The 40,665-nt window shown below is 38.9% G+C and carries 36 protein-coding genes, 1 tRNA gene and 3 pseudogenes (1 of these 40 cut by a window edge); 28 read left to right on the top strand and 12 right to left on the bottom strand.

Translation table 11 applies throughout. The annotated features are described in order from the left end of the window. Position 1: 1 nt before the first annotated feature. A tRNA-Val gene (locus ACP69Y_RS01545) sits at positions 2–77 on the top strand. 75 nt (positions 78–152) lie between these two features. Further along, the gene (locus ACP69Y_RS01540) at positions 153–614 is read left to right on the top strand and encodes a DUF2750 domain-containing protein (protein ID WP_425915549.1); all 462 of its coding nucleotides are present in this window, start codon (positions 153–155) and stop codon (positions 612–614) included. Positions 615–651: 37 nt separating this feature from the next. Here ACP69Y_RS01540 and ACP69Y_RS01535 read toward each other — a convergent pair whose 3' ends face one another. The 4 genes from ACP69Y_RS01535 to yccS form a co-directional block, all read right to left on the bottom strand. Next, positions 652–1,434, bottom strand: coding sequence for a YdcF family protein (locus ACP69Y_RS01535; protein WP_425915547.1), 783 nt, complete (start codon positions 1,432–1,434; stop codon positions 652–654). A gap of 115 nt (positions 1,435–1,549) precedes the next feature. Continuing rightward, a complete protein-coding gene (locus tag ACP69Y_RS01530) occupies positions 1,550–4,195 on the bottom strand; it encodes a PepSY domain-containing protein (protein WP_425915545.1) in 2,646 nt (881 codons plus the stop codon). 176 nt (positions 4,196–4,371) lie between these two features. Then, positions 4,372–4,932: a hypothetical protein gene (locus tag ACP69Y_RS01525; protein ID WP_425915543.1), complete on the bottom strand. Its 561-nt coding sequence runs from the start codon at positions 4,930–4,932 to the stop codon at positions 4,372–4,374. Between the two features lie 84 nt (positions 4,933–5,016). Then, positions 5,017–7,191 (bottom strand): YccS family putative transporter, encoded by a 2,175-nt coding sequence (gene yccS / locus ACP69Y_RS01520; protein WP_425915541.1) that lies wholly within the window; start codon positions 7,189–7,191, stop codon positions 5,017–5,019. Between the two features lie 136 nt (positions 7,192–7,327). On the opposite strand from yccS, the gene ACP69Y_RS01515 reads away from it, so the two are divergent. Then, on the top strand, positions 7,328–8,545 hold the full coding sequence (locus ACP69Y_RS01515) for a multidrug effflux MFS transporter (RefSeq protein WP_425915539.1): 1,218 nt from the start codon (positions 7,328–7,330) through the stop codon (positions 8,543–8,545). Between the two features lie 116 nt (positions 8,546–8,661). Here the strand turns inward: ACP69Y_RS01515 and ACP69Y_RS01510 are convergent. After that, positions 8,662–9,325 (bottom strand): annotated as a pseudogene (locus ACP69Y_RS01510) (nitroreductase). A 425-nt stretch (positions 9,326–9,750) separates the two neighbouring features. Between ACP69Y_RS01510 and ACP69Y_RS01505 the strand changes: the two are divergent. Further along, positions 9,751–11,025, top strand: coding sequence for a DcaP family trimeric outer membrane transporter (locus tag ACP69Y_RS01505; protein WP_425915538.1), 1,275 nt, complete (start codon positions 9,751–9,753; stop codon positions 11,023–11,025). 586 nt (positions 11,026–11,611) lie between these two features. Beyond that, on the top strand, positions 11,612–12,841 hold the full coding sequence (gene gltS, locus ACP69Y_RS01500; RefSeq protein WP_425915536.1) for a sodium/glutamate symporter: 1,230 nt from the start codon (positions 11,612–11,614) through the stop codon (positions 12,839–12,841). Between the two features lie 52 nt (positions 12,842–12,893). Here the strand turns inward: gltS and chrA are convergent, their stop codons facing one another. After that, positions 12,894–14,102 (bottom strand): chromate efflux transporter, encoded by a 1,209-nt coding sequence (gene chrA / locus ACP69Y_RS01495; protein ID WP_425915534.1) that lies wholly within the window; start codon positions 14,100–14,102, stop codon positions 12,894–12,896. A gap of 139 nt (positions 14,103–14,241) precedes the next feature. On the opposite strand from chrA, the gene ACP69Y_RS01490 reads away from it, so the two are divergent. The 7 genes from ACP69Y_RS01490 (at position 14,242) to ACP69Y_RS01460 (ending at position 20,422) form a co-directional block, all read left to right on the top strand. Further along, a complete protein-coding gene (locus ACP69Y_RS01490) occupies positions 14,242–15,234 on the top strand; it encodes a patatin-like phospholipase family protein (protein ID WP_425915532.1) in 993 nt (330 codons plus the stop codon). A 332-nt stretch (positions 15,235–15,566) separates the two neighbouring features. Further along, a complete protein-coding gene (locus ACP69Y_RS01485) occupies positions 15,567–15,764 on the top strand; it encodes a hypothetical protein (RefSeq protein ID WP_425915530.1) in 198 nt (65 codons plus the stop codon). Positions 15,765–16,146: 382 nt separating this feature from the next. Next, on the top strand, positions 16,147–16,668 hold the full coding sequence (locus tag ACP69Y_RS01480; protein WP_425915528.1) for an acyl-CoA thioesterase: 522 nt from the start codon (positions 16,147–16,149) through the stop codon (positions 16,666–16,668). Between the two features lie 130 nt (positions 16,669–16,798). Next, a complete protein-coding gene (locus ACP69Y_RS01475; RefSeq protein ID WP_425915526.1) occupies positions 16,799–17,368 on the top strand; it encodes a TetR/AcrR family transcriptional regulator in 570 nt (189 codons plus the stop codon). 26 nt (positions 17,369–17,394) lie between these two features. Beyond that, entirely contained in the window at positions 17,395–18,585 is a 1,191-nt protein-coding gene (locus tag ACP69Y_RS01470) for an MFS transporter (RefSeq protein WP_425915524.1), read from the top strand. A gap of 12 nt (positions 18,586–18,597) precedes the next feature. Next, positions 18,598–19,491 (top strand): LysR substrate-binding domain-containing protein, encoded by an 894-nt coding sequence (locus ACP69Y_RS01465; protein WP_425915522.1) that lies wholly within the window; start codon positions 18,598–18,600, stop codon positions 19,489–19,491. Between the two features lie 316 nt (positions 19,492–19,807). Continuing rightward, on the top strand, positions 19,808–20,422 hold the full coding sequence (locus ACP69Y_RS01460) for a glutathione S-transferase family protein (protein WP_425916054.1): 615 nt from the start codon (positions 19,808–19,810) through the stop codon (positions 20,420–20,422). Between the two features lie 100 nt (positions 20,423–20,522). Here ACP69Y_RS01460 and ACP69Y_RS01455 read toward each other — a convergent pair whose 3' ends face one another. Together ACP69Y_RS01455 and ACP69Y_RS01450 are read right to left on the bottom strand one after the other, a co-directional pair. Next, positions 20,523–22,130 (bottom strand): bifunctional 3-(3-hydroxy-phenyl)propionate/3-hydroxycinnamic acid hydroxylase, encoded by a 1,608-nt coding sequence (locus ACP69Y_RS01455; protein WP_425915520.1) that lies wholly within the window; start codon positions 22,128–22,130, stop codon positions 20,523–20,525. Between the two features lie 322 nt (positions 22,131–22,452). After that, positions 22,453–22,674, bottom strand: coding sequence for a hypothetical protein (locus ACP69Y_RS01450; RefSeq protein WP_425915518.1), 222 nt, complete (start codon positions 22,672–22,674; stop codon positions 22,453–22,455). Between the two features lie 539 nt (positions 22,675–23,213). Here ACP69Y_RS01450 and ACP69Y_RS01445 point away from each other — a divergent pair. The 8 genes and pseudogenes from ACP69Y_RS01445 to pgaD all read left to right on the top strand — a co-directional run bounded on the left by ACP69Y_RS01445 (position 23,214) and on the right by pgaD (position 31,965). Continuing rightward, positions 23,214–24,245, top strand: coding sequence for a CobW family GTP-binding protein (locus tag ACP69Y_RS01445; RefSeq protein WP_425915517.1), 1,032 nt, complete (start codon positions 23,214–23,216; stop codon positions 24,243–24,245). A 42-nt stretch (positions 24,246–24,287) separates the two neighbouring features. Continuing rightward, positions 24,288–24,818: a YaeQ family protein gene (locus ACP69Y_RS01440; protein WP_425915515.1), complete on the top strand. Its 531-nt coding sequence runs from the start codon at positions 24,288–24,290 to the stop codon at positions 24,816–24,818. A gap of 88 nt (positions 24,819–24,906) precedes the next feature. Continuing rightward, complete coding sequence (locus ACP69Y_RS01435; protein ID WP_425915513.1) at positions 24,907–25,530, top strand: MgtC/SapB family protein; 624 nt, start codon at positions 24,907–24,909, stop codon at positions 25,528–25,530. A gap of 88 nt (positions 25,531–25,618) precedes the next feature. Further along, positions 25,619–25,957 (top strand): FKBP-type peptidyl-prolyl cis-trans isomerase, encoded by a 339-nt coding sequence (locus tag ACP69Y_RS01430; RefSeq protein ID WP_067724328.1) that lies wholly within the window; start codon positions 25,619–25,621, stop codon positions 25,955–25,957. Between the two features lie 127 nt (positions 25,958–26,084). Further along, a complete protein-coding gene (locus tag ACP69Y_RS01425; RefSeq protein ID WP_425916052.1) occupies positions 26,085–27,971 on the top strand; it encodes a diguanylate cyclase domain-containing protein in 1,887 nt (628 codons plus the stop codon). Between the two features lie 294 nt (positions 27,972–28,265). Continuing rightward, positions 28,266–30,257: a poly-beta-1,6-N-acetyl-D-glucosamine N-deacetylase PgaB gene (gene pgaB, locus ACP69Y_RS01420; RefSeq protein ID WP_425915511.1), complete on the top strand. Its 1,992-nt coding sequence runs from the start codon at positions 28,266–28,268 to the stop codon at positions 30,255–30,257. Positions 30,258–30,269: 12 nt separating this feature from the next. After that, positions 30,270–31,562 carry a poly-beta-1,6-N-acetyl-D-glucosamine synthase gene (gene pgaC, locus ACP69Y_RS01415; RefSeq protein ID WP_425915509.1) on the top strand — a complete coding sequence of 431 codons (1,293 nt, stop codon included), beginning with the start codon at positions 30,270–30,272 and terminating at the stop codon, positions 31,560–31,562. Continuing rightward, a pseudogene (gene pgaD, locus ACP69Y_RS01410) lies at positions 31,552–31,965 on the top strand (poly-beta-1,6-N-acetyl-D-glucosamine biosynthesis protein PgaD). Before pgaC ends, pgaD begins: the two are co-directional and overlap by 11 nt. Positions 31,966–32,102: 137 nt before the next feature. On the opposite strand, the gene ACP69Y_RS01405 reads toward pgaD, so the two are convergent. Beyond that, positions 32,103–32,354 carry a hypothetical protein gene (locus tag ACP69Y_RS01405; RefSeq protein ID WP_425915507.1) on the bottom strand — a complete coding sequence of 84 codons (252 nt, stop codon included), beginning with the start codon at positions 32,352–32,354 and terminating at the stop codon, positions 32,103–32,105. A 339-nt stretch (positions 32,355–32,693) separates the two neighbouring features. On the opposite strand from ACP69Y_RS01405, the gene ACP69Y_RS01400 reads away from it, so the two are divergent. Further along, positions 32,694–33,176: a hypothetical protein gene (locus tag ACP69Y_RS01400; RefSeq protein WP_425915505.1), complete on the top strand. Its 483-nt coding sequence runs from the start codon at positions 32,694–32,696 to the stop codon at positions 33,174–33,176. Positions 33,177–33,188: 12 nt separating this feature from the next. Here ACP69Y_RS01400 and ACP69Y_RS01395 read toward each other — a convergent pair whose 3' ends face one another. Beyond that, the gene (locus ACP69Y_RS01395; RefSeq protein ID WP_425915503.1) at positions 33,189–33,974 is read right to left on the bottom strand and encodes a crotonase/enoyl-CoA hydratase family protein; all 786 of its coding nucleotides are present in this window, start codon (positions 33,972–33,974) and stop codon (positions 33,189–33,191) included. Positions 33,975–34,199: 225 nt separating this feature from the next. Here ACP69Y_RS01395 and pnuC point away from each other — a divergent pair, with 225 nt between their 5' ends. The 3 genes from pnuC to ACP69Y_RS01380 all read left to right on the top strand — a co-directional run bounded on the left by pnuC (position 34,200) and on the right by ACP69Y_RS01380 (position 35,724). Continuing rightward, on the top strand, positions 34,200–34,784 hold the full coding sequence (gene pnuC, locus ACP69Y_RS01390) for a nicotinamide riboside transporter PnuC (RefSeq protein WP_425915502.1): 585 nt from the start codon (positions 34,200–34,202) through the stop codon (positions 34,782–34,784). Between the two features lie 32 nt (positions 34,785–34,816). Continuing rightward, on the top strand, positions 34,817–35,092 hold the full coding sequence (locus tag ACP69Y_RS01385; RefSeq protein WP_425915500.1) for a hypothetical protein: 276 nt from the start codon (positions 34,817–34,819) through the stop codon (positions 35,090–35,092). A gap of 134 nt (positions 35,093–35,226) precedes the next feature. Further along, positions 35,227–35,724, top strand: a complete 498-nt coding sequence (locus ACP69Y_RS01380) for a DUF2505 family protein (protein ID WP_425915498.1) — start codon at positions 35,227–35,229, stop codon at positions 35,722–35,724. Between the two features lie 443 nt (positions 35,725–36,167). Here the strand turns inward: ACP69Y_RS01380 and ACP69Y_RS01375 are convergent, their stop codons facing one another. Then, positions 36,168–37,508 carry an MFS transporter gene (locus ACP69Y_RS01375; RefSeq protein WP_425915497.1) on the bottom strand — a complete coding sequence of 447 codons (1,341 nt, stop codon included), beginning with the start codon at positions 37,506–37,508 and terminating at the stop codon, positions 36,168–36,170. 123 nt (positions 37,509–37,631) lie between these two features. After that, positions 37,632–37,835, bottom strand: coding sequence for an amino acid transport protein (locus ACP69Y_RS01370; RefSeq protein ID WP_425915495.1), 204 nt, complete (start codon positions 37,833–37,835; stop codon positions 37,632–37,634). A 223-nt stretch (positions 37,836–38,058) separates the two neighbouring features. On the opposite strand from ACP69Y_RS01370, the gene def reads away from it, so the two are divergent. The 4 genes and pseudogenes from def to ACP69Y_RS01350 form a co-directional block, all read left to right on the top strand. Then, positions 38,059–38,538, top strand: a complete 480-nt coding sequence (def, locus tag ACP69Y_RS01365) for a peptide deformylase (RefSeq protein WP_425915493.1) — start codon at positions 38,059–38,061, stop codon at positions 38,536–38,538. Positions 38,539–38,972: 434 nt separating this feature from the next. Continuing rightward, positions 38,973–39,824, top strand: a complete 852-nt coding sequence (locus tag ACP69Y_RS01360; protein WP_425915491.1) for a GGDEF domain-containing protein — start codon at positions 38,973–38,975, stop codon at positions 39,822–39,824. 25 nt (positions 39,825–39,849) lie between these two features. Continuing rightward, positions 39,850–40,308, top strand: a complete 459-nt coding sequence (locus ACP69Y_RS01355; RefSeq protein ID WP_425915489.1) for a hypothetical protein — start codon at positions 39,850–39,852, stop codon at positions 40,306–40,308. Next, a pseudogene (locus ACP69Y_RS01350) lies at positions 40,284–40,665 on the top strand (endonuclease domain-containing protein) (it continues 27 nt past the right edge of the window). Before ACP69Y_RS01355 ends, ACP69Y_RS01350 begins: the two are co-directional and overlap by 25 nt.

Below are 40,665 nucleotides of genomic sequence, written 5' to 3'. Positions count from 1 at the left end.
AGGGCGCTTAGCTCAGTTGGTAGAGCGTCTGCCTTACAAGCAGAATGTCGGCGGTTCGATCCCGTCAGCGCCCACCATATATTATCCTTGCTCCAATCCTGTTTTTTTCATAGAATCTCAAGACTATAATAATTTAAAATAATCAAAAAACTATGAGAAATCCATATCAACGCAAAGCTGCGTCCAAAAATCAAAATATCACCTATAATGCTCAAGACATTTATAAACAATTCATTGAAACAATGGTTGCTCACGGTTCTATTAGCGGATTATATGATGACGGGTGGGCTTTATGTGCTACCCCTACAGGTCAGCGTGCTTTCGCTGTTTGGCAACATAAAAGCCTGGCAAAGTTATTGATTAAAGATAATTGGGAAAGATATCAAATTCAGGATATTTCACTCAAAGATTTTGTTGAAAAAGTTATTCCTTTTTTACGTCAAGAAAATACATGTATATCGATAGATTTAACGCCTGAAGGGCAAAATATCCTGGTTGCACCGGAAAAATTATTATTAGACATAAAAAAATATCTGTATCAGATTTATTTGCAAAAACCAGAATTATTCAAAGACGCCAGGCTGCCTTTGCCACGTAGCATTCGTTTAAATTAATCTGCCAAATCAATAATTCCTAAACTTGCTCAATAATTTAATATTCGTTGAGCAACCAGCCACTGATAAAAGCAAAGTATTCACGTAACCAGGAGTTGTAGCGAATATATAGAGGTGTCGGTGCGCTTATGGTAATGATCTGCTGGTAACCTTGATGTTTGGCTATGGTTTTGGCACGTAAAATATGAAAATCACTGGTTGCAATGACAATCGGCTGATCGAGTGTAATGTGATGTTTTAAAAGTAATGGTTGAACATTACGCAAATTTTGTTCAGTGCTGGTACTTTGATCTTCTAATAGAATGCAAGATTGCTCAATCTGATGATGTTTTTGTATGTATTCAGACATTACTTCTGCTTCAGTAATCTGCTCTTTAAAACCTAAACCTCCAGTCATCACTATGATGGTTTGAGGATAGTGCTTAGCATATGTTGCGGCGACATCTAAACGTTGTTTTAAAGTTGGCGAAGGTTGCCCATTTTCTATACCACTGCCCAGTACGATAATTGCCTTAGCTTGTTGTGCAGGATTGTTGTGCTGAATCGTATAATGTAGATAAGCGAAAAAAATCAGCAATGTGCTGAGCCACACAAAGAATGCTGCCCAAGCACAACGCCATATAGTCTGTCTTAATTTACTGGCTTGGATAAATTTTTGAATCCATTTAAAGCATATGGCATACAGAATGAACCCGATACCGATAATAACAGGAAGAATGATTCCCAAATGGATTTTATCGAGTGAAAGTAACCATAAACCATTGAGTGCCAATAAGCTGCCTATGATAAAACTAAAGCTACGTTTTAGAGGATCAGACATAAGATGGCTCTGGGTAAATGTTGCTGCTAGTTTAAACAATTTGTATGTTTTAAGTATAAAAACCGAGCGCTAAGACTCGGTTTTTTATTGGCTTTAATATTTAATACTCTAATAGTTAATAAACGTCACGACGATAACGACCATCTTGACGAAGCTGATCAACCGTTGTTTCCCCCAGAATGTCAATCAGTGCTTGATCAACATCACTCGCCATACCATTAATACTACCGCAAACATAAATTGCCGCACCATGATCCACCCAGGCTTTCAGTTCTTGGGCTTGTTCGCGTAGTACGTGATGCACATAGACTTTTTCCTCTTGATCGCGAGAGAAGGCTAAATCAAGGCGTTGTAGCATGCCTATTGTTTGCCAAGCTTCAATCGTACCTTGATAAAAAAAGTCATGTTCACGTTGACGTTCACCAAAGATGAGCCAGTTTTGGGTGTAATCCTGACGGTTACGTGTATGTAATAAGCTCATCAATCCGGCAAGACCTGTACCGTTACCAATACAAATGACTGGACGATTGTCATCAATCAGATGGAAAGATTCATTAGTGCGGATACGTAGCGCAATCTCACTATTTAATGCCGCATGTTGAGTCAGCCAGCCCGAACCTAAGCCCAATTGACCTTGAGTATCTGATTGCTGACGAACCACCAAGCGAAGCACCTGTTGGGATGGAATACTGGCAATAGAATATTCACGAGAGGGCAGCATATTCAGCTGTTCCAGCAAATGATCCATATTGGCAAAAGGTTCAACTTCAACCGTTAAATCTTTATCCCATAGTGCCTGTTCAATACTGAGCTGTAATGAATCGACTTGTGTATGCGCTTGAATTTGATATTTTTGCATAAAGGCTGCAATGCGTTCAGCACTATTACCCGGTTGAATCTCTGCAATATCACCGGCTTGCCAAATTACTTCGTGGGTCGGCTTTAATTCGATATTAAAAGTAGGTGCACCTAAGCTATTTGGATTGAGCAGATCACGTTTTGTGAGTGTCCAGGTATCAAATGTTTTTTCGATATTCATGGCTTGTAAGTCTAGTTTAGTCACTTTGGCTAAAGCACTGTTCCAAGCCTGAATCTGTTGATTGTTGGCATTATCCACTTTAATGGTCGCAAACAATTGCTGTGCGCCATTTTGCTTTAACCAGGCATCAATTTCATGCCCAAAACTACAGAAGGTATCTGGATATTCACTCGAACCTAAGGCTAAAACAGCATAGTGCAGATGACTTAAATCAACGTGTGACGAAAGTATTTTTTTGGCAAAACTTGACGCTAAATCAGGCGCTTCGCCGGTGCCATAAGTACTGGCTACGAATAAGACCTGTTCAGTACTTTTTAAATCATCAATGCTTAAATGTTGTACGGATTTTACGGTTGCCGGCTGACGAGCTTCTTGTAAGCTGGTCGCATTACGCCAAGCCAGTTGTTCAGAAATACCGGTTTGAGTGGCATAAGCAATCAGCCAAGGTTTTGCATTGGGATCAATACTGACAGCTGTTAAGCTATTTCGTGCAGCTTTCGTGAGTTTCTTTTGTTTACGACGTTTAAGATAAAGCATCCAGCCCGTGACAAAGAACAATGGCATAGACAGAGCGGCTAACATGGCCAAGAATTGGTACACCGGACCAAAGAAGCTACCCCGGTGAACCGGCAACATGCTGCTCATGATTTTTTCATTTAACTTTTTATCTTCATAAATTTCCATCTTTTTAATGGATGAAGTTTTATAGTCAAATGTGGCTTTATTGCGTGCGCGTTCGTGTTGTGGAATAGCATCCACAAAAGTCAGTTCAACTTCACCATTGGCTTTTTTTGGCAAGTTCAGGGTCAGACTAGAATAGTCCCGACCGACTTGTGCATTAAATCCAGTCCATGTCTGGGTGAGTGCAAGATTGATTTGCTCAGCGCTTAGACCACGTTTATCACCACCTTCACCACGAGAACCTTCTCGATCTTTGTTAGTTGATTGTGCCTGTTGAGCGCCATCACGTCCTTCACCGCTTGGGGTATTTCCGCCACGTTCACCGCGACCTTCACCACCCGCTGGAGCTTCACCTTTTGATTCTTTTTGTTGTTCGACACCCATCACGGTATATAGGCCGCTACGCCACCAGCCATAAGACCAGGTTAAGCCAGTACAGGCAATAATCAGGAAGAAAATCACCACCCACGTACCCACAACCGCATGTAAGTCCCAAAGAAAATTACGGCCTTTAAGTTTGGGTTTGATCATGAACCATTGTTTAAAAGAATGCTTTTTAGGCCAACGTAGATATAAACCACTGAATATAAAGAGCAGCAGCATCAGGGTACATGCACCGGTAATCTGCTTGCCGACTGGTCCAACGGTCAAGTTGCGATGTAACTGCTGAATAAACTGAAAGAACTCCCGCCCTTTGATTTCCGGTAAAACTTCAGCCGTGTAGGGGTTAATCATCATGTTATAACCCTTGCGTGCACCTTCTTTGACAATGTTCAGACTGGAAGAGGCAGTAGGGTCTTTGGCCACAGTGATGCTATTAATTTTCATCTCTGGATCAGTACTATGGAAATGCTGATACAGTTCTGCAGGGGTTAACTTGTCCCGATTTGCAGCTTGTACCGTATAACTATCTGGATTCAGCCATTTTTGAATCGGTTGTTCATAGGAATAAATGGCACCAGTAACCCCCATAATGGAGAGAATTAACCCAGCGGTAATCCCGAGGAACCAGTGGATCTGGAAAAAGATTTTTTTTAACATAGCTGAAAAAGATACGGGAGGTGAACAGTAATAGCGCGAATTATAACTGAACTTCTAGTTAATAATATGGATTTTGTAGGTAATATCTATTCTCATTCTCATTTAAAGTTGTTTTTATTAAAAAACCTCCAAGCATTTGGAGGTTCTTAGGTAAATCGTTTTGATTAAAACAGAGCTTAAACCTGTTTCGCTTCGCCCACTGTTTCTTTTAAATGCTTGCGAATGGTATTGAATGAAAAATTCTTCGAATCCATACGTTTTGGCAAAATATAAGCACCTTGCTGACCTTTAACCTTGAAATTAATCAACATAAAGTCAGGCGTGTTATACCATTCATAAATATCTTTCCAGCCAATTGCACCAACGCCTTCTTGCGCACCCATTTTTTGACGCATAATAAGGCCGTGTGGCTGTACACCTAAACGAATGCCCTTGATTTCCTGCACAGGGAATTCATTCATTTTACGTTTAACATACCATTCCAGACCGAATTTACGGATGAGGAAGTACGCCACGACGCAGACTAATGCAACCCAACAAAAAATAGTCGAATAGTTCTTTAACAGGATAATACCAACAATAGATAGAGCAGCCACAATAGCCATAATTATCCAAGTTTTAGTGCCGATTTTGTTGGTACTACGCCAAATAGCAAGTTGAGCTTGACGTTGTTCAGCCTCTGAAATTTCATAGTTCACAGGCTGGAGAGTATAAGCGTATAAATTTTTCGCGGTCATAATGAATTAACAAATTTAGAACTGTAAAAAGTTTAGCATTATTTATACCCATTCAGGGAGTATATTGTTCCAAATTCATTCGAATTATAAGGAGCCCAATTCGGTGGCTTCCTCATCACGGTCATGACTCAAACTTTGCTTTAAGCGACTGAGTTGATTCAGAATACTTAACATCAAAGACAATTGCTGTAAAACAATCAGCGATTTCTGATCATCTTCATTATTTTGGCTTAAGCGTTGACGAGTCGTGTTCAACATATTTTGTGCTGTCAGATCGGGAGCTTCATCTTTTAATAAAGAACCTTGGATATTCTCTAAAGCCAGGTCTAAAAGGTTTAACACCTCTTGATCTTGTATTTTTTCACGATGTGCACCGAGCGCGGCAATATAGCTCAGTAGGGTGTGATTCAAACATAAGAATTCAAAAGCCAGGCTTTTTTGTGTTGGATCGAAATCCGGCTCTGTGGCTAAGGTTGAAATCAGGGAAGCAACTTCAGCATCATTATTATGTGCAGCGCGACGTACCACACGATATTTCAGACCGTGATTACGCCCTTGCTTATATTGTTCGATCACTTCTGCCAAATAATTACATTGTGCAGTAAGTGAGCGATTGATGGTGCGCGACAGGCGACGAAATTTCCAGTCTGGAAAAATAAAACTGACCCCAAACCATGCCACCGCGCAGCCAATTAAGGTATTAATCATGCGGGGTAAAGCTGCTTCAAAGCCCATTCCATCCAGATTGAAATTAATCAGCGCAAGAATAGTAATAAATGCGGTGGCTTGCGCATATTGTTTACTGCGCAATTCAAAGAACAGCACACCACTCAACACTAATAATAATAGTTGTCCTTCAACCGACGGGATAAAGTACAAAACCGCATAACCCAGAATAATCCCCACTAAAGTCCCGACAATACGCAGACGTAAACGACGTTTGGTGGCATTGAAGTTAGGTTGGCTGACAAAAAGTGCAGTCAGTAAAATCCAGTAGCCATATTCAATCTGAGTCACTTGAACAAAAATATAACCAATCAGCAGAACAATCGAGACTCGTATTGCATGTCTAAACAGCACAGATTCTGGGGTTAAGTGCTGTTTGATGCGGATTACCACATCATCCCAACCTTTTAAGTCGTCATCTTTCAACTGGTTTTCAATATGTTTAGCTTTATCAAATTTGATATGACGTTCGGTTTCTACATTACGGAGTTGTGCATCAATCGACTTTAAATTTTGATACAGGGAAAATAGTGCATTGACCCAGACTTTTTCATATTGCTGTTCAGCGCGTAACTTTTCTAAGGAGAGTTTTAAATTGGTAAAGGCCTGCTTAAAGCGCTTGTTATGTTGATAGGTTTCACGGTGCAAAATGCTGTGACTTAGGTCTTTACAGGCTTTTGCTTGAAGGTATAAAACCCGTTGCAGACGAAATAAAATATCGCTATGTTCAAAAATTTTAACCAGTTTTTGATAGTCAATGTGCGCTGAATCGGCGCGTTCATGAATATCTTGGGCCACAAAATAATACTGCAAGCTGCGACGGGTGTCTTTTTGTCCACGGTCACCCTTTAAACGGGTCAGCAAGGCAGTTTTCATTTCATTGAAAATACCGACCAGTTTGCCATTTTCTAAAGATAGCTCAATCATACTTTGTTGATAACTGCTTGGTGTCATATCGACATCAAACAGATTCGATTTTGCAAACAGAAAATCCCCTAGGGATGAATAACACTGCGACAATTTATCTTGAACTTGGCGAACAGGGAATAATAAAAAGCTGACTGTTGAAATCAGTCCATACCATGCGGCGCCTGCAACCAATAGCAAGGCTTGGGTATACCAATTATCAAATAATCCAACACCTAGCATCGAGTAGACAGAAACTACTAAGCAACCATAGGAAATAGTGGCGTAGCGCCGTCCCAATGAGCCGAGAAGAATCAAGCCAATACAGGAAACAATCAAGCCTAAGGCAAATAAAATCGGATAAGGAAATAAGAAATAAATCGAGGTGGCGGTAATAAAAAAGCCGATGTAAGTATAAATCAGGTTCATGATACGAACCGAAAAACGGTCGTCAATATCACTTAAGCCTGCAGCCACCACACCCAAGGTTAAAGGAATAGTCGCCAGTTGTTGCCCCATAAAATAAGGCACAAAAGCAGTACCTGCGAATGCAATCACCATGCGCAGGTTATACATGAAAGTAGTGTTATACGTCGCTTGTTTAAGACGTGTGAGCCAAGATTTCAAATTATGTCCTTACCACAAAGTGATCTATGCATCAGTGAGGTGAATTATGTGATTTTTCACTCTCCATTCTGAGAAATAATACTATGTACAGTGTAAGCTTGTCTTCAAAGCCGCCATTTAAAAATTAAATATCAATATGTCTGAACAACAGTCTACTCAACAATATTCTACGACATGGATCATGCTCCTGGCATTACTGACCTCATTAGGTCCACTTTCTATCGATATGTACTTGCCGGCATTGCCACAAATGGCCAATGACTTTGGGATCAGTACCCAAATGATGGCCAATACTTTACCGGCATATTTTTTAGGTCTGGCATTGGGACAACTTATTTATGGTCCTTTGAGCGATCGAATTGGCCGTAAACCGCCCCTTTATTTTGGTTTGGTGCTTTATATCGTAGCAAGTATGTTATGTGTCTTTGCAACCGATGAATGGAGCTTAATTGCAGCGCGTATTTTACAGGCTGTTGGGGGCTGTGTCGGGGTAGTGATTGCACGGGCTGCTATTCGTGACCGTTTGGACATGCACGCTTCTGCGCAAGCCTTTGCCAGTATGATGATTGTAATGGGGATTGCACCGATTATTGCGCCAAGCTTGGGTGCAGTCGTATTGAAGTTTTTTGCGTGGCAGGCAGTCTTCGTCTTTTTAACGCTGATGGGCATGATCTGCTTGTTGTGCGTACACTTTTTCTTTAAAGAAAGCCTAGCACCTGAACGCCGTTTAAAATTGAATATTAGCCAGATATGCAATTTATATGCTGTGATTTTCATCGATCGTAGTTTTAGATTACCGATGCTGGCGGGCTGTTTTTCGGGTGGCGTATTATTTTGCTATATCAGTTCATCGGCTTCGGTATTGATGGATGATTATGGTTTGAATCAGCAACAATTCGCTTATGCCTTTGGTTTAAATGCCTTTGGTATTATGTTGTTATCGACGCTAAATAAAAAACTGGCGCATCAATTTTCCGTACTTGGTCGTTTGAAAATAGGCGCTATGCTTCAGTTGATAGGCGCATCTATTTTATCCATTGCCGGTCTGATCGGTCAGATCCCATTGTGGATGGTACTCTCAGGCATGTTTTTGGCGGTTGCGGGTATTGGCTTTACAGGACCGAATGCCATGGCTTTGGCAATGTCGGAACAAGGGTCGCGTGCAGGAACGGCCAGTGCCATTATGGGGAGCATGCAGTTTGCCTGTGGTTTACTCGGTGGTGTGATCCTGAATTTCCTGATTTGGAATTCACTCTTAAATATGGGTTTAGTGATGCTCATGTTTGTAGCTGTAACTTTGCTGGCGATCATGCAATTAAATCCGCCTGCATCCCATGAGCAAGCAAAAACTTAAGATTAAAAGCTAAAACAAAAAATTGTAATAAAAAAGAGACTTAAATAGAGAATTAAAGGTCTCTTTTATTTTTAGATTAATTGAATCGGCTTCTTCATCCAATTTATTCATCCAACTTATTTATCCAAGAATACGGTAAATTTTTCAACCGCAATACGTGGGGTAATAAAGGTATTTACGATATCGTCCGGATCCGAGTGCAACTGTACAGACCAGTTCTTCATCTTCAGGGGCATTCAATACGTCCAGTACGATCGGATGAAAATGATTCCAGGCTGCTTGAGGGCAGGTATCCAGACCACGCGCTTTGGCCGCGATCATGACATTTTGAATCATCATGGAAATATCCATTTTAGAACCAATACCCATGATCTTATTCACGGTAAAATATAGAGCAGCTGGCGCATCGAATAACTGAAAGTTGCGCAGTTGTTGGCGCCCCATTTTTTCTTTTTCCCCTTTTTAGATATTTACTAATCCGTATAAACCCCAGCCATTTTCACGGCGACGCTCAATAAAGGGTGAAATCCAGTTTTCAGGATAATAGGCAAAAGTCTCTTGGTATTGGCTTGCAAGTTCTGGTCGGGTAGCCAGTTCAATTTGTGCTTTACATACCCGTTCAACCATTTCATCACGTTTTTCCCCACTCACCACATAAACTTTCCAAGGTTGTATATTGGTTCCGGATGGTGCCTGACTCGCCACAGTTAAAATGTCTTTAATGATTTGCAGATCAACCGCTTTATTTAAAAAAGCCCGTACGGAATGACGTGAAGTAATCGCATCATCAACATGGCGAACTTGTTACAAATTCATAAAAGTTCCTTTTGAAATGAGTTTTTTAGAACTAATTCCTATATACATTAGTCTAATATCTGGATCTGTGACTGTATTTGAGTTTTCGATAAGTTAAAGAATATATTCATTATTTTAAATAAATATCTAAAAAACAAGATTATTTTTTAATCATTGTTCAAGAAAACTGATTTTAATAAAGTAGAGAACTTGATAGATTGTTTGCAACATATCGTTTACATATGTTGTACTTTTATAACACGTTAAGCTTTTTCACTGTACTAATAAGCAGAAAATGCAATGATTTTTAAAGCTTTTTAAAATTTTAAATCGTGATTCTTTTCATCGATTTGTCGAGTTTTTAAGGGTCAGTTATGCACGGATGCGAGATATTTAAATTGGAGATTAGAATGAGTCGCTTACTCAACGGTAAATTTATGGCTAAAAGTTTAGCATTAGCAGTTACAGCTGTAATGGTAAGCACAGCACATGCAGGTAAAGCTGAGCAACAACAAATTCAAGAATTACGTAAAGAAGTTGAAGCATTAAAATCTTTAATTCAACAGCAACATCAAGTTCAACAACAGCAGCAAACTCAAATTGAGCAAGTTAAAGCTCAACCTGTAGCAGCACCAGTAGCTAAACCTGAAGCACCAGCAACGGGCTTTAAGACCAAATCGGGCGCAAGTGTAAACCTATACGGCTATGTTCGTGGAGATGCGAACTATATTATTGAAGGTGCGGATGATGACTTCGGTAATGCTTCTAAAGTTGGCAATGGTACCGTTGGTTCCGTAAATGATAAGTTGCGCGCTACAGCTAAAACCACCCGTATCGGTTTAGATTTTAGTTCACCATTAGGTGATGCTAAAGTGGGAGGTAAGGTAGAAGTCGACTTTGCAAGTGCAACTGAAAACTTGCGTATTCGTCATGCTTATTTGACCTATAACGACTGGTTATTTGGTCAAACGACCTCTAACTTCCTGTCAAGTCATGCTCCTGAAATGATTGATTTTGCGACTAACATTGGTGGTGGTACAACACGTGTTCCACAAGTACGCTATGGTCTTAAACTCGCTCCTGCTACTCAATTATTTTTCTCTGCTGAAGAGGGCGATAGCTCTGCTACAGATATCAAATACCGTCTGCCAAACTTAACCGCAAAATTAACTCAAGGTTTTGCCGATGGTAAAGGCTCAGCATCAGCACGTGCTTTAGTTGAGAATTATAAATCGACTACAGCCGATGATGATGAGTTTGGTTATGGACTTGCAGTTGGTGCAAACTATCAAATCGCTGATCCTTTAAAAGTGTCTGCCGATGTTTCACATGTTGTAGGGAATAGTAATTACTTATATGGCAGTAATGGTGCGTATTCTGTAGTCAATGGTGATATTGAGCAGAATGAATTTACAGCAGTACAAGTCGGTGCGACTTACAAGATTTCTCCTCAATTACGCTCAACCTTGGCTTATGGGGCAATCTTTGCTGATGATGGAACTGATTACGCGGCTAACAATACTGCTGCGAATGAAAAGGTTCAACAAGCATGGATTAACTTTATCTATTCACCGGCTGCACCGATTGACTTAGGTATTGAATACGTCAACGGTAAACGTGATACCTTTGCTGGACAGTCATTTAAAGATAACCGTGTAGGCTTAATGGCGAAATACAATTTCTAATCTTAATGTCTAAAAATATATAAATAAAAAAGAGGCGATTTATTCGCCTCTTTTTTATTTGGCTTTCAAAAATATTAATAACTGTTTATTAAAAAATATTTATTTAAAAAATAAATATAAAAAAACTATAATTTACAGTGATAGATAAAATTGTAAAAAACTAAAGATTTTTTTCAAAAAAACTGCATAATGTCGCACTTTTATTCACATTCATATTTTTGAAGTCTTAATTTCATTTTATATGTGAATATTTCATTGATGAGAATCAATGATTTGTTGCTCGAGTATTGATGACATAGAAATTCTATAAGTTATATGGTGAAAAGGATTTTTTGCTTTTTATTTGGTTAGGATTGTCATCTTTAATAATGTTTTAATTGTTGCATGTTTTTTAATCTGGTCGAAATTTACCAGATTACTATTTGTTATGCGTTTTAGTTTAGGGTTATATAGCAGGATTTTTATAAAGAAAACTTCTGCTCAGTAACGGTTTTAAGTTTTCTCCTGATGCATGGTAAAAAGCTAAGTTAAAACTCATATAAATAGTGCAGATAGACGTGCAGTTTTGGTCGATTAGGAAAAATTTATGGATTACATCTTAAATCCAACATTTACTTTAATGCTTGCTGTGTTGGTGCTGTATATCGGTCGTATTTTAAACAAATACATTCCATTTTTGACCAAATACAACATTCCTGAACCTGTGGCCGGCGGTCTGGTGGGGGCAATTGTTTTTTATCTTCTTCACCATTTTGCTGGTTATACCATTTCAGTGAATAAACCAATGCAAGACACCTTTATGTTGATGTTCTTTGCTTCGATTGGTTTAAGTGCAAACTTTGCCAAATTAAGGGAAGGGGGCAAGCCGCTATTAATCTTCCTGATGGCAATTTCTGCCTTTGTTGTGGTGCAAAATGGCGTAGGCATGGCTGTTGCAAGTGCAGTTGGACTTGATCCATTGATGGGGGTCATTGCAGGTTCGATTGCTTTAATTGGTGGTTTGGGTACAGCAGGTGCCTGGGGACCAATTTTTGAAACCAAATACGCGGTTGAAGGTGCACTGCCAATGGGGATTGCCAGCGCAACCTTTGGTATGGTGATTGGTGGCTTAATGGGTGGCCCTTTAGCACGCTATCTGATTAGAAAACATCAATTGGCTGCACCGTTAAATTCTGCAGTGCGTAAGGAAAAAAATGCAGCGCCTTTAACGGAACATGAATATGCATTTGAAGCACCCTATAAAGTTCGTTTAATTACTGCCGACAACGCCATTGTCACTTTGGGAATGTTTGCTTTTGCTTTGGCATTTGCAGAAATTTTGAAAAATTTGACAGTGGGTACAGCATTTGAACTGCCAACTTTTGTCTGGGCCTTGGCTGGCGGTATTTTGCTGCGTAATGTGGTAGAAACCGGTTTTAAACGTGAAATTTTTGATCGTTCAATTGATGTATTTGGTAATACTGCCTTAGCCCTGTATTTGGCCATGGCCTTGGTATCACTAAAACTTTGGCAATTGACTGATTTGGCGATTCCAATGATTATCTTGTTGATTGCGCAGTCTATTGCCATGTGGGTGTTTGCCGTTTATGTGTCATTCCGTGTAATGGGTAAAAACTATGACTCCGCGGTGTTGGCATCCGGTTTATGTGGTTTTGGTATGGGTGCAACACCGAATGCGATTGCCAATATGCAAGCGATTACCAACATGTATGGGCCATCGCATAAAGCATTCTTGATTGTACCGCTAGTCGGAGCATTCTTTATTGACTTGGTAAACGTCGTTGTAATTCAAGGTATTTTACAATTTTTTGGTTAATTGATGAAATATCAAAAGCCCTAGGAATCTAGGGCTTTTTTATTACTGAAAATTATAGAAAGGTCAGAATGAGCTGGTAGGCTATGAAACTACCCATTAAGCTCAGCCAGACGGGTAGCTTGGTTTTAAGCAATCCTATGACCCCGCCAACAAATATAAGATCAGTGATCTGTACAATATAATGTTGTGCGATTTGTATAACCATGCAAAGTAGAAGTCCCACCACAGCCGCATTGATTCCTACAACCGCATGACGAATATAAGTTTGATTCATCAACCATGACCAGTAGGGTAAGGTTCCAAAAACAAGAAAAAATGAAGGAAGGAATATGGCTAGCGTAGCGATACAGGCATTCAGGATCGGATATGGAGTTAAAGGTGTGAGTGCACCCACATAACTGGCAAAGCTAAATAAAGGACCAGGCATCAGCTGGGCCAAGGCATAACCTAAATCAAATTTCTCGGCAGAAATTAAACCAGTTGCAACGAAATCCTGATGTAAAAAAGGCAAAATGATATGTCCGCCACCAAAAACCAGAGAAGCGCTACGATAGAAACTTTCTACAACTTGTATGAATACACTGCTTTGTTGCCAGTTCAGAACAAGAAAGATAAAAAAAGGCAATACAAAAAGAATTATCCAGAAATAAGCATTTGATCTTTTTGTAGAAGAGATAGTATCTGTTAAAGCAGAATTTTCCGTTTTATTCTCTTTTGGGGAAGTAATTTTTTGTGTGAAGAATATGCCCAACCATGCCGCGATAAAAATTACTATAATTTGATTCATCGGCAGCGAAATATTGTAAATAAAGAGGGTGGAACAGAGCATTAAAATGTATTGCCAGATTTGGGTACAAAAGCTTTGAAGCATTTGCCAGAAAGCCCATGTCACCACAGCCAAAACAATCAATTGAATACTATGAAAAAACGCTGAAGAAAGCAGGGGGAAAAATTGTTGGCCTAATATTGCTACCGTAGTCATTAATATTGCGGAAGGTAGAGTAAAACCTAACCATGCAAGTACCGCACCTCCATAGCCTTTTTTTACATAGCCAATCGCCAAACCCACTTGGCTGCTGGTTGGTCCAGGTAAAATTTGTGCCAAAGCAACCAGTTGTGCATATTGTTGGTCATCTAGCCATTTTAATTGCTTCACAAAGGTGTGATGAAAAAACACCAGATGCGCAGCAGGACCACCAAATGCAAGGCAACCTAATTTTAGAAAAGTCAGGAAAATAGTGCGATAATGAAGGGATGGCATAGACAAATTCATTAGGGTCGATCTTTTAAAGTCTAATATTTTTTGATGGCAGTTTAACGAAATACTACAATGTGAAAAACATATAGTTCTTAAACTGTACGACTTTTAAAAGATAAGCTGATTAATCTTTGGGTGGTTCATGATAAATATCAAATTTGGTTATATTGCTTTAGCTGTAGTAAGTGTAGCGGGATGCCAAAGTGTTCCGCACTCCAAGCTTACTGTAGGCTCTACAGGCTTATCTGAATCTCCCCGTGTAGATGCACAAGTACATGCCGACCGCATTAATTTTAAAAAATTAAAAAAACAGGAAAATCGTCCGATTGTTGCTTTGGTACTGGGTAGTGGCGGTGCACGGGGCTATGCGCATATTGGTGTAATTCAAGTATTGGAACAACAAGGTATTCATCCTGATTTTATTGTTGGTACCAGTGCAGGAAGTATTGTAGGTTCAATTTATGCCAGCGGTAAAACTGCGAATGAATTACGTGATATTGCGTTAAATATGAAAGCCCATGATGTGCGTGATGTAAAACTCGATATAAAAGGTTTTTTTGACGGCAAAAAAGTTGAAAACTACGTCAATCAACAAGTGAATAATACACCATTGGAATTACTTAAAACGCCAATGTATGTGGTGGCGACAGAATTAAAAGAAGGCAAAAAAGTGGTCTTTAATTATGGCAATACCGGGCAAGCAGTGCGCGCTTCGGTGTCTATTCCCAGTATGTTCGTTCCCACTAAAATTGGTGCAGATGAATATGTCGATGGTGGCTTGGTCAGTCCTGTCCCTGTCGATGTAGCACGTGATTTGGGAGCAGATATTATTATTGCGGTAGATATTTTGGCTCAACCCATGCATACCGAAACCAGCAATGTTTGGGGCTTGTTTAACCAAAATATTAATATCATGCAGAACCATTTAGCCAGAGAAGAACTTAAACATGCAGATATTGTGATTCAGCCAGATTTAAGAGAAAAAGCACATATTTTTGATGTCAAAGGCCGTGAAATGACCATGCAAGCGGGTGCTGAGGCAACTCAAAATCAATTAAATGCTATTTCAACTGTATTTAGTCAAAAGCGCTATTCACTAACGAATAAAATTCAACAATTGAGTGCGCATGATTGAAGCTATAAATTAACTAAAATGATGAGTGAACTAGGAACAAGGCATAATTTTTTTTATTTAATGAAATCTTGTTCCTGTTTTTAATAGGGGGATAATAAATATTTTAATTTCAGTTGATAAGTAAGCAAATTAAGCTAGATTTTATTGTAAAGACAAATCAATTAATTGATATTGCTGAATAAAACTGATTAAGTGCCTAAAAGTTTTATACTCTATTATTTTTATATTAATATGTTTTTGTTCAATGAATTAAGTTTACCACTGAGTGAAAATTCAATAAACTCCCTTTCATTGAAGTCAATATTAAAACATATTTCTGTAAGGACCATTAAATGAATAACAGCAGGATCAATATAGAAAAAATTAGCATCGGGCATAAAGTCAAAATGGCGACTATGGAACATCTTGTTTTTATAGTGACTGCAGAAAATGCGGATGGTACATTTAGTATTGAAACACAGCTCGATCAGCAGAATGTGCTCAGTTATGGCAATATTTCCAAAGAGATGTTACGTAAAATCGATTCTTAATTTTATTTAACTTAATTTTATTTAGTAGGCTGTATTCTATTATTCAGCAATTAAATATTTAAAAGAATATCTGCAAATGGATTTGCTTTGAGTCTTAATTAGACTAACCACATGATTATTTAAAAATGGAATGGTTTTAAATTAATGCGGGTGTATTTTTTGTAATCCTATTTTTGAGTATTTATTCTATAAAACCTGCGATAAATTAAAAAGATAGCAGATACAGCGTGTTAAACAGATTGATATATATTTTCTTGAATGATACTGAAATCACTATAAATAATAATGATGATTTTATTGCCGATTTGGACATTCTATTTCGTAGAAAAACGATATAATAATGACTTAATACTATTGTCTATCAAAGAGTCTAGAGAACGCGATGTCCCCATTAGATCAAATTGCTCCAGCATTAGATGACCAGTCTGAATTAACTATGTCGGTTTTAATGACTCCAGATATGGCAAACTTTTCAGGTAATGTTCACGGTGGAACAATTTTAAAATTGTTGGATCAGGTCGCATACGCATGTGCCAGCCGTTATTCGGGTAGCTATGTAGTCACTTTGTCAGTTGATAAAGTCAATTTTAAAGAACCGATTCATGTAGGGGAACTCGTTACTTTCCTTGCCAGCGTGAACCATGTAGGGCGTACCTCTATGGAGATCGGGATTCGTGTAGAAGCGCAAAACATTCAAAAGCGTACGGTCCGTCATACCAATAGCTGTTATTTCACCATGGTTGCTGTGGATGAAAATGGTAAGCCGCAACAAATTCCAGCGCTCAATTTAGACAACGACTGGAAACGCTGCCGTTTTGAGGCTGCGGAACAGCGCAAAGTGGCACGTCTTCAAGAAAGTCATCACCCATCGTGCAGTATTTATAAGAAAACTTCACAATGTTAATAAGCATTGAATGAAAAAAGACCGCTGCTCAGCGGTCTTTTTTTGATATGAAATACCTTGTTGTCTGTACAACAGGATTCAATCGGCATAATATAAAACGATACGTATCGTTTCGTTTTTTGGTGGTGCTATGACTGAAGTAGAGATGGAGAAAACTTCACGCCGTAAGCAATGTATTTTGACTGCGGTGACTGCAGCATTAGAAGAATATGACTACAGTCATTTAACTGTAGAAGATATTGCGGCACGGGCAGGGGTCGGGAAATCGACGATTTACCGCTGGTGGAAGCACAAGTCTGATTTGGTTTTCGATGCTTTTAAAGAACAAACGGCTTCTGTATTTGAATTAGATTTTGGACAAAGTCTGGAATTTAATCTCAATCAGCAACTTTTAAAGTTATCCCATGCATTGAATCATCCAGTTGGGCGAGCCTTATTGGTGGTGATGGCTGAGCATCGCGAAGCTGCGGGTGAGTTTTTTAAACAGTATTTATTACCGCGCCGTGAGCAAACCCGTAAGCTGATTCAAATCGCAATTGAGCGTCATGAAATTATTGCTGAATATCCTTTTGAGCTGATGCTGGATGCGCTGTATGGGCCTATCCATTATCAAATTATTTTCTTTAATCGTATGCCCGATGAAACGTATATTCACAATTTGGTGCATCTACTCATGCAACCTGTTCTTGTTCAAAAGTAGCTCTAGCTACACTTAAGCTGATTATTATGACTGCCACGAACACCGAACGCTTATGGAATCGCTCTTTCATATTGTGTCTGGTCAACAACCTGTTTTTATTTACTTATTACTATGCACTACTGACAATTTTACCCATCTATATCATGAAAAATTTAGGTGGAACGGTTAAAGAAGCAGGTTTGGCACTGACTTTATTTCTGATCTCTTCAATTGCAGTTCGCCCATTTTCTGGATTGATTGTCGAAAAATTAGGAAAAAAAATATCCTTTCGCGGTTCCGAGTTCTTATTTGTCCTTTTTGCTTTTAGTTATTTATTTGCCGATAGCATGTGGGCTTTACTGGTGATTCGTTTTATCCACGGCATTTGGTTTAGTATATTGACTACGGTGACCGTGCCGATTGCCAATGACTTTATTCCCGATCATCGTAAGGGGGAAGGCATGGGCTATTTCGTCATGTCGACTAACCTTGCCGTGGTATTTGGACCATTGACTGCCTTAACCGTGCTGCAATTTACTAACTTTATGATGCTGTTTGCCATTTTAAGCAGTGTGATTTGTCTGGGCTTTATTTTCTGTTTAATGGTTCCGGTACAAGAAAATAAACTCGACAAATTACACAACAAGGTAGAAGAAAAGCGTTTAGGTTTTCATGACATTATTGAAATGCGCGCAGTCCCGATTGGCTTTGTGGCTTTACTGACCGCATTTGCTTATTCAAGCATTATGAGCTTCATCACCGCTTATAGTGAATCTAAGGATTTACTGACCTATACCAGTTTATTTTTTATTGTATTCGCCATTTCCATGATTGTAGTACGACCGTGGGTCGGGAAAATTTATGATCGTAAAGGTGCTAGCGCTGTCATTTATCCTTCGTTTATTTTCTTTGCTTTAGGCTTGGTGGTGGTGAGTTTTATTTCAAACCAATGGATTCTTTGGCTATCTGCTATATTTATTGGGATTGGCTATGGCTCATTATTTCCATGTTTTCAAACTTTGGCTATTCAGTCTGTACCAAAGCAGCGAATGGGACATGCAATCTCGACCTTTTTCACATTATTTGATTTAGGCATGGCCATTGGTTCAGTGATTCTGGGTCTGATCATTGCCTATTATGGTTATCAAATGACTTATCTATTCTGTGCTGTCATTACTGTGGCAACTTTATGTGTTTATAAATACACCGTTTCAGCATCACTTAAACAACCCAAATAAAGAGGTACAGCCGTGGAATTACGTCATTTACGCTATTTTGTTGCAGTGGCAGAAGAGCTGAATTTTACCAAGGCTGCACAACGCATGTGTACGGTACAGCCCTCTTTAAGCCAGCAAATTAAAGACCTTGAACAAGAAGTCGGGGTGCAGTTGTTGATTCGATCAAATCGTAAAGTTGAACTGACAGAAGAGGGCAAAGCATTTTTAAAAGAGGCGCTGTTAAGTTTGGAACATGCTGAAAAGGCCATCCAGGATGCACGTCAAATTGCCAATTTAAACAAAGACCAGCTGAATATCGGTTTTGTGCCTGTGGCTGAAATGAAAATTTTCCCCTATATCATGCCAAATATTCGGGTGCATTTTCCTGAAATAAAAATTAACTTTCATAGTATGACCGATGCTGATCAATTCAAGGCCTTAAAGAAAGGTGATATTGATATCGCTTTTACCCGCTATATTGATGAAGCCAGTGAACTTGAGCATGTACAAATTTTTAGCGAGCCTTTGGCTTTAATTATTCCGAAAGATTCGCCTATAGCCGAGCAACGTCACGTCAGTATCAAGAGTTTTAATAACCAAGATTTTATTATTAGTGATGAAATTGCTTCACCGCAGTTATATAAAATTATTACCGATTTTTTTAAGCAATCGAAACTGAATGTGAATGTGGTGCAGCAATCGACCAATATTTTATTGAATGTGAATTTAGTTGGGATGGGGGTGGGTTGGAGTTTGGTGCCTGCCTATGTCATTCCATTGTTGGGCGACAAAATTGTTGTGAAAAATACCATTGAGCCTTTACCAATGATTGACTTGTATGTCAGTTACCGTAAAGGTCAGAAAAATGAAGTCATTGAACTGATTTTAAAAATCTTAAAAGAACAGTTTTATATGGGTTTCTTTTGAAAACTTAAATTAGCATATGAAGTGCAACAGCCTGCTCTTGCAATAATACCGGACTCGGACTTTAAAATCCGAGTCTTTTTCTTGGGCGGTGATTCAACCGCTAAGTGATCTCAGCAATATAGTTATCTTACTTCCCAGCTAAATTATTCTCTGCTGCTCTTCCTCTAAGAAATTAAAATATAAGTATGGTGCGATGCTTTAAAAAAAATCAAAAGCATTATGATTAAGTTCATACCTTATAAAATAATAATTAATAGATGATCTAAAATGATTTATATTTAAAATCTAAAATAACAAGATAGGTCCAATAAAAATGATGAAGCTGTATAACAATAACCAATCACGTGGCATGACCCTTTATCCTTTGCTGAAAGAACTTGGAATTGAAGATCAGATTGAACAGATCCAAGTTCCCTATGAAGACATGCATCAGGCTGAATATTTAAAGATTAATCCCATGGGAAAAGTACCGTGTCTGGTCGATGAAGGGATCGTGATTTCAGAAGTGGCGGCAATATTTACCTATCTGGCAGATAAATACAGTGAAAAAGGTTTGGCACCGGCATTAGATGATCCTAAGCGTGGTGCATATCTGAAATGGATGTTCTTTTGTCATGGTCCCTTGACCGAATATATGGACTTAAAGAGTCTTGACGTGTCTAAAGAACAAATTGAAAAAAGAAAAACAGGCCTGGCTTTTGGTCATGAGGAAACTTTATTCGCTTTCCTAAAACAGGGCCTGCAACAGGCTAATCCGTATTTACTTGGCGAGAAAGTTTCAGCAGCAGATTTATATCTTGCTTACTGGCTGGTTTTTGCAATTTCTTTCAAAATATTGCCTTATCTGGATGAGTTTAAAACATTTATTCAACTCATCGGAAGCCGGGATTCGATGAAAGATGTACTGTGGTTTCAAAAAATAAATGCTTAGTTGAACCATAGCTTAGCATTTAAAAAATTAGGAAGGATTTAAATAAGAAAAGACCACGCTTTCGCGTGGTCAGATTTTTAAATATCATTCAGTTGATTGATTATTTTACATGGAGCTTTTTGAACAACTGCTGGCTCGCGTGGTCTAAAGTCTGTGGAATTGCAAGCGCTGCCACAAAACGGTCAGGACGTAAAATCACAACTGATTCAGACGTTTTACCAAACCATGTGCGGATATCGGTACCAATATCACCAAGGGTAATCACGCCGTCAAATTTCTTACGGTTTTCATTACCAAACTGAATTTCAGGAATGATCTGAATAAATTTAACGCCTAATTTTTTCCAGACTTGCATGGTGGTATCACTGAGTCCCCATTGTGGATCCACACCCCAGGCAATAATCGCAAAGTCGTTACCAATCACTTCATCCAGTAAAACTTGCTCACCAGACTCAAGTTTTACATGCGGCTGGATAAACATTTTACCAATAGGAGATTCTTTTTTACCATCAGCAAGCAAGGCACCAGCGTTATATTTTGGCATTGGTTTGAAACGCATTTCAAGCAAATACTGTTTGATTGGCTTGATGTAATTCAATGCGTAGGCAATACCGTCACGCACAAAACCTTGCCATTTTTTAGGTGGTGCAAGCACATGACCTGCCATCACAGAAAGATCAATCATCGCTTTGGCATGATCTTTACGTTCGATTTGATAAGAATCCAATAAATCAGGAGACGCTTTGCCTTGTACAACCAGCGCAACTTTCCAAGCCAGGTTAAAGGCATCACGCATACCGCTGTTATAACCCTGACCTTGCCATACCGGCATAATATGTGCTGCATCACCGGCAAGTAAAATACGGTCGACACGGAATTTATCGGCAATACGTGCATTGTGTGTGTAAACACGTTGACGAATCACTTCGATATTTTCAGCATTCGGTAAAACTTTAGACAGCAATTTTGCAATATTTTCTGGCTGGCTAAGCTCTTCTTGAGTTTCACCTGGCATCACCATAAATTCGAAACGGCGAATACCATGCGGAAGCGCAGCAGACACGTATGGACGTACCGGGTCACAGCATAAGTAAATGTGTGGTGTTGCTAATGGATCATTTTCAATGTCGATCACGATCCATTGGTTCGGTGCAGTTTTACCATCAAAAGCAATATTTAAAGTACGACGTACAATCGAGTTACCACCATCACAGGCAATTAAATATTTTGCTTGAATTGTTTCTTCTTTGTGGTTTTTATCTTGAATCTTTAGCGTTACGCCATTTGCATCTTGTGTAAATTCATTGAGCTGACGTGAAAAAAGCACTTCAGTTTTATCGTATTGCTTCAAACCTTGCAGTAACACATTGTCTACTTGAGGTTGAATAAATGCATTACGGCGTGAGAAACCAAATTCACGGGTAAGCGGTTGAATGTCAGCGAAACAACGGCCCTTAGGAGTTAGGAAACGCATCGCATGGTTCGGGGTAGTATGCGGCAATACTTGATCGACTAAACCAAGTGATTGAATGGTACGTAGAGATTCATCATCAATACCAATGGCACGTGGGTAGTCAATCAAACTATCCAGCTGCTCGATAATAGTGACTTGAACGCCTTGTTTGCTTAAATAGTTCGCAATCGTTAAACCAACAGGACCTGCGCCCAAGATTGCCACTTCAGTGGTGTAATTTATTTTGTTGCTCATAGCGAATGTCCATTCAATCAATTCACATTTAAGTGTATTAACGGTGAATTTGAGGGTCTAAACAAGCTATGCCATAGTAGATATGTTGAATGAAAAGAAAACAGAGAGAATTTTATTAATATTTTAAATATTTGAAAAATAATAATTATATAGATATTTAGCTATATAATTTTTTAAATGAATGATCATTTTTTTCTATCATTTATAAGAATCTTTCCTAAAATAAAAAAGCTGAATTATTAACATAATTTAGCTTTAATTTCTAAATCATTAACTTGAGCGAACAAGGTGGGGGTAATAATTTAGAGATCTGGTTTGAAAGTTATTGAACAGGTTTAGCTGGTGCTTCTTCTGCAGCAACTTCTGGAGCCGGTTGGGCAGATGTAGGCTTGGTTACAGCGCTTTCGGGGCTTACAGTTTCCGGTTGTTCTTGAGTAGAAACAATCACTTTTTCTTCTTGCGGTTGTTTATCAGCACTGGCGGCAAACGTGGTTGCAGCAGCAATGGTAAAAGTAGAAGCAAGTAATAGTTGAGTTAATTTCATTTTAAGCATCCTTTATTCTTTAAAAAGTTAGTAGATCCATATTTATCATCATATAAATATGGACAGGGCTCATGCTAAAGAGCCTTGGGCAGGGGAGCAATCAAAGCAACAAAGTGAAACAGATCGGTTAACATGAAAAAACAAGTAAGCATCTGCTGTACATTTACTGTAAAAAATGCATAAAAAATTGCATAAAAAATGTATAGAGATATTTCCATATCAGCTTTTTTAGGCCTTATTTTTACTTAAAATGAACAAACCATCAGAGAATGATGGTTTTAATAAAATTGCTGGATAGATTAAATGTAAATAAATTTTTCGAATTACGATGAAATCTTGCATCAATTTGGTCTTTTAATACGGTAAAAATAGCGTATTGATACTGACTTGAAATTAGATATTTAATTTATTTATAGAGGGTCTGAATACGTTGCCATAGATCAAGTAAAAAATTAAAGTGGAGTCTTATGCAGTTCGTATGTTGAATTACTCTTATCACAACATTGATTAATTTTCCCTCCATGTATAGCGAGTAAGTTTTGAAACTGATTTCTCCCACAAAAGCTGTCCCTACACATATCATTTCCGGATTTTTAGGCGCTGGAAAAACAACCTTACTTAAACATTTGCTGAGTCAAAAGCCAGAAAATGAAGTTTGGGCAGTGCTGATGAACGAGTTCGGACAAATTGGTGTCGATCAGCAGATGTTACCGCAAACTCAAGGCTATGAAGTTAAGGAACTATTGGGGGGCTGTCTGTGTTGCAGTAGCCAATTACCGATGCAAATTGCTTTATCCCGGTTATTGTCAGAGAGCAAACCGGATCGCTTATTTATCGAACCCACTGGTTTGGGACATCCTGCCCAATTACTGGAACAACTCACCGAACCGCATTGGCAGCAAAATATTGCGATGCGGGCTTTAGTCACGGTGGTGGATGGTTCGCGTTTGCATGATGCTGATTGGACCAAGCAAAATCTATATGCAGATCAGTTAAAAGCGGCAAATATTATTCTGGTTTCTCATGCGGATCGCATGAATTCTGTAGATGATCAGGCTTTGGTAGCATTAAAGACCGAATATCAGGCCTATCAACAAATCTGGCTGATGAGTGGACAGGGTGAAATTGTCCTTAAGCAAATTGATCTGCCTTATGTGGGTACAGAACGCAAAATGCAGCCCTTACTTAAAATTCAAAAAACATATACTGCAGGGCAAATTCTGCCTGAAATTAAGCAATTGCCTTATCATTATGTTGAGACCACGCAAGGCTATAGTGTGGCAGGTTGGAAATTACCCAAACGCTGGCAATTCGATTTTTATTCTCTATTGGATTTACTGTGTGAACAACAGGATTGGCTGCGGATTAAAGGAATTTTTAATACCAATCAGGGCTGGAAAACTTTTAACTTTAATCCGGAGCAATTTAATTATCAGTCTTCGGAAGAGGGCATTGATAACCGTATTGAAATCATTGTGCAAGATCAGCGCGACTGGCAACATTTTGAAGATCAATTATTTCAATGTCAGCTGAATTTGGATGAAACGGATAAAACAACTCAGCAAAAGTAGTCCAAATCTTATATGCTAGGCGCCAAATTTGAGGACTCTTTTATGGCGCTTAAAGCAACAATTTATAAGGCTGATTTGAATATTGCCAATATGGATGATCATCAATATGCTGATTATCAACTGACCATGGCTCTACATCCATCTGAAACCATTGAGCGTTTGATGGTGCGTATTTTGGCCTATGCGCGTTTTGCTGATGAAGCTTTAGAGTTTACCAAAGATCTGTTTGAAACCGACGAACCGGCATTGTGGCAAAAAGATTTAACCGGTCAACTGGTGAAATGGATTGAAGTTGGTAGCCCAGATGAAGATAAAGTTAAAAAAGCCAGCGCCCGTTGCAAGCAAGTGGCTGTGGTGACCTATGGTTCATCAGTCGAGGAATGGTATAAACGTAACAGCAAATTAAAAACTTTAAGCAATGTTGAAGTGTGGAAATTGTCTACAGCAACCACGGATGCACTGCCACAATTATGCGCACGCACCATGCAATTACAATTAAACGTCATGGATGGGGAATGGACGCTGATTGGCGAACACGCACAAGTAATGGTTGAATGGGAACAGTTACAGTAAATATAAGCGGGATGCGGGTTTAGGCTTGCATCCTGACTAAAAAATTGCGTATACCTTAAAATAATAAAAATGAAGAAGGGGAAAATACATGCCTCCTGATTTATATCGTTTGCTTATCGCTCTAGGTATTGGGGCAATTATTGGTGCTGAACGCGAGTATCGGAGTAAATCTGCTGGACTCAGAACCATGATTATGGTGAGTTTGAGTTCCTGTCTATTTACCATTTTGTCTTTAAAGATAGGGATAGATAGCCAAGACCGCATTGCAGCCAATATTTTGACCGGTTTGGGTTTTGTCGGGGCAGGAGTCATTTTTAAAGATGAGAACCGAATTTCCGGGATTACCACTGCAACCACAATCTGGATGACGGCAGCATTAGGCATGGCTGCTGGCGCAGGTTATGAACTGCTAAGCCTGTTTGCAACCTTGATTGTGCTGATCGTTTTAATTTTTCTAATCTATGTCCAGGAGCGTATAGAAGCCTTAAGTCAGGCACGAACTTATCGAATTATTTGCCCTTATCAACGCAAGACTTTAGATCAATATGAAGAATTATTTAAAACCTATGATATGAAGGTGGTTCGCAGTATACAGCATAAAACCGAACATCGAATGAGTGGGCGCTGGATTTTAATCGGCTCCGCTGAAAACCATAAAAAACTGACTGATTATTTGTTGAATGATTCGAATATTCATGAGCTCAGCTTTTAAATAGTGGCAGTCTAAATTATAAAGAATTCATCTGAATCCGGTTTATAATAACAATTGAAAATTTAGTGCTTAGTTTAGGTAAATGACGATGACAAATGAATTAGAAATTATTGATTTAAAAGTAGGTGAAGGTAAAGAAGCAGTTAAAGGCGCGCTGATTACTACGCATTATACGGGTTGGTTAGAAGATGGTACCAAATTTGACTCATCTATTGACCGAGGTAATTATTTTGAAACCGTGATTGGTACTGGCCGTGTGATTAAAGGCTGGGATCAAGGCATTATGGGCATGAAAGTAGGCGGCAAGCGTAAATTACTTGTTCCTGCGCATTTGGCTTATGGTGAACGGAAAATGGGCAAAATCATTCCTGCAAACTCAAACCTAATTTTTGAAATTGAATTATTTGACGTGAAAACCCGTGATTAAAATTTATTAATTTCTGATTAATAAATATCCTGCAAGATACAAGGATGAATCTTGCAGATAGGTGAAAAATTGTTTGAGTTTTCTTTTTTTATCGTTACATTGGTTAGCAGTTAAGCGTAATTTAAGGATGATTCGCTTTTTGGATAAGAACCATAATTTAATATATGTTTTGAAGTTTTTTATTATTGCATGGGTCTGCATATTCGCGTGTCAAAAATATGCATGGGCACAATATAATGCCGCGCCTGATTCTTATTATTTACAACAAAAATCACTCACTCAGGTTGAGTTTACTGAAACCAGTACCGTCCCCTTAAAAGGATCATGGCAGTATTACCCTCAACAGCTGATCGTTAAACCCAATGCAGGGTTAAAATCTGAAATGGTGAGTTTGCCGATTTCTTTTAAACAACTTACGGGTACCAATAAAAACTACGGTACCTTTATTGGACATTTTAAAATACCCAAACAATATATTGGACGTCGTATCGCCATTTTTATTCCCAACCAATATGGTGCTTACCGGATGTATTTGAATGATGACTTCATACTGGGTTTAGGAGAAGTGGGTAAAGATAAAATCAGTCACCGGACAGAAAACGCACCTAAAATAGCCTTTTTTGTCTTACAAAAAGAATATTTCACCCTGAGCATTCAAGCATCCAATTTTAATGCTCTGCATGGTGGTTTAGAAAATCCGATGCGAATTGGGCTGGGTACAACAATTTCTCGTCAGTTCCAGCAACTGATGATGAGTATTGGCTTGTTATGCGGTGCAGTATTAGGGCTCAGCATATTTACTCTGATGTTTTCAATTTTTCAGGGAAAAATCACGCGTAGCAGCATTAGAGTATTTGTGTTTGGTATTTTTATTCTGTTCCTTGCCTTACATAATTTATTTTCAGCACCTTATGCCTATACCACATTTACAAATCTTAGCTGGATTTGGGGAGTACGATTAGAGTATCTGTTTACCTATTTTACAATTGCATTTTTTCTTACTTATATGTATTTGCTCAATTGGCGTTATCTACATCCAATTGTTTATTTTGTCGCAATGTCGATATTTGTTGTTGATATTATTATCACCTTATTTACTGAACCGGAAATCTTTGAGTATTTAGTATTTTATAGTTTTTTATTTAGTCCGGTGGTGTTATTAAATTTTGCTTACGGTTTTTATCGAACGGTGAAATCAAAAGAAAAATATTCGACGATTAACTTTTGGGCCGTGATTTTATTATGTACCACTTTTCTGCATGACTTTTTGCTGACACTTAATTTAATTGATTCATTTAACCTGTCCTTTATTTCAACCAGTTTTTATGCCTTGCTGATTATGTTTCAGCAATCCAAAAATTATGCAAAGCATACTCAGTATATTGAGCAACTCAACAATAATTTACTCGAGCTGAATAGCTCTCTAGATCAGAAAGTACAAGAGCGTACCTTGCAATTACATCAGCTCAATGAACAGTTAGAGTTACAAATTCAAATTGATGCATTAACAGGTGCATTTAACCGTCGTGCTTTAAATGCTGAAATTCAGCGTTTATTTACCCTGACAAAAAATCGCACCAATAATACTTTGGCATTTGCCATGTTAGATGTGGATTTTTTTAAAAATTATAATGATTATTATGGGCATTTGAAGGGCGACGTGATCTTGCAGGATTTGGTTAAGATTATACAACGCGCCTTGCCACCTTCAGCTTATGTTGCACGTTATGGTGGGGAAGAGTTTGCAATTATTCTGCATAATGTTCCCAGTGAAGTGGTTTTAAATGTATTGCAACAGGTTTTAAATGCAGTAAGACAAGCACAATTAGAACATTTAAATAGGCCTGACCAAAAGCCATATGTGACCTTAAGTATGGGAGTATCCTGGATGGATCAAAATCATCCATATGCCGATATTCATGAACTGATGAAAGCAGCTGATGTTCAGCTGTATGTTGCAAAGAACGCAGGTCGAGATCAATACCAAGCATTTCGTTTCGCGTCAAGATCGTGAATGAGAGCAATAGGCGTTTTATTTGATGTGATGGCATTCATATTTTAAAGTCATGTTTTTATAAATCTAAGTAGTTTATTTAAATTTAATCGCATGCCTAAAAAATAGGCATGTTGTTGTGTTTTTAAAACGTTTATTTTTTATTACCCTATTATTTTTTAAGATTCATTTCAGTTTAGTGGGATAAAAAGCATGTTGAACTACTGAATGTCACATATCATAAAAAGGAAAGCACCCTAGGGATAGGCGAGGGATGGTGTTCAGAGAATAAAATGATTTTTTGAGCACCCTTTAATGAAAACTCGCTTGCTTGCAACTTTGCTTTCCACCTCTCTTTCTGCAGTTCTATTGCAGATTCCCCATTTAGCCTGGAGTCAAACGCCAGTGCATAATCCGACCCTAACGGTGATTGGTTATCATGAAATTATCAACACTAAAAGTGCACTTATTCCTGAATATGCAGTAAGTACGACCCAATTTCAGCAACATATTGATTGGCTGAAAAAAAATGGTTTTCACTTTATTAATGTTGATCAGCTTATCCAGGCTCATCAAGGGAAATATAGCTTGCCTACAAAACCGGTTTTATTAACGGTAGATGATGGCTATGCCTCTTTTTATAAAAATGCCTATCCAATTCTTAAAGCCAATAAAATTCCTGTAGTTTTGGCAGTGGTGGGTTCATGGTTAGAACCTAAAGAGAATCAAAGCATCGATTTTTCAGGTGAGCAGATTCAACGTAAAGAAATGCTGTCTTGGGCAGAATTGAAAGAGATGCAAGACAGTGGTTTAGTAGAAATTGCCAGTCATAGTTATAATTTGCATCGCGGTATTTTAGGCAATCCACAAGGCAATCTTGAACCTGCTGCTGTCACACGCTTATATGATCCTAAATCTGCGAGTTATGAAGATGATAGCCACTATCAACAGCGTATTTCTAATGATTTAAAAAAGAATAACCAATTGCTGATTGCCCATGGTTTGAAATCACCACGGGTGATGGTCTGGCCTTATGGCCACTACAATATGCAAACCGTGAAAATTGCCAAGCAGTTGGGTATGCCTGTTGCCATCAGTCTGGATGATGGTGCAGATTCGGCTAAAAGTTCACTGGGTCAGCTCAATCGTATTTTGATTGAAGGCAATATGACCACAGCGGATTTGGCGCAGGAAATTCAAAATCGTCAGCAACATTTGGGCGACAATAATCGTCCGCAAAAAATTATGCATATCGATTTAGATTACATTTACGACAAAGATCCGATTCAACAAGAACGTAATCTCGATCACCTGCTCGATCGGATTGTGGCGATGAAAGTGAATACCGTGTATTTACAGGCCTTTTCCGATCTTGATGCCAATGGCTCCGCAGATATGGTGTATTTCCCCAATCATTATTTGCCTATGCGCGCAGACTTGTTTAACCGTGTCGCCTGGCAAATTCAGACCCGGACTCAAGTCGGTCGTGTCTATGCGTGGATGCCATTACTGGCCTGGGAATTACCTAAAGATAATCCAGTTTCGCAACATCTAGTTGAAACCCAGCAAAAGGAAGATTCAGAGCATCTGAATATGGGCTATCGTCGATTAAGCCCCTTTTCACCGGAGGCGCGCAAAATCATTAGCGGGATTTATGAAGACTTGGCCAAGTCCGTGCCTTTTAACGGTATTTTATTCCATGACGATACCACTTTATCGGACTATGAAGATGCCAGTCCTGAAGCCTTACAAGCTTATGCAGCTATTGGCTTGCCGACCGATTTAGCCAAAATTCGTAGCAATGATGCAGATCTGCAAAAATGGACCGCTTATAAAACCAAATATATTGATGACTTTGCCATGCAACTGGCACAACAAGTACGTCAATATCAACCCTTTTTACTCACCGCACGTAATTTATATGCGCAAGTTGTACTTAAACCTTATGCGGAAAACTGGTATTCACAGTCTTTAGAACAATCCATCAACCGGTATGATTTCACAGCCATTATGGCGATGCCGTATATGGAGCAAGCATCCAATAGCGATGCTTTTTATCGAGATATTGTCAATCGCGTGAAGCAATTTCCAAAGGGAATCAAAAAAACCGTCTTTGAATTGCAGGCAGTGAACTGGCGAACCAATCAAAAAGTTCCATCAGATGAGATGGCGCAGACTATTCAATCTTTATATGAACAAGGTGCAATGCACGTGGCTTACTATCCAGATGATCCGATTCAAGATCATCCCAATACACAAGTGTTGCGCAAAGCCTTTGATTTGAAATCAGGCAAACTTGTTCCTTAAAAGGAATTTTATATGTCAACGCTCCAGCATTTTTGGCATTCTGCTTTGCACTTTGTCTTTTATTATCCCTTGTTCATGGCGTATTTATGGATGATTGGTGCACTGATTTTCTATTGGAAAGAACGACAAGATCCACCCTATCAACAACCTAAGCCACTGGCTGCTTATCCCAAGGTGGCGGTGCTCGTGCCTTGTTTTAATGAAGGTGATAACGCTGAAGCAACCTTAAGTCATGCCTTGTCACTGGATTATCCAAACTTTGAAGTCATTGCGATTAATGATGGCAGTTCAGACAACACCGCAGACGTCTTAAACCGTTTGGCTGGAAAGTATGAAAAGCTGCGTGTGGTGCATTTGGCACACAATCAAGGCAAAGCCATGGCTTTACAGGCGGGAAGCTTGTTGACCGAGGCTGAATATTTGATTGGCATCGACGGAGATGCCTTACTCGATCCGCATGCAGCAACTTGGATGCTTCGCCATTTTCTGAAAGATGAAACGGTCGCTGCTGTGACGGGTAATCCACGGATTCGTACCCGTTCCACTTTAATTGGTCGTATTCAGGTCGGAGAATTTTCTTCTATCGTGGGGATGATCAAACGTGCACAACGTAGTTTTGGACGACTGTTTACGGTTTCTGGTGTGATTACTGCATTTCGTAAAAGTGCGGTACATGAAGTCGGTTATTGGTCACCTGACATGCTGACTGAAGATATTGATATTACCTGGAAGCTGCAACGGGCAGGCTGGAATATCCACTTTGAACCGAATGCCTTGGTATGGATTTTAATGCCTGAAACCTTTAATGGTTTGTGGAAACAGCGCCTGCGTTGGGCCATGGGCGGGGCACAAGTGCTAATTAGAAACATGGATGTACTGTTTAAACCGAAACTGAATTTTTTATGGCCTTTGCTGTTTGAACTGATTCTGACACTGGTCTGGTCTTATTTAATGCTGTTTATGGCGATTCTCTGGTTAATACATTTTGTTGTTCCGTTTGGAATTAATGGGCTGAGTTCTCCATTTCTGCCTTACGGAACCGGTATGTTATTAGGTGCAACCTGTTTGCTTCAGTTTGCTTTAAGCAAATGGATGGACAGTCGTTATGAACCCGGACTCGGCAAAAATTACTTCTGGATGATCTGGTATCCATTTGTCTTCTGGTTGATCACGCTGTCTGCCAGTATTGTGGCATTTCCAAAAGTGTTGTTCCGTAGTGATGGCAAGTGGGCACGCTGGGTCAGTCCAGACCGCGGTATGCGTAATTCAACAGTCAATAATAAGAGTATCCTCAATGAGAAATAATTCTTTAATTATTGATGTGCGTCGTTTGTTGCCCTGGCATAAACGCTAGGCCTCCAATACCTCTACAGCAATGATGTGGGCAGTCTGGCTATTGCTGTGGCGTCCATTATTAATTGTGATGGGTGTGGTGAGTCTGCAAAAACAGCATGTGATTCATAAACTGTTTTCAGCTTTTGGTTTAGGGGTTGAACATGGGGTGAGTGCATTATTGGCATGTGTGGTCGGATTATTATTGTGCTCAAATTTTATTCCTTCCAAAGTCGTCAAGAAAACTCCAGCCAAAAAAATGTCAGATTACGTGGATCATCTTGATTTACCTGTTCAGGACATTGAGCAGGGGCGTCTACAAAAAGTCAGTGTGGTTCATCATGATGATCACGGTAAAATTATTCGGATTGAATAATGAAAAAGTTGTTTGAGTTAAATATTTAAAAATCCCGAGTGAATATCGCACTCGGGATTTTTTCATTTGATTAATACAGTTGTGTGGATGGAATAAGAATATAAGGACAATCCAACACAGTAAAAACAGGCCCAGAATTAAATGTGAACTAGAGCTGCCTGATTGAGCCATGTTCCCCATAGCATGGCGGGTACAGACCTCATAATCGTAATCAGCATCAGGATGGTCGGACCTACTTTGCTCAACAGTTGATAACAAAAAATCATCGCCAGTACCGATGAAACTAAAGCGCTATAAATCAGCGCAACACCGGTTTTCAATGAAGGTAGATCTGAGGGCATATCTGACCAGAAAAAAGGCAATGAACCACAATAACGTATCCATGACATCAGTATCGCACCTGTCATTTAACTGATCAGATGGAGATTGGCTGCTACCACCACGAACCGCAAATGCAGAGAGCCCATAGAGCATCATGGCAATGACCTCTAAACCTATTCCGAGCCCCTCATGCAAAAAGTCCAGACGTCCTAAAGTGGCCTTGATGACTTAAATGCCCAAAGCAAGCCAGATCACAAGCGGATGTGGAGGATATGGAATAGGTAACATGAAGAAAAATTCTCTGCATGAATTTTTTTATTGCATAATATTTTAAAAATTGTATGATTTTTACTCAATTTGTTTTATAAATATAAAGATAACAATTATTTACTCGTGAGAGTGTCGCTATGATAAAAATACTCTTGTGGTCGTGTCTTTTCATTGTGTTTATGGGGCTTTGGAAAGTCATTTTTAAATTTCAGATCAATCAACATTTTCAACAATTCAAAATCAAGCAGTTAGCCGAATTAGATAAACAAGCATCTACATCAACCAAGCTATTATCCACCCATGAAGTACGTATCGATGAAGTGGAGGAATATGAACAACAGTTATTTGATGATGTCTGCCAAATATTTTTTGAACGCGAATTGGCTGAACGAAATTTGAGTCAGGCGATTGTGGTTCAAGAAGAGGTATTAAGAAAAATGCCCGCCAAAACGCACACCCAAATTCGCAAGCTTGATTTAGATGAATGGTCTATTTACTGGACTTTCTATGATCAGTCTTTGGAATATTATGTGGGACGTTATGGGATGTTTTATACTCATGTCGACCGTTTTGGGGATGAGCATAAATTTGAAATGAAAGATGCACATAGCCATGTATGATCAAGTTTGAAATTATTGACCTTTAAACTGGGGTGCACGTCGTTGCAGCATCGCCATGACACCTTCTTGTACATCTTGAGTTTTCAACAGCGGGGTAAGGTGTTGCTGTAAATTGGAAAATGCTGTTTCTGCACCTTGTTCAGCAGCTTCTTTGGCTGAAGCAAGTGTCGCCTGTACGGCAAGTGGTGCGGCTTGAGCAATCCGATCTGCCAGTTCAATGGCACGTTTAAGAGGGAGTTCAGTGGTGATTTCATTGATCAGGTTTAAACCTAGCGCTGTTTGGGCATCGAAGGTATCACCGGTGAGCAAATAGCGCATGGCTTTGGTCCAGCCTGCTACCTGAACAAAACGAACCGTTGCACCGCCAAAGGGTAAAATACCGCGTTGCACTTCCATTTGTGCAAATTGGGTATTGTCCTGAGCAATCACAATATCTGCATTCAGCATCAGCTCGATCCCTGCGGTATAGCAATAACCCTGTACTGCAACAATCACCGGTTTTTTTCGCTGACGTCCGCTGGTTCCCCATGGGTTAATCTGTGCATCATCAAAATTAAAAACGCCACTTTCCAGTTTTGGTTGTAGCTCCACCAAATCTAAACCGGCAGTAAAATGCTCCCCATGTGCGAAGATGACTGCACAGCGTAATTCGGGATGATCTTCATATTCGGTTAAAGCCAGTGATAAGTCATGAATCAGATGGCTATCAAAGGCATTTCTTTTTGCCGCACGATCGAGTCCAATCAAGCACAGAGACCCGCGAATTTCTCGGCTGACTTTTCCTTGTTGATGTGACATTTTTATTCTTCCAACTTGACCATTTTTTATATTTTTAAACGATTGTTAGAAAACTTTCAAATCTATTCAGGTTACTTTTTAATTTGCATTGATATTACAGATCACAGTTCCAAATAGGGATAGTAGTGTTCGTCAGAGGGTGTGATTGAATGGGTATAATTTCTCTTGCGTTCAGCGCTATTTTTTTCATAATAGCAGCATACTTTTGCCTGCCTGTTTATTGCTATGTCACCTTTAGAAATTGTTGCTGTTATTATTAGTCTTATTGGTGTGACATTGACCATTAAACGGAATATGTGGTGTTGGTGGTTTAACTTCGCAGCCTTTGTTTTATATGCTTATTTATTTTATGAATTTAAATTGTATGGCGAAACCATCTTGCAGTTCTTCTTTATGGTGGTGAACTTTTACGGTTTCTATCACTGGTTGAAGGGCAAACAGCATGATCATGAAATTCGGATTGAACCGATTGCCAATAAGGTCGTGATTTTTCAAATGCTACTGGCAGCAATAGGCGGTTTAATTTTTGGCCTAACTTTAAAACATTTTACCGATGCTGCTGTGCCGATGCTGGATTCACAATTGGCGGCTTTTAGTTTACTGGCCACCTATTGGACTAGCCGTAAACATATTGCCACTTGGGTATTGTGGGTTTTCGTGGATATCATTTATGTGGGCATGTTTATTTATAAAGATTTATTCCTGACTGCGGGTTTATATGCAGCCTTTGTCGGTTTGGCCGCTTTTGGCTGGTGGCAGTGGGAACAAGTGAAAAAGAAACAGGCGATCACGCATTTTAAGGGTGTATAAAGGTATTTTATGGTGCACCTGGATTAACTGCTATGCTGATTGATTTCATTCAACATCAATACAAGCAATTTGATGAAATTGCATCACGGATTCAAGCTGCACCTGAACACTACATCCAATTTGATTCAGTCTCTGATTTTTATAAGGCTGAATGGCTAAATGATTTTCCAAAAGGCACCACCTGGGCAGCTACGGGCTTAGATGATGGTGCTGAACAATTTTATGCGATCATTGAATATAGAAGCCACTTTCTGAGTATTTCCTGTTCCGATAAAATTGAAATACGTTATGGCTTACATGATCAATAGTTCAGTATATAGGGTCAATGACAGCATCACTAAAATTCAATTAAATAAACAACGACAAAAATGCGCTAGATCAGTGATGATCGAATGGTTTATAAGTATTCAAAACAACCAATAAAAAAACAAAGGATAGAAAGATGGCACATCGTTTTACTGTGAATTCTACAATTCAAGGTGTTTCAATTGATGAATTCAAAAGACTTGCGGCAGATACCAGTTTGCATGAGGCTATTTGCAGGCGTATTCCAGGTGAAAAATTAGAAATTATTGAATCGAAGATTCATGGCGATACCTATACTTTACGCCGTGCATATAATTTAGATGTGAATATTCCGGATATCGCAAAAAAATTACTTAAAGATGCCTTCCGTTTAAAACGTACCGATATTACCAATTTAGAAGCTTTAACGTCGACCATAGAATTGGGTGCAAATCTACCTTTAGAAGCAAATTGTGAACGTTCAGTAACTGGGGATGACCAGCAAATTCACCTCACATTAAACTGGCAGGTAAAAGTCAAAATTCCTTTGATTGCCGGTATGCTAGAAAAACATGCGGAAGGTGAAATTCGTAAATTTAGTGATTTGGAGATTCAGATTGTTGAAGATGAATTAAAGAAAAACCTCTCTGCTTAATAATGATAAAAAAGTCCTTTAATGAAGTAATGCCAGTCTTTTTAGAAATTGACTGGCATTTTTTATTTTGAATCCATCATGTTATTTGATACGTGGAAACGTCATTCGTAACTTGAGTAAGAACAAAGCCATGCTTTGTTTACAGCGCAAGGCAAAACTAAATTTAAAAAATACAGTTTTTGCAATTTTTCTTAATTTAAGCAGTAGACGGGTTTTGCGATGAAAAAATACTGTTCTTGCACACGCAAAATATATGTTGGGGCTAATCATTGTGGCTAAGGAAAAACACTGTTCCGCAAACCAGCAAAAACCTTCAAATTTTTGATTTAAAATAATAATTTGAAGTGAATAACCCGAAAGTTAAGGAGTTTATTTTAAAACTCCCTAACTGATCAGCATTATTTTAATCAAGGGCTTTTCTTTTATTGGTCTTTTATTAATGACTAATCTTGCACTGGATTGTGCGGTGTAGAAACTGCAGAGGCTACGACGTCCAATTTTTCAAATTTGGCTCTATACAACATTGCGGTAAAGAACGAGACCACACATACCCCCCAAATGTAATACATTGCGCCAATACTGCTATACAGGCTTAACCATTGCACTAATGGCAAAGTAATACCGCCGGCTATGGCATAGGCAACATTATAGGAAAATGAAATACCTGAAAAGCGGATTTGAGCCGGGAACATTTTCACCATACTGTAAGACACCATGCCCACAGTTCCTGAAAATAATCCAAGCATCATGTAAAGCATAAACACGGTGGATGGAGCGACATGGCCGAGACTGTTATAGAAAATACCTGCAATGATCGCGACAGCAAGTGAGCCGAATAAAATCACTTTGCCAGCACCAAAACGGTCAGCCAACAATCCTGCCACAATACAACCCAGCATTTGCATGACAATTGCGGCACTTTGCATTTTAAAGGCATCAGCGCGCTCAAAACCGAAAGCACCAACCAAGAGGTTTGGCATGGCTAAAATCAGCACAACTACGCAAGCAGTCAGAAACCAGGTAAACAACATTCCAATCACCACCGCGGTTTTATGTTCCGATAAAACCTGTTTTACCGGCATTTCTTTGGAAAGTTCTTTACGGGCCTGCATGGCTTTAAATACTGGCGTTTCTTTTAAATAGCTACGCAAATAAAGTGCGACTAAACCAAAAATACCACCCCCAATAAAGGGAACACGCCATGCCCAGTCATGAATTTCTGTTTCTGAAAACTTGATAGAAATAAACAAGGACATCAATGCGCCGAGTAAAATCCCTAAAGATAGGCCTGCGGTGAGTAAGCCGTTAGCAAAACCAATTTTTCTTGCGGGGACATGCTCGGACACGAAAGTCCAAGCCGCAGGAATTTCTCCACCAATGGCAATGCCTTGTACTACGCGCATCAGCAATAATAATAAGGGTGCGGCATATCCGATACTTTCAAAGGTTGGCATTACACCAATCATTAAGGTCGGGAGTGCCATCAGTAAAATGGACAGGCTGAATAAGCGTTTACGTCCAATCAAATCACCAAAATGAGCCATGACTACACCACCGAGTGGGCGGAAGAAATAACCTGCGGCAAAAATACCGTAAGTGTTCAGCATCGCCCAAAAAGGACTTAAGCCACTCGGGAAAAACAGCTCTGAGATAATTTTGGCGTAAAAGACATAAATGACGAAGTCGTAGAATTCGAGTGCGCCACCGAGGGAGGAAAGTCCAAGGGTGCGTTTATCTTCACTGCTTAGACGTGCAGCTGCTTCCGTGCGGGTGATATGGGTCATTGGATGTACAAATGATGGTAAAGTTTTGATTTTAATCAATTGCTATCTATATGAAAAAATCAATCTTTCTTTGGAGTGCAACAACTTAAATTTATGAATAATCCTTCTTGCTCTGTGTGGATATTAGAGTCTTACGAAGTAAGGCAGAATCGAGAGGATGATGCCGATTGTAGTAAGCATCGTGGTATTTTCCACAAAATAGGGGAAGATCATCAGGACTAAGCCACACACCAAGGGCACAGTAACTTTTTGCTTTTTTCCATACAGAAAATAGCCTAAGCCTATAGAACTAAACAGGACGCCAAGAAGAAGTTGGGTTGTGGTCATTATTTTATATTTATAAAAGATTTAAGCGGATTATAACCAGCTAAAATTAAAATGGGCTTAATTTTTTTGCTTATATACAGCTCACCCTGGTTTGCTGAAAAGGTGAAATACGACTATTAAAAACAGAATAGGAAAGTCTGCTTTTTAGCGCGAAGATTTATACAATATTTGTGGTTTAAAATAATATAGAGTTGAGCTTTATAGCAAAGTCAGGATTAAATTTATGAGCACCATTTTACCTGTTGCACAGCGTGGTGAAATCATTTTGACCTTAACAGCGGCTACAGTTGCAAAGTCGGAGCTGAATAGTGATTGGTTAAATCAACTTGCTGAAGCCATGCATGCCACCATGATGCAGCGCAATGGTGTGGGTATTGCAGCCCCTCAAGTTTATGTCTCGAAACGGGTCATTATTGTCGCTTCACGCCCTAACCTCCGTTATCCCGATGCACCTGAAATGGAGGCAGTAGTGATGGTAAATCCTGAAATTTTAGAAAAATCTGAATCACTGGTTCTAGGTGAAGAGGGCTGTTTAAGTGTTCCAGATGAGCGTGGGCAAGTGGCACGGGCGGAAACGATTAAAGTGCGTTATTTAACGTTGCAAGGTCAAAAAATAGAAATGATCTATAAGGGTTTCCCTGCAAGAATTGTGCAGCATGAAGTGGATCATTTAGATGGGGTGTTGTTTACTCAGCGGATATAATTCTTCACTGTTTAATTTTTGTGCTATAAAGATAAAGCAATAAAAATTTATAAATTATAAATATAGTAATTAAGTCTATGAACTTGTTTAGAAAAATATATACATTGATTTTTTATTATTGGGGCAGATTTAGATTTCACTTACTCGAATCAGATAATTTAATTATTAACTGGCCTGATTTCGATAAAGGGGTATTGCTTCTGGTTTTCGGTGTATTTTGCCAAGTCAGTGCAATTAAATGGTATCTGGCGAGCTATTTCTCAGCTGAAAATGCGGTGTGGATTAATGTGGACTTTTTTTTCATCCGTATGCTCACTGTGGTTATTACTTTATTCTTTTTCATGTTTTTGGTGGCACTGAGTTTCAAATATAAGAGGAATAAAAAATTCCGTAAATTTATTTCTTATTTTTCACCGATATTTTTTGGTGGCACTATGATTTATGCGGGCTATACCGTCGGTATTTATAGTCCTGCTACCATTGCCGGATTTGTTAACATCGTTCTGATTGGCTTGGTCTTTTATTCACGACTCATTATTTATAGTATTGCGATTCCTGCTCTTATTTTTACCATTATTATTAGTTATTTAACTTTTAATGGGGTGATTCGTTACGCGCCTGTGTTTAGTGATGCACTTACTCATGGTGAGTTTTATTACAATGAATTCTGGATCAGAAGTATGGCGGAAGTCTATCTGCCGATTTTACTGGTTTCGATTTTGTTTTTTGAAATTTTACTTTCGCAATGGCGTCGGCGTGAAAGAAATATTAAAAGAATGAGCCAAACCGATGTCCTGACCAATGTATTTAACCGTCGTTATGTTGGTGAACAACTCACCGCTTTGGAACGCAAGAAAAAAACGGCTTATGCGGTAATTTTACTGGATCTGGATCATTTCAAACAAATTAATGACCAATATGGCCATGAAGTTGGTGATATAGTTTTGCAACGCGTTGCTGCAATTTTATGTGCCACGACACGGGAACAGGATGTCGTGGGGCGTTTTGGTGGTGAAGAATTTATTTTAATTTTAAAAGAGCAAAATTTACAGCAAGCGATAGAAATTGCAGAACGTTGTCGTAAAATAATTGAACAGGAAGAAATTCAGCTAGAAACAGAAGACATTTTAAAGATAAGTGCAAGTTTTGGTATAGCTCTCTCTCAAACCCATTTAAATAAAGAACAAACTATTCGTCTGGCCGATCGGGCTTTATATTTGGCTAAACGGCAGGGCAGAAATCAGGTGAGAAATTATCTGGAGCTAAACTTAGACCCTGCAATTTAAAGATGAATTTTTTGGAATTGCTGTCATGGAAAAAATCCAGTTTTCTTTAGGTCGAGATGCTATCCAGTTTGATATTAACGGACAGCCGTTTAAAGTTGCTAAAGGTTTAAATGATATTGAGTCAGAAAGTATTCGATATAAAAAGCTGGATGCTTTGGCTTTAGAAAATATAATTTATAGGGTTGAGGAAATACTCGAACAGCTTAAATTTGATTATAAAATTCAGCGAGTAGCGGACACTTTTGATGAATTTATGCAACAGTTATCGGAACAGTTCTTTAACAATGAAACAGTCATAGACCGAATAAAGCTTGAACATGCCTTTAATGAATTTGTCGAACATACTGAATATTATGTACAGCAGCACAGTAGCGGGCATTTTTATCTATTTGTGTATTTCATTTTTATACGGGAAATGATGCACCATTGGAATGTGGTCGAGATAAGAGTGGGAAAAAAATCAAACTTCACAATAAACACTTAAAACAAGCCCCCACGCGATTTACGTAACAACATGAATGAAGCTGAAAAGCTACTATGGTCACGGCTACGTAGTAAGCAAATATCAGGCTTACAGTTTTATCGGCAGAAACCAATTTTAAATTTCATTGTGGATTTTTACTGTCCAGCAGCCAATTTAGTGATTGAGTGTGATGGTAGTCAGCATTTTACGGATGAAGGATTGGAAGCTGATCGTGTAAGAGATCAGGCATTGGCTGAGTTGGGTTTGAGGATATTGAGGTTTGATAATGGGCAAATTTTGAAAGAAACCAATGTGGTGGCTCAAGTAATTTATAAGGTGATTACTCAGTTATTAGAATCCCCCTCTGATAAAGGGGGA

The organism is Acinetobacter sp. TSRC1-2, from assembly GCF_049895885.1.
GTDB lineage: Bacteria > Pseudomonadota > Gammaproteobacteria > Pseudomonadales > Moraxellaceae > Acinetobacter.
Note: the sequence above shows the minus strand (reverse complement) of the source record. Positions and strands in the feature narration are given on the sequence as shown.

Bases quoted from the DNA above. Each gene is read 5' to 3' on its own strand.
- ACP69Y_RS01525 (WP_425915543.1), bottom strand. From the start codon at position 4,932: ATGACCGCGAAAAATTTATACGCTTATACTCTCCAGCCTGTGAACTAT.
- pgaC (WP_425915509.1), top strand. From the start codon at position 30,270: ATGTCAACGCTCCAGCATTTTTGGCATTCTGCTTTGCACTTTGTCTTT.
- ACP69Y_RS01360 (WP_425915491.1), top strand. From the start codon at position 38,973: ATGATTTATGCGGGCTATACCGTCGGTATTTATAGTCCTGCTACCATT.
- ACP69Y_RS01435 (WP_425915513.1), top strand. From the start codon at position 24,907: ATGCCTCCTGATTTATATCGTTTGCTTATCGCTCTAGGTATTGGGGCA.
- ACP69Y_RS01385 (WP_425915500.1), top strand. From the start codon at position 34,817: ATGCTGATTGATTTCATTCAACATCAATACAAGCAATTTGATGAAATT.
- ACP69Y_RS01470 (WP_425915524.1), top strand. From the start codon at position 17,395: ATGACTGCCACGAACACCGAACGCTTATGGAATCGCTCTTTCATATTG.
- ACP69Y_RS01375 (WP_425915497.1), bottom strand. From the start codon at position 37,508: ATGACCCATATCACCCGCACGGAAGCAGCTGCACGTCTAAGCAGTGAA.
- ACP69Y_RS01395 (WP_425915503.1), bottom strand. From the start codon at position 33,974: ATGTCACATCAACAAGGAAAAGTCAGCCGAGAAATTCGCGGGTCTCTG.
- chrA (WP_425915534.1), bottom strand. From the start codon at position 14,102: ATGCCATCCCTTCATTATCGCACTATTTTCCTGACTTTTCTAAAATTA.
- ACP69Y_RS01485 (WP_425915530.1), top strand. From the start codon at position 15,567: ATGAATAACAGCAGGATCAATATAGAAAAAATTAGCATCGGGCATAAA.
- ACP69Y_RS01480 (WP_425915528.1), top strand. From the start codon at position 16,147: ATGTCCCCATTAGATCAAATTGCTCCAGCATTAGATGACCAGTCTGAA.
- ACP69Y_RS01540 (WP_425915549.1), top strand. From the start codon at position 153: ATGAGAAATCCATATCAACGCAAAGCTGCGTCCAAAAATCAAAATATC.
- ACP69Y_RS01440 (WP_425915515.1), top strand. From the start codon at position 24,288: ATGGCGCTTAAAGCAACAATTTATAAGGCTGATTTGAATATTGCCAAT.
- ACP69Y_RS01505 (WP_425915538.1), top strand. From the start codon at position 9,751: ATGAGTCGCTTACTCAACGGTAAATTTATGGCTAAAAGTTTAGCATTA.
- ACP69Y_RS01515 (WP_425915539.1), top strand. From the start codon at position 7,328: ATGTCTGAACAACAGTCTACTCAACAATATTCTACGACATGGATCATG.
- ACP69Y_RS01460 (WP_425916054.1), top strand. From the start codon at position 19,808: ATGAAGCTGTATAACAATAACCAATCACGTGGCATGACCCTTTATCCT.
- ACP69Y_RS01455 (WP_425915520.1), bottom strand. From the start codon at position 22,130: ATGAGCAACAAAATAAATTACACCACTGAAGTGGCAATCTTGGGCGCA.
- ACP69Y_RS01490 (WP_425915532.1), top strand. From the start codon at position 14,242: ATGATAAATATCAAATTTGGTTATATTGCTTTAGCTGTAGTAAGTGTA.
- ACP69Y_RS01530 (WP_425915545.1), bottom strand. From the start codon at position 4,195: ATGTTAAAAAAAATCTTTTTCCAGATCCACTGGTTCCTCGGGATTACC.
- ACP69Y_RS01355 (WP_425915489.1), top strand. From the start codon at position 39,850: ATGGAAAAAATCCAGTTTTCTTTAGGTCGAGATGCTATCCAGTTTGAT.
- gltS (WP_425915536.1), top strand. From the start codon at position 11,612: ATGGATTACATCTTAAATCCAACATTTACTTTAATGCTTGCTGTGTTG.
- ACP69Y_RS01535 (WP_425915547.1), bottom strand. From the start codon at position 1,434: ATGTCTGATCCTCTAAAACGTAGCTTTAGTTTTATCATAGGCAGCTTA.
- ACP69Y_RS01400 (WP_425915505.1), top strand. From the start codon at position 32,694: ATGATAAAAATACTCTTGTGGTCGTGTCTTTTCATTGTGTTTATGGGG.
- def (WP_425915493.1), top strand. From the start codon at position 38,059: ATGAGCACCATTTTACCTGTTGCACAGCGTGGTGAAATCATTTTGACC.
- ACP69Y_RS01380 (WP_425915498.1), top strand. From the start codon at position 35,227: ATGGCACATCGTTTTACTGTGAATTCTACAATTCAAGGTGTTTCAATT.
- ACP69Y_RS01425 (WP_425916052.1), top strand. From the start codon at position 26,085: ATGATTCGCTTTTTGGATAAGAACCATAATTTAATATATGTTTTGAAG.
- ACP69Y_RS01430 (WP_067724328.1), top strand. From the start codon at position 25,619: ATGACAAATGAATTAGAAATTATTGATTTAAAAGTAGGTGAAGGTAAA.
- pnuC (WP_425915502.1), top strand. From the start codon at position 34,200: ATGTCACCTTTAGAAATTGTTGCTGTTATTATTAGTCTTATTGGTGTG.
- ACP69Y_RS01370 (WP_425915495.1), bottom strand. From the start codon at position 37,835: ATGACCACAACCCAACTTCTTCTTGGCGTCCTGTTTAGTTCTATAGGC.
- ACP69Y_RS01475 (WP_425915526.1), top strand. From the start codon at position 16,799: ATGACTGAAGTAGAGATGGAGAAAACTTCACGCCGTAAGCAATGTATT.
- ACP69Y_RS01405 (WP_425915507.1), bottom strand. From the start codon at position 32,354: ATGTCATGGATACGTTATTGTGGTTCATTGCCTTTTTTCTGGTCAGAT.
- pgaB (WP_425915511.1), top strand. From the start codon at position 28,266: ATGAAAACTCGCTTGCTTGCAACTTTGCTTTCCACCTCTCTTTCTGCA.
- ACP69Y_RS01450 (WP_425915518.1), bottom strand. From the start codon at position 22,674: ATGAAATTAACTCAACTATTACTTGCTTCTACTTTTACCATTGCTGCT.